The sequence below is a fragment of the Flavobacterium glucosi genome (genome assembly GCF_048286535.1).
In the GTDB taxonomy this organism is placed as follows: Bacteria; Bacteroidota; Bacteroidia; order Flavobacteriales; family Flavobacteriaceae; genus Flavobacterium.
Map to the genome: position 1 here is coordinate 1 of NZ_JBLVPK010000010.1, position 57671 is coordinate 57671.

Genomic DNA, 57671 nt, shown 5'->3' on the forward strand with positions numbered 1-57671 from the left:
ATTAGGCAAAGGCTGTCCATTAAAAACATAATCTTGGGGTTTTTCGGCTTCGATGTATTTTTTCAGCCCACGAATTAAATGTTCTGAAAGCGGTACGTAGCGGTCTTTTTTGCCTTTACCCTGCACCACTTTGAGTTGTTTTCGGTCAAAATCTAAATCCTGTAAACGCACACTTCTAGCTTCCATGCAGCGAAGTCCACAACCATAAAGCAAGCCAATGAGGATTTTATGTTTAAGCAGCTTGGCACACTGAAGCATCGCCCAAACTTCTTCCTTGCTCAAAACAACAGGGAGTTTTTTCTCATGCTTTATCGAGGGCAACCGTAAAAATTCATACGGTAAACCCTCGGATTTTAGCAAAAACCGAAGTCCATAAACACAGTGTTTAAAGTACGTTTGAGACGGTGTTTTTGACTTTTTTTGTTGGTAAAACAAGTAATCCTGTACTTGTTCAGAATCTAATTCAGTGGGGATTTTACCAAAATAAAGCGAAATAGCCGCCACATGGCGGGAATAGTTATTGAACGTGCTTTGGCTTCTTCCTAAAATGGAAACCGTACGCTCAAATCGTTGAAGTAATTCCTCAAATCCAGGAACTTCGCGCTTGGCTTGGTTGAGGATTTTGTTTTCTCTTAACGCTTCTGGATGCTTTTTTTTGTAGTCATAATATCCTATTTTAGTTATCTTCGTAAGATAATCAAAATCAACAATGGTGCTACCGAAGGTTAAGTTCAACAGCTACTACAACGGATTTGGGCAATTGGCTTTCCCGAAGTATCGGGAGGGAAGTTGGTTTTGTATTTGGGATGATTTGGCAAATCCGAAAATAGGGCTTAATTTAGTCCCAAACCCGCTGTAGTACCAGAACGTTGGCATTCATTGTAAAAAAACTGTGAAAATAAAAAATAGAATTAATATCTTAACATTATTAAAACATATAAAATATGAAAACTAAAAAAAATGAATTTTTTATTGATACTTACATTGACAAATACCAAAATTTATCTCGAAATGAAAAATTATCAATTAATTTATCAATTGGAATATTATTAGTTCTTTTTTCAATTGGTGCGATTTATAATGTAGGAAAAGCATTCGGAGAATTTTTATTTTACTTTAATAATTAAATTTCTCGTAATTTAAATTAAAAACAGTTTGAATTAAAATTAAGTAGTTTGACTTTTAGTTTGTTTTTGGAATCGTAAACTGAATTTATAGTAACAACCTAACTTTATACAGAATTTAGCAAGTTGCGGAATTGCTCACTTAATCAGAATTGAAAAAAATTGCGGAATAAGACACCCGACCGCACAGATATATTACAATCGTTAGCGCAGTTTTGCAAACTGTGCCCACAATAGTGAGAAAATAATACAAAAAGCTATGAATACTTCATGGCTTTTTGCTATTTTTAAAACAAAAATGCCAACTAAATATAAACCACGACAACTGATGACTGAATTAGAAAATAAATTAGAGGTGAATTTTTAGCTTTATTGTAGTTGCTAATTGGAATGAGCACAGTTTGCAAAACTACGCTAACAATTGTATGTAACTACTAGCGATCTAAACTTGAAAAACGCATTTGTTGGCGGGAAATTCCAATGATGTGTTGCATTCTTAAAAATAAGAATAATCTTCTTTTTATACAAGTATTTTGCTATATTTGGTGCTAGTCAACTGAAGTTTTTTCATAGACTGACGTTGTATGCAATGCTAACGAAGACCCAGACAATTCAAAATAATTTTTAAATTAAACCAAAATGAGCACTAACTTATTTCTTTGGTTATTATTAATAACTTTACCAGAAATGATATTTTCTCAATCGGCCGACTTTACCATTCAAGATGTAAAGTTTGAAAGTCAAGGCGTCACTCTTGCAGGTTCGATTTTAATGCCTAAAAAAATATTTGCAGCAGTTGTAATTGTTCATGGGTCTGATCCTGTAAAAAGAGAAATGGAGTTCGCTAAACGTCTTGCCAAAGAAGGTATTGCGGTATTGACATATGATAAACGTGGAGTTGGAGAATCAGGCGGTGTATACGTAGGACCATCTGTTGGCACGAATAATATTGACACTACTAATCTTAGTTTATTATCACACGATGCAAGTTCAGCAGTAAATACATTTCGAACCTATTTGAAAGATAAAAAAACACCAATTGGATTAGTTGGCTTCAGTCAAGCAGGATGGATAATCCCAATTGCTGCAAGTAAAAATCCACAAATAGAATTTATGGTTTTATTTAGTTGCCCTACAATTACAACTCTAGAACAGCTTCGATTTCAGTTTTATACTAATGGAAACAATAATTTTTGGGAAAATCATACAGAATTAGATGCTCGTGAGCATACTAAAAATGACCCAGACAGGTATCAATTTGTGGCGACTGACCCAAAAATTTCTCTGAATACTCTTTCAATTCCAGGACTTTGGCTTTTTGGTGAGAAAGATATACAGATTCCAGTACAGTTATGTATGGATCAATTAAATACATTGAAAGCTCAAGGCAAACCTTTCGAATACACCTTGTTTTCAGCATTAGGACACAATACTGCTTCTGGCAATAGTACAGCACCAGTGGATATTTCAATTCAGTGGATAAAACAGAAAGCTTTAAACATTAAGAAGTCTAAAGTATCAAAATAAGACACTGCCTACAACAGATTTGGGCAATAGGCTTAATGGAAAGTTGGTTTTGTATTTGGGCTGATTTGCTTCATCTGTTCGCTATCGCTCGGGTGGTTAATCCGAAAATAGGGTTTAATTTAGTCCCAAACCCACTGTAGTAACAGAAAGTTGTGTGTGATTCCCCAAAAAAATGCGGTAAGAATTTGAAAGGTTACCAAAAATTGGTAACTTAGCTGAAATTAAAATTATGGGACGCAATACTTCAATATCATTAGGAAATCATTTTGAAAGTTTTATTGAGCATACAATTAGTGATGGAAGATTCACTAATGCCAGTGAAGTTATTAGAGCCGGGCTTCGCTTATTAGAAGAAGAAGAAAATCGAGTTATTGTATTAAGAAAAGCCATAAAAGAAGGAATTGATAGTGGAATTGCTAAAGATTTTGAACCTAAAAAGTTTTTGGAATCTTTAAAAGCCAGAAAAAAGTAAATGGCAAAATATTATTTTACAAATAGAGCACTTGAAGATTTAACAGAAATCTGGGACTATACCGTAGAGGAATGGTCCGAAAACCAAGCGGAAAAATATTATAATCTTATTATGGCTTCATGCATGGATTTAGCTAGCAACCCACAACTTGGAAAATCTTATGATATTCTTTCATTAAATGTCCTAGGTCATAAATGTGGAGAACATATTATTTTCTATCGGGAAATTTTAAAAAATGAAATTGAAATCGAAAGAGTGTTACATGGAATGATGGATTTGAAGAATAAAATCTAGAGGAATGACACATAAAAGCTTCTACATCGGATTTGGGCAATAGACTTAATGAAAAGTTGGTTGTGTATTTGGGCTGATTTGCTTCATCTGTTCGCTATCGCTCGGGTGGCAAATCCGAATAATGGGCTTACTTTAGGCCAAAATTATCTAAAGTAGTCTTCCTGAAAACTATCAAATAAATAAGAAACATTTTATACATGAAAAGAATTACTGTCTTCTGTGGATCCAGTTTTGGAAACGAAAAAAATTATGAAATTCAAGCTTTCAAATTGGGACAAATAATGGCCGAAAATAATTATGAACTCGTTTATGGCGGTGCAAAAGTAGGACTTATGGGAAGTGTTGCAGATGGCGTTTTAAATCATAACGGAAAAGTATTTGGTGTTTTACCAAGTTTTTTGATGAACAAAGAAATCGCACACGATAGATTGACCGAATTATTCATCGTAGAAAGTATGCATGAGAGAAAAACCAAAATGAATGAACTTAGTGATGGTATAATTGCCTTGCCTGGTGGATTTGGAACTCTGGAAGAATTTTTCGAAATGCTGACTTGGTCGCAACTTGGACTCCATAAAAAGCCAATCGGAATTTTGAATGTCGATGGCTTTTATGATTTGCTGCTGGAATTTGTTGCAAACATGGTTGATAAAGGTTTTCTAAAACCAACCAATCAGCAAATGATACTAGTGAGTGATAATGCAACCGATTTACTTGACAAAATGGAAAATTATGTCGCTCCCGAAGTTGGAAAATGGATTAAAAAAGGAAATGAATAATCCCGAGAATCAAAACTTTAATTGTTGCACTCGCATACAAAAAGCGGTTAGTTCCATTTTCGAATTGTATTTAAGAATTTCTTGCTAATTGGGACTCCCATTCAAACTAATTCAACAAATGAATAACAATCAAAACGCGGTTAGCACATTATTAGCCGAATATAAAAAAGCGATTGTAGAATTGCAGCACGTAATTTATGAAATTTCACAGGAGGACTTAACATTTACAGTGGATCATGTGACAACTAATCCGGATTGCAAATCCATTCAAACGGTATTTTCACACGTGGTGAGTTCCTGATATTCTTATTGTGTCTACATTCAGAATTTTAAAAACAAGAATAGCATCCGTCCTGAAAAAGTAAATCGGAGTTCCATTGCTGACTATATAAACGATTTAGATAACGTTCTAAAATTCACACAGGAAACATTTGCAACTATTGAGGATGATGCACTTGATGAATGGGATGCTTCAAAGAAAATTAGGACTTCTTGGGGACAACTTTATGACATCGAACAATTAATGGAACATGCAATAGTTCCTATTTTACGCCATAGGAGAAAAATTTAAAACCATAATTGAACAACTGCACTAAACCGCAAGCAACTGTGCAGTAGTTTGTTTTTATGTTTTAAAATAATATATTTAACTCGTTGGGTGTAATTAAAAAAAATCAATTAATCTTAAATAAAAAAATTAAACCACATAGAAACATAGAAATAAAGAGTCATATATCCCAATTCTTGGGTTCACATAGCTATGGTTTTCTCTAAAGAAGTGAAACGCCTTCCAAAATATTAAAATCTATGTTTCTATGTGGTTAACAAATTGAATTACACCCAACGAGTAATATATTTGCTTAAATTAGCCTTAAAAACGAGTAAGACGATTATTCAAACCAAAAAATACGAACAATATGAAGTGGACAGCCTCTTTTTTTCTTATCCTAATTATCAACATGGCAAGTTACAGCCAGAAGATTGATGAAGCTGCAGTTATAAAAAAACTACTGGAAAAAGAATCCGCAACATGGAGAGCTGCCGATAGTAAAGGGCATACGGAGTGCTGGCACATTCAACCCTACAGCCGAATATTGATTTCGACTGCAGATGGGATAACCCTTGATATCCCTCCAACTGCTATGATTAACACAAATCCTAGTGCCATGGGAAATGGCGGTTTTTCTGTAAATACAAATTATAAAATGAGTATTAATGGAAACAGCGCCTGGGTAAGCCATGACGAAGAATCTACAGCTAAGGATGGTAAAAAAACCTTTTCCTATGAAATCCGATTATTAGAAAAAATAAAAGGACAATGGAAATTAGTGGGTCAATCCATCCACCTGTATAATCCAAAATAATTTGCTAAACTTCATTTGCAACGAATTTTATCTGTTTTAGTCTTCACTAAATACATATTGCTATGCCTGAATATTTCAAAAAACATTTAAATTTCAATCCAAAAAAGAGCCCTTCTGCACTGAGTTCCGATTAAAATCACCCGAAACAGAACACAAACACAAACACCTGTTTACTAAACACTTAAATAAAAAATATCGAAATAAAAAATATTTTTTATGCCAATAAAATAATTATTTGTTTAAATTTACAGTATTGGTTTAAACAGGCAGGAACACCTACTACCTCTTCTTTTAAACTTGATATGTAAATTTCAAACCTACTTCTGAATTACAAAATTTACTATCGTATTAACTAAAAATTCGCCCCAATAATTTTCTATTTTTTCTTATCCGGCATGCCAATATTGGTCTGTTCATACTAAAAAAACATATGAAATGGGGAAGTACAAATACATACTGTTTTTTGACCAAATTGGTATTGATGCCATTGGTAAAGTTGGTGGCAAAAACGCCTCTCTCGGCGAAATGTACAATCAGCTCAATCCAATAGGGATCAGTATTCCTAATGGGTTTGCAGTTACAGCTGAAGGATACCGTCTTTTTAGGAAAATGAATACTCTGGAAAAACCATTGAAGGATTTATTATTTTCATTAGATACACAACACTATTCCAATCTTTCTTCCATTGGAGAAAAAGCCAGAAACCTTATTTTATCGGCTGCCATTCCTGATGAAATTCGGGATGAAATTTACGCTGCCTACCAATCCCTTAGTGAACAATGCAACAGCACTAATCTTGATGTAGCCGTTCGAAGCAGTGCTACGTCTGAGGATTTACCCACAGCGAGTTTTGCAGGACAAATGCAATCGTTTTTAAACATCAACGGTGATGAACAATTATTGGATGCCGCTCACCGCTGTTTTGTATCCTTGTTTACAGATCGAGCCATCAAATACCGTCATGACATGGGTTTTGCTGCATTAGACATTGCCATTTCTGTTGGCATACAGCAAATGGTACGAAGCGATAAAGCTTCGTCCGGCGTCGCGTTTACCATCGATCCCGACAGCGGTTTTGAAAACACCATCATCATCAACGGATGTTGGGGATTAGGGGAAAATATTGTTCAGGGAACAGTGACGCCAGATGAATGGATGGTTTTTAAACCTACTTTAGAAAATCCGGATTTAAATCCCATTCTGAAAAGACAGTGCGGGAGAAAAGAATTCACGATGATTTATGCTGAAAAATCAGAAAGTTCATCGGCAGAGAACACCATTACGAACACCGATACATCTTTCGAAAAACAAAACCAGTTTTCGCTAACAAATAAAGAGGTCGTTGCGCTCTCCCAATGGTGTTCTAAAATTGAGAAACATTATAAAAAACCAATGGATATTGAATGGGCAAAAGACGGTTTGAATAACCAACTCTACATCGTTCAGGCCCGACCGGAAACTGTTCATGGAAAAGCGAATAAACATGTTCGGGAAATCTACAAACTCAAAGAAAAAAGCACACTTTTGACACAAGGAATTGCACTTGGCGATAAAATTGCTGCTGGAAAAGCGCGCATTCTAAGCAGTCCGCAAGAAGGCGATTTATTGCAAAATGGTGAAATCATAGTAACCGATTTGACTAATCCGGATTGGGATCCTATTATGAAAAGAGCCTCAGCAATTATCACCAACAAAGGCGGACGCACCAGCCATGCAGCGATTGTTGCCCGAGAACTGGGAACCGTTGCAGTAGTAGGTTGCGGAAACGCTACTTCCATGATAAAAAATGGTCAGGAAATTACCGTTTCCTGTGCTGAAGGCAAAGAAGGAAACATCTACGACGGAAAATTGAAATGGGAAGTGTCAGAACAAGATTTCAGTAAACTTGAAATGCCAAAAACAGCGCCCATGCTTATTCTTGCCGATCCTGAAAGAGCGTTTGAACTAAGTCATTATCCCAATCAAGGCGTAGGTTTGATGCGAATGGAATTTGCCATTTCCAATACTATTAAAATTCATCCGCTGGCGTTGTGCGAACCTGAAAAAATAACAGATAAGAAAATTATTGCTGAAATAGCCGCAATGACAAAAGGCTATGAAGATCCTAAAAACTATTTTATTGATAAACTGGCCGAAGCTGTAGCAATGGTTGCCGCCGCCTTTTATCCAAAAGAGGTTATTGTTCGAATGAGTGATTTTAAAAGTAATGAATATGCCAACCTCATCGGTGGGAAATATTACGAGCCCGATGAGGAAAACCCCATGATTGGTTTTCGTGGTGCTTCACGTTATTACAGTGATTTCTATCGAAAAGGTTTTGCTTTAGAATGCGAAGCCATGAAAAAAGTAAGAAACGAAATGGGGCTGCACAATGTAAAACTGATGATTCCTTTTTGCAGAACCGTTGAAGAAGGTGAAAATGTGCTTACTGAAATGTCTAAAAACGGATTGGTGCAAGGCATCAACGAATTACAGGTATATGTCATGATTGAGATTCCGAGTAATGTATTAATGGCCGATGAATTTGCAAAACTCTTTGACGGATTTTCTATTGGTTCCAATGATTTAACACAACTCACATTAGGTTTAGACCGCGATTCCGCACTGGTAAGTTATTTGTTCAGCGAAGAAAATCCTGCTGTCAAATCTTTAATTAAAGAAACGATTCGGGTTGCCAAACGTTTTGAAATAAAAGTGGGATTGTGCGGACAGGCTCCGAGCGATCTCCCCCAATTTGCCAAATTTTTAGTGAACGAAGGCATTGACAGCATCTCGTTTAATCCAGATGCTTTGATAAAAGGAATTGAAAATATTTTGGAAGCGGAAAAGAAAACAAAAAGGAAAATTTTAATGTAAATCGATTAATTATGGATGCAACATTCAAAAATAGCAGCTTTTGAATGTTTTAAACTAGGAGTCAGAGTCAATATCGTTTGCCCCGGAGTGATCCAAACGCCAATGATGGATCGACTTACCGGAAAACCGAAAGAAGCAATAGAACAGTTTACAGGGTTAGAGCCAATAGGACGTTTTGGCAAACCCGAAGAAATAGCAAATGCAGTGGTCTGGATGTGTTCAGACGAAGCTTCTTTTGTAACTGGACATGCGATGGCAGTAGAAGGCGGATTTGTAGCACAATAATTTTAGAGTTTTAATACCACTAAAAAATGTATAGGATGTATACTTACGAAGTAAATCTAAAATGGTCCGACAAAAGGAAAGGGATGTTAAGTTCTCCCGTTTTGCTTCAAAATATTGAAGTTGCGACACCTCCTGAATTACCTAAAGGAATGGAGAAAATTTGGTCTCCAGAGCACCTGTTTGTTGCTGCAATAAACAGTTGTCTATTAACTACTTTCCTGTCGATTGCCGAAAACTCAAAACTGCAGTTTATAAGTTTTGAGAGTAAATCGACTTGTAATGTCGATAAAATTAATGGGAAACATACCATAACCGAAATCATTCTTCAACCCAAACTCGTCATCCATTATTCCCAAAAACCAGAACGGGCAAAACATATTTTGGAAATGAGTGAAAAGGCCTGCTTGATTTCTAATGCCGTTAAAACTACCATTCGGTTAGAGCCAGAAATAATTATTGAGTATAATCTTGTTCCGCTTGGCAATTCATTTTAGAATAGCATTCAGAAAGCATTTCCATAAAACAAATCATAATTATGTGTGTCCTTGATTTCAATAGTAGCACAAAACAAAATAACGAGTCAGAAACTGATTTAAAAAAGAGAATTCATGGATGCGAAAAAAGGACTTTTACTTCTGTACCAAATGCTGCTCATTCGACGATTTGAAGAGAAAGCTGCTGAGTTGTACACTAAGTCCAAAATCAGGGGATTCCTGCATTTATATATTGGTAAAGAAGCCACCGCCGTGGGAGTATTGCAGGCTTTAACGGATGATGACATTGTGCTAAGTAGCTATCGGGAACATGGTCATGCTTTGGCACGCGGTATTGATCCTGACCTAATCATGGCAGAAATGTATGGAAAAATAGAAGGCTGCAGCAGAGGTCGAGGGGGTGCAATGCATCTTTTTGATGTCTCAAAAAAATTTTACGGAAATAATGCTGTCGTGAGTGGCAATCTTTCAATAGCTGTTGGAATGGCATTGGCATCCAAAAAACAAAATAAAAACAATATCACCTGTTGCTTTTTTAGCGAAGATGATATTACCAAATGTGAATTTCAGGAAGCGCTGAACTTAGCAACACTTTGGAAAGTTCCTGTTTTATTTATTTGTGAAAACAATCTATATGCTTCGGGTAGCACTGTCCGGTATTCGCACACTGCAACAGGAACAGAAAAAAAAGGCATTGCATCTTCAGCCGTTGATGGTATGAATTTAATAAAAGTAATGCAGGCTGCCAATGCAGCTGTAGAAAAAATAAAAAGTACCGAAAAACCCTATTTACTGATTTGTAACACCTATCGTTTTAGAGCATACTCCATGTTTGATGTCGAATTATACCGTGCAAAAAAGAAAGTAGAGGAATGGAAAAGACAAGATCCAATTCCGCAATTTGAGCAGTTTCTTTTACAACAGCAATGGATTACAGAAAGTGAGATTGCTGGTTTTGAAAGTAAAATAAAAACAAAAATCCAGAGAGCACTAGATTTTGCAGAAGAAAGCGCCCGGGAACCATTAGAGCAATTGACAAAATTTATTTACACCGAAATTTAAATTAGAAACATTAAAATCAGAAACATTATGAAAAACTTTACACTAAACTCTTTAAAAAAAAACAGTATGGAAGACATACAATTTTGTCAAAGTTGCGGTATGCCACTAATTGCAGAAAAACTAAAAGGAACTGAAAATAACGGGATTAAAAGCAATGACTATTGCAAGTATTGCTATGTAAACAGTGATTTTAAAAATCCAGAAATGAATCTCGATGACATGAAAAATGTTGTAAAAACATATATGGAAAAAAGAAAATTGCCCAATTATATGATTCAAAAAGCCGTAAATGTTTTACCTGCATTAAAACGTTGGAAATGCATACAACAATAATTATTTCTCTCTTGAAAAACAGTATGACTACACTAACCATCACCTATCGAGAGGCTCTGAATCAAGGGCTTCGCGAAGCATTGCAAAATGATGAACGTGTCTTTTTGATGGGTGAAGATGTGGGCCGCTACGGAGGAGCCTTTGCGGTAAGCAAAGGATTATTACAGGAGTTTGGAGAAGACCGCATTATGGATGTCCCACTTTTAGAAGCAGGTTTTGTGGGAGCCGGAATTGGAGCGGCAATCGCTGGAATGAAACCTATTATTGAAATAATGACCGTCAATTTCGGTTTGTCCGCAATGAACCAAATCGTGAATAATGCGGCCAGATTACAGCACATGTCGGGTGGACAATTGAATGTGCCACTAATTATACGGATGGGAAGCGGTAATGGACGCTTGTTGGGAGCACCACATTCGCATTGCTGGGAATCCTTTTATGCGCACATTCCTGGATTAATTGTTCTCGCAGTGGGAACGCATGAGGATGCAAGAAGTATGCTGCATGCTGCTCTGCAAAGTTCTGATCCCGTGCTCTTGTTTGAATATACGATGCTGTTGAATCTAGAAAAAGAGATTGCAACTGATTTACCAATTGCCTCTCTCTCTAAAGCCAAAGTGCTACGAGAAGGAAAGGACATTTCAATTATCACCTACGGAACAGGAGTGTATAAAAGTTTAGAGGCTGCTGCCGAATTAGCTTCCGTTGGGATTGATGCTGAAGTCATTGATCTACGGGTTTTACGGCCATTGGATGAAGCCACTTTCTTAGCTTCGATTGCCAAAACGCATCGGGTGCTGATAGTCGAAGATGCTTGGCGTTCCGTAAGTATTTCCTCAGAAGTAAGCGCACGGATTATGGAAAACGGATTTTATGACTTACTTGCCCCAGTACAACGATTGTGTGGCATTGAAGTCCCTATTCCCTACCCTTTACATTTAGAAGAAGCTGCCATTCCTCAAAAAAATGATATCATAAGTACCGTAAAAAAGATGATTTATCGGAATTGATTTTTTTGATAAAAAGTACTAATTTGAGAAGCAACAGAAGCTTCTTTTCACCCCTTAATACTTCTGATTAAAAAGAGCTTAGCTTCCTTAAATTTAAAAATAAGAATTAAAATTCCTGAAACAAGTTTGTTTAAAATTCACTACCTTAACAAGTATTTTTTTAGAACTGAAAAACAACAAAAATGAAAGTATTAATCTATAGCATATTTGGTTTTGACAAAGCTTTTCTAGAAAAAGCAGCACACGGTAATCACGAATTATTTTTTACGGAGCAGCCTTTGAATGAAAGTACCGTTGACCTTGCTGAGGGATTTGATGCTGTTTCACTTTTCACTTCTGATGATGCTTCAGAAACAGTATTGCAAAAACTATATACTTGTGGTGTAAAATATATTGCCCTGCGTTCCGTAGGCTACGATCATGTTGATTTGGCCCGAGCAAAATCATTAGCGATGAAAGTTGCAAATGTTCCTGCATATTCGCCTTACGCTATTGCTGAACTCGCAGTAGCACTATTATTGGCATTAAACAGAAAACTGGTTTTAGGTCAGACGTTAATGCAAATTGGCGATTACCGTTTGGATCATTTGGTAGGTTTTGATTTGCATGGAAAAACAATAGGTATTGTAGGAACTGGAAAAATAGGTGCTGCATTTGCAAAAATAATGCATGGTTTTGGTTGTAAAATAATAGCCTTTGATGTTAAAGAGAACAAGGAACTCATGGATGAAATTCCAATTACTTACGCATCACTCGGAGATTTATGTGCCACTGCAGATGTGATATCCATACATTATCTGCTCAATGGGACAACAAATCATCTGTTTAATAAAAATATATTTTCATTAATGAAAAAAGGAGTGATTTTTATTAATACTGCTCGTGGAGGAATCGTAAACACCAAAGATTTATTAGAAGCAATCGAAAATAAAACCATTGGCGCAGCAGGCTTAGATGTTTACGAAAAAGAGAAACCTATATTTTTTCAAGATCATACTGATACTCCAATAAATGATGATTTGTTTTTAAAACTTCGTTCCCTTCCTAATGTGATGATTACTGGACATCAAGGTTTTTTGACAAATGAGGCATTAGAGGGAATTGCACATACTACGATTGCTAATTTAAATGCTTGGGCCTATAACGGTATCTCTGGAAATGAGGTGAACTGATACCCGCTTTACATTCATTCATTGAACGAATGTATTTTTTATTGCTTGTTTTTTTTTTCTAATCATGCTGCGGTTAATAGTATTAAAAACTCAAAAGATGAAAGGATCCTTTAAACTCGGAAAAGTATCTGGTATTGGAATATTCGTACACTGGACATTCTCTCTACTTATTTTGTTTATCATTTTCATGAACTACAAATCAGGGCAAAATGCGACTCAGACAATATGGTCTTTAGTGTTTATTTTATGCATATTCGTTACTGTTTTATTACACGAACTGGGTCATGCTTTAGCAGCAAAAAGATACAATATAAAAACCAAAGACATCACCCTTTTACCTATTGGCGGATTGGCTCGATTAGAGCAAATACCAGAAAAACCATCTGAAGAATTAATAGTCGCTTTTGCGGGACCTTTGGTAAATATCGCGCTGGCCTTTATGACGGGGGTTTTCATTACAATTCCAGATACTTCAGAGCAATTAATGGTCGAATTATCTAACGGTATAAATGCTTCTAATTTTTTACTTAACTTTTTTTTAGTCAATTTCTGGTTGGCAATTTTTAATTTAATTCCTGCTTTCCCTATGGATGGCGGCAGGATTTTACGGGCACTGTTATCATTCAAATTACAAAGGCATGTTGCCACAAGAATTTCGGCACGGATAGGACAACTATTGGCAATGGGATTCATTATTGTTGGATTTTTCACTTCTCCCTTTTTAGTTTTTATCGGTATTTTTGTGATTATTGGAGCTCAGGTTGAAGCAGATTATACGGAGTCCAAGTTCCTCTTAAAAGGCTTTAAAGTCCATGATGTTGTCATGAAACAATACCCGACGATTGATGCAAATGATACTGTAAAAACAGCGGTTGAATTAGTATTGGACAGCCAAAACAAGAATTTCCTGGTTACTGAAGAAGGCATTCCGGTAGGAACGCTGAATCGGGACCAAATCATTATAGCCCTTTCAAAAAAAGGAGATGCTGAATTTATTTACAACGTCATGGACCGAAATTTGGTTTACCTCGACAGCGATTCTTTTTTAGAAAAAGTTTTTGAGCTCATTCAACTCAATAAATCAAGATTAATGCTCGTTATGGAAAATAATAAAGTTGTTGGTATCTTGGATGTTGAAAATATGATGGAATTTCTTTTAATTAACGAAGTAAAAATAAATAAAGTCCATGATAGAAAGTAAAAATAGCCTTAGTGTTCCAAAAAATCTGGAGCTTGTTTACAGTGGCGAAGATTATTTTTCTCGTTTAGAAGCTATTATTCGTAATTCGCAGTTTGAAATTCACCTGCAAATGTATCTCTTTGAAAACGATGCAACCGGAAATAGAATTATTAAAGCATTAAAAGAAGCCGCTTTGCGTAAGGTTCAGGTTTATGTCCTTTTGGATGGTTTGGGGTCTTTATCATTTCCCTCAGAAATACTAAAAGAAATGAGACAAAGCGGTATAAACATTCGTTTTTTCGCTCCTTTATTTTCAACCTATACCTTTTATCTTGGCAGAAGACTACACCGAAAAGTTATTGTTGCTGATGCAAAAGTCGTGCTTATTGGCGGTATAAATGTAGCCGATAAATATTGTGGTTCGAATACAGAAGCTCCTTGGCTCGACTATGCTGTTCAATTAAAAGGAGAAATTGCCGAACCGCTTCAAAAATTATGCAGCGATATCTATTTAAAAAAAAGACGTTTTCATAACAAAAAAATAAAATCTCCTTTTCTGGTTCAGGAAGACGCCATGGTTCGTATTCTTCAGAATGATTGGTTAAAAAACAAAAATGAGATTTGTGATGGCTATATAAAATCCATTAGAAATGCCAAAAAAGAGATCATTATTGTGGGAAGTTATTTTCTGCCTGGGATTCGAATCATTCGAGCCTTGAAAAAAGCATCTAAAAGTAAGGTTAAAATTAAATTAATTCTTTCCGGAAAATCAGATTTACCGCTCACCAGGCGCGCTACCTGCTTTCTCTATGACAAACTGCTTAACTATAATATTGAATTGTACGAATGGGACCAATCCATCTTACATGGAAAAGTGGCAGTAGTAGATGGCAATTGGACCACAATAGGATCTTTTAATTTGAATAATCTAAGTTCGTACGGAAGCCTTGAAATGAATGTTGAAATAAATTCTGATTTATTTTCTAAAATGTTTCAAGCACACCTCCTCGCAATTATTGCTCAATGCCAAAGCATAACACCTCAATCACTAAAAATAAAGAACAATCTATTTGCAAAATCCATTAACTTTCTTTCGTATTGCGTTACCCGTATAATAGAAATAATTGTCACTTATACTCCTTATAAGCGATTCAATAATTGATTTATAAAATGGAGATCAAGGGTTAAAAGTATTTTTGTGTAAAAAACAAAAAAGTATATTCTGTTTCTAAAATCAAAATTATTGTTGATAAAATTATCCTTATTAGTACTGTTAATAAATTATTTTTAATTAACTTTATATATGATTTTAATCATTTAAGACATTAGTAATAAGTACTTTATATAAAAAAAAGCAATGAAGCCACACCACCTAAAAACTAAAAAAAAAGAGGATTGGATTCAAAAAGATTTGGAGAGTAAAATTCCCAAATTAAGCAGTAAAACAGCGTTTATTCCCAGTCAGGATGAATTATTTTTTTAGTTCATTTCTCAACGAAATTTGTTAGCTCAGGTTAACATCGGAGCCGTGAGTCACTGCTCTGTAATTGAATGTTCTTTCAAGCACCAGGTTTAAAAGATTCTCCGCAGAGCTCCGAACTTTTAAACCGGTATTCTTAATCGGGGTTAGGGACAGAATAGTCCCTACTCCATTAACGATTTCAACGCTATGGATTTTACTCAATACAAAGAAACCTTTACCGAAAAATCACATAAACTAGGCTATTCCCCGACCAATATCCAACGTTGTCTGGATTATGCCGAAGTATTATTCACACATGACGTACCGGTTATTTACAATCCAACCCATTTATCACTTTTGGTGGGATACAAGAAAGAATACTTAAAAAAAGCGGCAGTTTATCCCCGCTATTTTTACCGTGATTTTGAGATTTCAAAAAAAAATGGCACAAAACGACTTATTTCTGAACCGCTTCCAAGCTTGAAAGAAATCCAAATCTGGATTTTGAGAAATATCCTCAATAGAGTTCCCATAAGCCCTTTTGCGAAAGCATACAAAACCAATGTAAGCCTTCTAGAAAACCTGAAATTCCATAAAAATCAGTCTAAAGTATATACATTAGACTTAGAAAATTTCTTCCAATCAATCACTATTCAATTAGTTGAAAAAGAGTTTCATCAATTGGGATATTCTAAAATGGTATCGAGACTGCTCTCCAAATTATGTACCCGAGACAGAACTTTGCCTCAAGGTGCACCCACAAGTCCGTATCTTTCGAATTTAATTTTTAAAGATGCCGATGCGGAGATTGCCGCTTACTGCAAATTGCATAAAATAAGATATACCCGTTATGCTGACGATATGAGTTTTTCGGGGGATTTTGAGGAAAATAAACTGCTCCATGAAGTTATTCAAACTGTTGAAAAATTAAACCTTCGCATCAATAAAAACAAGACTAAACTCATGACGGCCAATACACGCCAAACCGTGACTGGTATTGTTGTGAATGAAAAACCGCAAGTGGCATTCCACAAACGCAATGATTTAAGACAAGCCATGTATTATATCAAGAAATTTGGTTTAGAGGAACACCGCGAATACAAAGAAATTAACCAAAAAAATTATCTCGAACATTTATTTGGGAAAATAAATTTTGTACTACAAATAAATCCAAAAGACATCGAATTTTTAGAGTATAAATCTATATTGAAAGATTTAAAAAAGAAACAGAATTTAAAAGCTATGGAAGACGAATTATTACCAATATAAGAATTGAAAAACATTCTTGGTAAAAAAAATATTTCATAAAAACTCCTTTTCGAGTTTTTTTTATTTTCACAAACACTTGAAATAAAGCTATTTGCTGCTGTTTTAATACCTAAAATTAATTAAATTTGATAGCGCAAAATGTTTAAAAATCACAATCATTTGTGCTGTCTTTTCATGCATATTGATATTGATAAAAGCAAGATTACAAAGTCCGTATGTCTTTAAAACCTATCAAATAATTAAAAAATAACACCTCATGAAAAAAATAACAACCATTATCACAACACTATTTTTCTCTACTTTTATGTTGGCACAAACAACATGGAAAGCAGATCCAATGCACTCAAAACTTACTTTTAGCACCGTGCATCATGGTATTTCGGATATAGCGGGATTATTCAAAAAATTTGAGATAACCGCAACAACTAACAAAACCGATTTTAGCGATGCAGTATTTGAACTTTCCACTGATGTTAACTCTATTGACACCGAAGTGGAAATGCGTGATAATCATTTACGAAGTGCTGATTTCTTTGACGTAGAAAAATATCCAGAAATGACTTTTAAAAGCATCTCCATAAAAAAAATCGGAAAGAATAAATATAAACTTATAGGTACGCTCACATTGCATGGTATAACAAAACCGGCAATAATTACGATGTGGTATAGAGGAACTATAGTGAATGAGCAATCAAAAGCAATCACTGCAGGCTTCCAGTTTAGCGGAGTTTTAAAACGTTCTGAATTTAATGTAGGTTCCAAATTCCCTTCGAAAATGATTAGTGATGAAGTACAAATTAAAGCAGATTGTGAGTTCATTAAACAGTAAATACCTCCGATTAAAATATTAATAAAGCCTACAAATTATATAAAAACAATCCAGATGGCATTTATAGACTATTACAAGATTCTTGAAGTAGATAAAAAAGCATCCGAAGCCGAGATTAAAAAGGCCTATCGAAAACTGGCCCGTAAATACCATCCCGACTTAAATCCCAACGATAAGGAAGCCGAAAGAAAATTTAAGGAAATCAATGAGGCTAATGAAGTATTGAGCCACGCCGAGAATCGTAAAAAATATGATGACTACGGCGAAAACTGGCAACATGCGGAGGAATTTGAAAAATCAAAACAACAACAGCACTATAATAGAGGTGGCCAACAAGATAGTTTTGGAGGAGAAGGATTCAGTAGCGGCGGAGATTTCTCTGATTTTTTTGAGTCTATGTTTGGAGGTCGCACGTCAGGAAATGGAGGTCGTCGCAGTGCACAGTTCAAGGGTCAGGATTTTAATGCTGAACTGCATCTTGACCTAAAAGACGTGTACACCACCCACAAACGCACCTTGACAATTAACGGTAAAAACATCCGTATTACTATTCCTGCCGGAGTCGAAAATGGCCAGCAAATAAAAATTAGCGGGCTTGGTGGTGATGGCGCTGGCACTGGCCCAAAAGGAGATTTGTACATTACTTTCACTATTGAAAATCATACTAACTTTAAGTTAGACAAACACAACCTCTACTCTACTGTTCCCTTAGATTTATATACTGCCATATTGGGAGGCGAAATCACTGCTGATACTTTTGACGGAAAAGTAAAACTAACCGTAAAACCAGGAACTCAAAACGGAACAAAAGTAAAACTGAAAGGAAAAGGATTTCCTGTCTATAAAAAGGAAGGGGAATTTGGAGATTTATACATTACCTATCAAGTGCAAATACCCACAAATATTACCGAAAAAGAAAAAGAATTATTTACGGAACTCACAAAGTTAAGAACATCATGAACATAGAAAGCCTCATACCGATACCTGCATTATGCATTCATTATAAAGTAGAACTTTCCTTTTTTGACAACCTCAGCGAAATGGGTTTGCTCGAAATAAAAACAATCGAAGAAACACAATATATCCATCCGAATGCCATCTATGAAATAGAGAAAATGATACGCATCCATCAGGAATTAGATATTAATATGGAAGGAATTGATGTGGTGTTTAATCTATTGCAAAAAATTGATGCTTTGCAAAATGAGCTTGTTTCCACTAAAAATAGATTGCGTTTGTATGAAAATTGAGATTTAATAATCCCAATATCCTTTTACTGAATGTAAAAAGTAAAAAATATGAACTGGCATTTACTACCGCTATCAGAAATAACACAGTTGCTAAATACAACTCCATCCGGTATTGATGATACTTCGGCGTCAGAACGCTTGTGCGAACATGGGAAAAATCAAATTGAAGATAAAAAGAAGAAGACAATTCTACAGATGGTGCTTTCTCAGTTATCTGATTTTATGATTCTCATCCTCATTGCAGCGGCAATTATCTCAGGCATAATAGGTGATCTTACGGATACAATAATTATTCTTGCTATCATTATTATTAATGCCACTGTAGGATTAATCCAAGAATATCGGGCTGAAAAAGCAATGGAAGCATTAAAGAATATGGCAGCAAACCATGCCCGTATTTTACGTGAAGGAAAAACAATTGATCTTCCAGCATCGGATATTGTTCCTGGTGATGTAGTGGTGCTCGAAGCGGGAAATGTTATTCCTGCTGATGTCCGTTTTTTTGAAACCCATCAAATAAAAGTAGATGAATCAGCACTTACGGGCGAATCAAACAATGTAGAAAAAAATCCAGAGGAACTTCCCGAAGGAAATTATGCGCTTGGCGACCAAACTAATATGGGCTATAAAGGAACCTATATTACCAATGGTCGGGCGTTGGCTTATGTTGTTGCAACAGGAATGCATACGGAGCTTGGACACATCGCAAAAATGATTCAAACTGATGAAACCTCAACGCCTTTACAAAAGAGGTTAGCAGCTTTTGGCAAACGATTATCAGTAATTATACTTATTATCTGTGCTATAATTTTCTTAATCGGATGGTTGCGGGGAGAATCTGTTTTGACAATGTTAATTACTTCTATTTCACTCGCTGTTGCTGCAATTCCTGAAGCTTTACCCGCATTAGTTACGATTGCACTTGCTTTTGGTGCCAAAAAATTAGCTAAAAGCAATGCCTTAATTCGAAAATTACCGGCTGTGGAAACTTTGGGTTCCGTCACTTACATCTGTTCTGATAAAACAGGAACTCTTACGTTGAATAAAATGACCGTGCAGGAAATTTTTGAAACATCAGATACAAAGTATGAGCCTTTTTTTAAAGAAAAAAACATATTGCTCCACGCTATCGCTTTAAATAATGATGTTACAAAAGAGGATAACGGAAAATGGTTAGGAGATTCAACTGAGCTGGCATTGGTACAATATGCATCCGATAAAAATTTGAATCGCTCAGATTTAGAACTAAAATTGCCCAGAATTGCAGAATTGCCTTTCGATTCTAAAAGAAAATGCATGACTACAATGCATCAAACCCAAAATTCTAATGGTGAAATTATCGTGATTACAAAAGGGGCTGTCGATGTATTGTTTCATAAACTGAATGACAATCAAAAATCACGTATACCTGAATTTGAACGTAAGGTCAACGAAATGGCCGAAAAAGGATATCGGGTTTTAGGGTACGCCATGAAAACACTTTCGTCTTTACCGGATACTTCGCATGCTAATTTGATAGAAAATGAGTTAACACTCATTGGGTTTGTAGGCATGATTGATCCCCCACGAGAAGAAGCAAAACAGGCAGTTTCTGAATGTAAGGAAGCCGGTATTATTCCGGTAATGATTACAGGTGACCACAAACTGACTGCCAAAGCAATTGCCGAAAAATTAGGCATTATTGTCACGGATGACGACCTCGTTTTAACGGGTTCAGAACTAACAGCATTAACACAAAGTGAGTTTGTAAAAATTGTCGAAAAGGTAAAAGTATATGCCCGTGTAAATCCGGAACAGAAACTAAGAATCATTAATGCTTTACAATCCAAAAATCATTTTGTAGCAATGACTGGCGATGGTGTAAATGATGCTCCGGCTTTAAAAAATGCTGATATTGGTATTGCTATGGGAATCAACGGAACCGAAGTTTCTAAAGAAGCCTCGCACATGATTTTATTGGATGATAATTTTGCTACCATTATTATTGCGGTTAAATACGGCAGAAAAATATTTGACAACATTCTAAAATTTATCAAATACATTATGACAGGAAACTCAGGCGAAATATGGGCGATTTTTTTAGCTCCATTTTTTGGGTTACCCATTCCGCTATTGGCAATTCACATTCTGTGGATTAATCTGGTAACGGACGGTTTACCTGGATTAGCACTAGCCTCTGAACCATCTGAAGCAAATATTATGAAACGATCCCCCAGAAATCCGAAGAAAAATATTTTTTCAAACGGGATGGCATTACACATTTTATGGATTGGTTTTTTGATGGGTTGCGTCACCATAGGAATGCAGGCCTACGCTATATATAACGCCAATGCTCATTGGCAAACGATGGCTTTTACGGTGCTTTGTTTTAGTCAATTAGGACATGTAATGGTCATTCGTTCCGGGCGTGAATCTATATTCAAAATTGGTTTTTTTTCTAACAGACCTATGGTTGGTGCCCTATTGATAACTATTGTTCTTCAATTTATGATTATTTACATACCTTTCTTTAACGAAATTTTTAAGACCCAACCTTTATCTTTATATGAACTGGGACTAACCTTAGCGGCATCAAGCATCGTATTTTGGTCTGGAGAAATAGAAAAATGGATTAAAAACAGACGTTACAATACCATTTAATCTCTCAAATTCCTGTGTTTTTTTGATTTGTAAATAAATTCAGGACTTTAATAAACAAAGAGATAAAGAGTGGTATTTAAGAAAGTAACTGGATTTATTTAATCATTTTTTTTCGACAACACCCTCAAAAAAACAACCTGACAACCTATTTAAATACTGGTAATCAGGTAAATAATCGTATATTTGAGTAGCTTTTTTTCTATTAAAAATTAATTCATTTGCTAATGAATAGTATTTTTAAAATAATCGAATTGTTTAAAAGTTTTTTACTTGAAGTTGGCGAACTCTCCTATTTTGCCGGGCGTTTTTTTAAAGAAGCTTTTAAAAGCCCTTCGGAATTCAAAGAGTTCCTTAGACAATGCTTTTATATGGGAAATCGTTCCTTGTTGCTTGTTGCAGTTACAGGATTTATCATTGGTTTAGTATTCACTTTACAATCACGTCCCACATTACAGGAATTCGGAGCCGTTTCCTGGATGCCGTCAATGGTAAGTATTTCACTTATCAGAGAAATTGGGCCCATCATAACAGCTTTAATTTGTGCTGGTCGTATTGGCTCTGGAATAGGTGCTGAATTAGGTTCTATGAGAGTTACAGAGCAAATTGATGCCATGGAAGTTTCCGGTACAAATCCTTTCAAGTATTTAGTGGTAACCCGCATATTAGCGACTACTTTCATGCTTCCGATTTTGGTTTTTTTTGGAGATACCATTGCCATTTTTGGTTCATTTTTAGTAGAAAACATAAAAGGGAATGTTTCTTTTTTATTGTATTACAATCAAGTTTTTGATGCGTTGGAATTTGGGGATTTAATACCGGCAACCATTAAAACGTTCTTTTTTGGCTTTGCCATCGGGTTAGTGGGTTGTTTTAAAGGATATTATTGTAAAAAAGGGACTGCAGGTGTAGGTTTAGCGGCTAATTCTGCTGTAGTTTTTACCTCAATGCTATTGTTTATTATTGATTTTATTGCTGTTTTTATCACTGCTATTTTTTATGATTTATAACTGATTATGAATACATCTATACCAAATCAAAAGGCCATAATAGAAATCAAAGACTTAAAAAAAAGCTATGGTGATAATCCTGTTTTGGATGGTTTTAATATGGTTTTGAATGAAGGAGAAAATCTGGTCATCATGGGGAAATCAGGTTCAGGAAAATCTGTTATGATAAAATGCCTTATTGGATTAGAAGAACATGACAGCGGAACCATAGTAATAATGGGAAAAGATATTAGTGAGCTCAGCCAGAAAGAACTGGATGACCTTCGGACAGAAGTGGGTTTTCTTTTTCAGGGAAGCGCACTTTATGACTCTATGACCGTCAGGGAAAATTTAGAATTTCCCTTACGTCGCCACAAAAAAAAATTTGGAAAAATAACCGATACCACGCCACTGGTTATGGAAGCTTTAGAAAATGTGGGGCTGGCTCATACCATAAATTTAATGCCCGAAGAACTTTCGGGAGGAATGAAACGAAGAATCGCTTTGGCAAGAACTTTAATTCTGCAGCCAAAAATAATTCTTTATGATGAACCTACTACTGGTTTAGATCCTATTACGGCAAAGGAAATTTTACTGCTAATGATGTCTATCCAAAAAAAATACAACACTTCGGCAATTATCATAACACACGATGTGGATTGCGCCAGAGTGATTTCGAACCGAATGATTTTATTGGTAGACGGTATCAATTATATCGAAGGAACTTTTGAGGAATTATCAACGGTAACAGATCCTAAAGTACAAGCTTTCTTTAAATAAGAATAGACATGGAAAAAACGACATCACAGAAACTACGCCTTGGACTTTTTGTAATCATCGGATTAACGCTATTTGTACTGGCAGTGTATTTCATTGGCGACAAGCAAAAAATGTTTGGAAAAACCAATCATCTTAAAGCGGTTTTCAACAATGTAAGCGGCTTACAATTAGGGAATAATGTACGGTACTCCGGAATTAATGTAGGCACTGTCAGGGGAATAGAAATGATTAACGACTCTACCATAAAAGTCGATATGCTCATAGATAAAACCATTTTCCCTCACATCAAAAAAAATGCTGTTGCCACGATAGGCTCTGATGGTTTGGTAGGTAATATGATTATAAATATTATCCCCGGAAAAGGGATGGAAGCTACTGTGAATCCGGGGGATGAAATTCAATCATTGAGCCGAATCCGAACGGATGATCTACTGAATACCCTTGGTGTGACCAATAAAAATGCGGCGCTTCTTACGGCTGATTTACTTAAAATTACAAAGGAAATAAATCAAGGTAACGGGACGGTGGGGGTATTGATTAAAGATTCCACTTTAGCCAATAACCTGAAACAAACCATGCAGTACTTGAAAAGTACTGGACAAGGAACTTCGGAGTCTGTGACAAAATTAAACCGACTCCTTTCTTCCTTAGAGAATAAAGATAATGTGATAGGCTTTTTGAAAGATACGGCTGTTGCCAATGGTATGAAAGCAGTAATTCGCAATTTAGACAAATCCAGCACTGAAATAAATAAAGTAGTAAGCAACCTAAATGCGACAATTACAAATATTAAAGATGGAAAAGGAGCTATAAACTACTTCTCGAATAATCCGCAATTTGTTCGGAAAATAGACTCTACAATGACAAATATTAACCAAGCAAGTTCCCGTTTGAATGAAAACATGGAAGCCTTGAAGCATAATTTTTTATTTCGGGGGTATTTTAAAAAACAGGAAAAAGCAAGAAATAAAGAACCAAAGAAAGAAGAAACGGATAAAAAATATTGAACTGTAAAACAGATGGAATCATGGTTAAAATAGAGAAATTAGGAATAATTCTAAGCCCTACTGACAATGAATTTGAAAATAGTGGCGTGTTCAATCCCGGTATTTATCAGGATGGAAATACCATTCATGTTTTATACCGAGCAGTAGAACACGGAAATTTCTCAACCATAGGTTATGCAAAAATGGATGGCCCACTTAAAGTTACCGAACGGCATGAAAAGCCATTGATAACCCGTGACTTTGATTACGAAAAACATGGTGTAGAGGATGCCCGAATTGTAAAAATTGAAGATACTTATTACATAACCTATACTGCTTATGATGGCATCAATGCAATGGGAGCACTGGCCACGTCAAAGGATTTGATTCATTTTGAGAAACATGGAATCATAACTCCGAACATAAATTACCAAGAATATGAAAATTTTGTAACTTTTTGTGACATCAATAAAAATAAGTTAAATCCAAAATACCATCAATACTATAACCTTTTTGCTCAAATAGGATTAGTGGAAGACGAACTCAGATTACTCAGAGATAAAGATGTAGTTTTATTCCCAAGGAAAATAAACGGAAAATTTGTTTTATTGCACCGCATTTGGCCTGGAATTCAGATTGTGGAATTTGATGATTGGAAGGATTTAACGGAATCTTTTTGGGAAGATTATCTTAAAAATCTTGTCAATCATATTGTACTTGATCCAAAAGACATTTATGAAGTAAACTACATTGGAGCTGGCGGACCACCTATAGAAACTGAATTTGGCTGGTTGATAATCTACCATGGTGTAGAGGAAACTACAACAGGAAAAGTATATCATGCCAGAGCAGCATTACTACAATTAGACCAGCCCGAAATTGAACTTTCTAGGTTGCTTTATCCGCTATTTTCTCCTACCAAGGAATGGGAAATAGAAGGCAAAGTAAGAAATATTGTATTCCCAACCGGTCATGCTTTATTTGGGAATGATCTTTACCTCTATTACGGTGTCGCTGATAAGCATGTTGCCGTAGCAAAATTAGATATTAACGAATTACTCCTTGAATTGAGAAAGCAATGTTAGAAAAAGCACCATGGAACTTCAAAAAGGAGTAAAAATGTTACTGATAAATCCCTATTCATCAATAAAATGCGGCTTAGCAACTTTTTCAAATTACCATTCATCTTTTTAAATACTTTTTAACGCATCAATAAGTAAATCAATATCCTCTTTTGTATTCAAATGACTAAACGATATGCGCAAACTTGGTTTTTTTAAATCTTCTACAGAAAGCATTTCCACTAAAACGTGTGAAGGCTTTATACTTCCAGACTGACAGGCACTTCCTCGGGAAACTGCAATTCCTTTCATGTCTAAATGGAATAATATCATCGCCGTTTTTGCTGCTGCAAAAGGTAAAAGGATATTCAAAACAGTATAAAACCCATTGGGATTTCCGTTAATCTTAAATTCTGGAAATTCCATTTTGAGTTGGGCAATCAAGTAGCTTTTCAACTCCTCAATATGTTTCTGTTCCGTTTCTAAGTTGGCATAGGAAATTTCCAAAGCTTTTGCCATACCTGCAATTTGGTGCAATGCTTCGGTTCCGGCACGCAATCCCTTTTCTTGTTCTCCACCGAAAAACAAAGGTTGTAACCCGGAATTTTTTCGAATAAAAGCAAAACCAACACCTTTAGGTCCATGAAATTTATGGGCGCTTGCCACAATAAAATCAACAGGAATGGTTTGTAAATCAATCGTTGCTTTTCCAATGGATTGCACCGTATCAGAATGAAATAAGGTGTTGTGTTCTTGACAAATACGACCAATTCGTTCCAAATCTAAAACATTTCCGGTTTCATTATTCACATGCATCAAGCTCACCAAAGTTTTCTTTTCTTCCGAAAGTAATTCCACTAAATGTGTAATATCAATTTCTCCATTTGGTTTAACATTCACATAATCAATTTGAATATCGTATTCTTTTTCTAAAACTAAAGCCGTAAATAAAACTGCATGATGCTCTATTTTACTGGTTATAATTCGTTTTACCTGTAAATCTTTAACCGCAGAACGAAGAATCCAATTATTAGCTTCGGTACCACACGATGTAAAAATAATTTCCTGTGCAGTGGCATTTAAATTTTTAGCTATGGATTTTCTGGAAAGTTCCAATATACTTTTGGCGGCACGACCCAAACTATGCGTTGAGGAAGGATTCCCATAATCTTCCATCATTACTTTGGTCATTTCTTGAATTACTTCGACACGAACAGCAGTTGTAGAAGCGTTATCTAGATATACTTTTTTCATTTTTTGAAAATTATAAAATTATTTTAAGCCTTCTATTTCTGTTGGAATCCTTTTCATTTTTCTGGAAAAGAGAATTCTTTCATTAAAAACAACTATGGAAATCAAAATTAGGAAATAAGAAAACAATTGAAGGAAACTTACTTGCTCATTGTAATAAAAGATGGCCAGTAAAAAATTAATAATTGGGTTAATATATATCATAATTCCTACCGCCGAAGAGTTAATTCCTTTGAGCGCATAGAGATTTAAAAACAATGGTATAATGGTAAAAAACACAACAACAAGGAACATACAGGTATAAAACAAAGGCTCCGTAGGTATTGCTCCGCTGTATTTTGGATAAAAAGGCAAGAGAACAAGCGATGTGAAAATCAATTGAATCGTAAGACCCAAAAATTTATCCAAATCGTTATTTTTTCGTTGACTCACTAGATACAATGCATAGGTAGCAGCAGTAATAAGGCTGTAAAATATATCCTGAAAATGGTTGAATGACAATAAAATACAACTAAAAGAACTAATTGAAACAGCAATCCACTGCCATTTAGTGAGTGTTTCGTTCAGCATAAAAAAGGCAAAAACAGTTGTCACAATTGGACAAATCAAATAGGCTAATGAAGCAGCATTTACACTGACATGGTTCATCACATAAATGTAAACAAACCAATTTGAGGAGAGAAATACGCCACCACCAAGTGTCAACATCACAACACTTTTTTGTTGCTTGTAAGAGATACTTTTGAAATGATTCCAATTTTGTCGCATTACTTTTCTTCGAAAAACAACATTGATTAATACCATCGTACTCACACTAAAAAACACTCGATAAAACAAAATATCCAAAGAAGGATAATTATGCAACGGTTTTAAAGCAAAACTAAAAAAACCCCACACAAAAAAAGCTAAAAAAGCAGCTGAATAATATTTGTTAAGTCTCATGAACAGTATTAAATTGGTGCAAAGATAATAAATTCTATTGGCTTTAAATGACTACAATCCTACCAACCCTATATTTGTCATTTACAGTACAATTATTACATTATAAACCCAATATCCTGTTAAATAATCTATTTTTAAAAGGGAATGCAATTGGAACAAATTAAAAATTCTATTTTTGTTAGAAATATTATAAAAATGAAAAGAGTCCTTAGCTTGTTGGTTTTTGCATTACTATTAAACAGTTGTGATGATGGAGATTTAATTCAAGAAGACATCAATTTTGAAGATGTTACCGCACAAAAATGTACTACAAACAGCATCATTTATAAACTTAAAGAGAGTGAAGCGCTTATTTTTGAAGCAACCGGAATTACTTTCCCAACGGAAACCACTTCACAAGAATTAAGTATCGGTAGTTCCAATCGCATTCTTTATCGTTTTTATGATGGTCTGGTAAGCAATTTGACAATCTGCGAATCAATACCTCCGGCAACTCCCATCGTCACGGATCAGTGGACTACTTCTGGCGGAAAAATAGTCATAAATACTACCGCTATCAAAACAACTAATACCACTGATAATAGTACTAAAATTACAGGTTATAATCATAATATTACATTCAAAAATATCACATTTGTAAAAAGTAACGGGACACAAGTTTACGAAACATTCCCTTTTGGCGACTATGTAATTAGCGCTACTCCTTTACCTTTTGCATTTAATAAGACGCTTGAACAATGCAGCTCTTCTAAACAATTGTATGATTACAATAGCAGCGAAGCACTTATTCTAGACATTGATCCCGCTTTAATTGTTAATGAAGCGACACCCCTAAATACTCCAAGAACTGGATTAATAAGCAATATAAAAAACAAACTTACCTATCGTTTATTCTCCGGTTTAGTAACGGGTGCTTATTTTTGCAACACTACTTTTCCGGCAACTCCTGCAGTAAGTGAAGAATGGATTGCGGTGGCTGGAGTGGCAAACGAAAGCGGAATTGTGGAGGTAACAACTACTACTTTGGGAACTGGTTTCAAACACACCGTTGTCCTTAAAAAAGCAAAAATGAAGAAAGGAAACAGCGATTTTATTTTAGGCGATACTTATATTTACGGTGAATTATTAACTACGAATTAATCCCAAATAAGAAGCAAAATTAGAGACAAAAAACATTCGTTTTTAGTCCAAAAAAAAGGTCCGTTTTTAAGTAAATTTTCAAATGAAAACTGCTTAAAAATCGGACCTTTTTTTGAGCTTTTAAAAATTAAAATAAAATTTACATAGCACTTTGCTTGATAAAAACTTCTGTTGCGCCTTGACCATATTTTTGATAATTTCCTTCTTGAAAAGCAATATTATCATAGCGACCCAATAAAAAATCCAACTCTGCTTTTAGAACTCCTTCGCCTACGCCGTGAATAAAAACAATCTTTGGAATGCGATTGCGAATCGCAAATTCTATATGTCGCTTTGCCGTTTCAGTTTGCAAATTCAAAATGTCATAGTTCGACATTCCGCGTTTATTTGGCACCAGTTTTTCGATGTGTAAATCAAACTCCGGAGCGGGAATTTCATGCTTTGATTTCTTTTCTTTAACAAAACTTCGTGGTTTTGGAATCTCTTTTTCTTTTGAAACCTCACTTACATTAATTCTTCTGATAGAATCCATTAAGTTACTGGAATCGTTTATTTTAATCAATTCATTGACAAAAAATGTCATCATAAATCCATCCTCCGTTTCAATCGTAACTTGCTTTTCGTTGACTGACAACACTACTCCATTGATGGCTTCGTCCAGCACTGAAACCTTATCTCCTTTATTAAACATTTTCGTCTTCTTTATCTTGATTTTTACTTGGCGTTTTGGTACTCAATTGCATCATTCCCATCATGAAAACCACAATTGCAATTACCATTATATATACATTTTTTTCGGCACTCACCTGCTCGTATAAAGCAACAGTTATCGCCACAACCATTATTGGAATTATAAACTTTCTCATCTTTTTAAATTTCAGCTATCAAAAGTAATGAATTTAAAATTGCATCAATTAATATCGCAACCGTTTCTTATTTTTTCGTAAAATTGCAAAAAGAAAAACCATTGGATTTAGAAAAATACATGCTGCCGTGTTTAAGTAAAACACTCTTTGGAATCGAGTGTTTGGGCTGTGGTTTTCAGCGAGGATTTTTGTTGCTTTTGCAAGGAGATTTCGAAGGCGCTTTTAAGATGTATCCAGCTCTTTTTACCACCCTGTTATTTCTGGGAATTCTGGGTTTAAATTTTATCGATAAAACTAGAAATTACAAAATAATCATCATTGGCTCAGCAATCCTAAATGGTGTTTTTATGATAGTGGGTTATTATTTTAAGCATTACTAAGAAGTTACTTTTTAGAACAAAAAAATTATTTGATTCGAGTCAAAATATCATTCATCATTTCGATTTGTACTTTTTGAATTTCTATTAATTCTTCTTGTTGATGCATAATCAAATGATCCAGTTTTTCATGAAGCATTCTAATTTCGAGTTCTGATTTCAGATTAATCATATAATCTTTTTTGGCTCTTTCCCTGTCTTTTTCTTCTTGGCGATTTTGACTCATCATAATTACTGGAGCTTGAAGTGCGGCAAGACAAGACAAAATTAAATTCAACAAAATAAATGGATATGGATCAAATCCTTTATTCAAGAGGATGTAAATATTAGCCAAAATCCATAATAAAATAAATACTCCAAAAAGAATAATAAATTTCCAGCTTCCGCCAAAAGCAGCCACATTATCCGCCACTTTTTGCCCCACTGTTCGAACGCCAATTTCATCCTCTACAACACTCACTAAAGACTTATCTTCGTTTAAAGATCCAATAACCTTCGTCTCCAGATTCGACAACTCCCCTATTTCGACTACTAAATAATTAGAAATATATTTCTCTCGATACATATTCAACTCCCCAATTGCTAGGAATTTATCCTCACCAAAATTAGGATAATCTTTTTGAATAAGCGCTAATATTGGGTTTCGAATAGTTTTCGCCGAAATTTTATCCGCTATTGGAAATTCTTTTTTTGAAATATCGCTTGTAAAAGTAGTATTGGATTTCATGAATTGTTATTTATTTGCTAATTTAAAAAAACACTTTCATCAAAACTAATAATCAGTTCCTATACATTGAAAATAAAACAGATAAGTACCATTTTTTTATATTAAAAAATTAAAATCTCCAATACCACTGCAATTAATATCGATTTATTTAACAAAAGCACCTAAATAAACCCGATAGCTTTGTATTTAAGAAAGAAATAATTCGAAATAGTTCAATATCTTTGTGATTCGTTTTAAAACCCATGAAAATGTTACTGAACTACATAAATATTCCTTTCTGCTATTGTTGTTGCTATTTTTAAAATACGCTCTTTAAAAACATTGTTCAAAAACGAATACATATTGTAATCAATTCTATCATCAAATTATTACAATTAAAACACAAGACACAAAATAGCATGAGACCACAAAAAATAGTAGACCTTATTGGAAACACGCCATTAGTAGAAACTACTAATTTGATACAAAATAAAAACGTAAAACTTTTACTGAAACTCGAAGGAAACAATCCTGGAGGTAGTGTAAAAGATCGCGCAGCCTACAATATGATTGCCTCCGCATTAGAAAGGGGAGAAATCAAAAAAGGGGATAAACTTATTGAGGCAACAAGTGGCAACACCGGAATTGCTTTGGCCATGATTGCCCAATTATTCAATATCGAAATTGAATTGGTACTTCCCGAAGACTCTACCAAAGAACGCACTCAAACCATGCGTGCTTATGGCGCAACAGTGATTTTGACACCTGCCGCTACCGGAATAATTGGGTCCAGAGATTATGCTGATAAAAAAGTAGCCGAAGGCGGTTACATCATGCTTAATCAGTTTGCAAACGATGACAACTGGAAAGCACATTACAAAACTACAGGGCCTGAAATATGGAATGATACGGAAGGAACCGTAACCCATTTTGTTTCTGCTATGGGAACAACAGGAACAATTATAGGCACTTCAACCTACTTAAAAGAAAAGAATCCTGCGATTCAAATTGTAGGCGCTCAACCCAGAGATGGATCTCAAATTCCGGGAATCAGAAAATGGCCTGAAGAATATTTGCCTAAAATTTTTGACGCCAAGAAAGTTGACACAATCATTGAAGTATCTGAAGAAGAAGCGCGAGTCATGACGAAACGCTTGGCGCTGGAAGAAGGCGTTTTTGCAGGAATGAGCAGTGGGGGTTCAGTAGCAGCAGCGATAAAAATAGCTGAAGAATTAGAATCAGGAGTCATCGTAGCTATTATCTGTGACCGTGGCGATCGTTATTTATCTTCGGATTTGTTTGACTAAATTACTTTGACCTTATAAAAACAACCTTCCTTTTCTATATCTTTCGGATATGAAAAGGAAGGTTGTTTCGATTTTAAGAAAGAACAATCTCTATTTTAATAAATAAACTATTAACTGATTCACACTTTATAATCTGGTTACAAATGAAAAACACACCATTAATTTACGGCATTCTATTTTTATCAATCGTTATGGGAGGAAAAGTACAGGCTCAAGACTGGCCAAATTTAAATAAATACCAAAATGAAAATGCAAATCTGAAACCGATAGCGCCCGAACAAAAAAGGATTGTATTTATGGGCGATTCCATAACCGAATTTTGGAGTATAACAGACCCCGAATATTTTGCCGGTAAACCATATATTAATCGCGGTATCAGCGGTCAAACGACACCTCAGATGCTAATTCGTTTTAGAGCTGATGTTATTGCTTTAAAACCCGCTGCGGTAGTAGTTTTGGCTGGAATAAATGATATTGCCGGCAATACCGGTCCTGCAACATTGGAGATGATAGCAAATAATATTTTCTCTATGGCTGAATTGGCAAAAGCAAACCAGATTAAAGTAATTCTTTGTTCTGTTTTGCCCGCTTATGATTTCTCTTGGAAACCCAATCAAAATCCGGCTGAAAAAGTGATAGCTCTAAATGAAATGATAAAAAATTACGCTGACGCTAATGACATTCTCTATCTTGATTACTTTTCGGCTATGGTCGATGCACGTAAAGGCTTGCCTGCTTTGTATTCTAATGATGAAGTGCATCCCAATAAAAAAGGGTATCAAGTAATGGCACCATTTGCCGAAAAAGCAATTGCCAAGGTTTTATCGCAGAAATAAATTCTCACAGTAAAAAAAAATAAAAAATGAATTATCGCAGATTAGGAAAAACAGATTTTGAAATTTCAGAAATATCTCTTGGCACATGGCAAGTAGGCGGAAAATGGGGTTCTCCTTTCAATGATAAAACCGCAGACAAGTTAATCAATACCGCTATCGACAATGGCGTAAATTTTATTGATACAGCCGATGTTTATGAAAACGGATGGAGTGAAACTGCGGTAGGTCGAGTGGTTCGTTCCCGTTCTGAACGAATTTACGTGGCTACAAAATGCGGTCGCCACATCAACCCACATGTTGATGAAGGCTACCAACCTAAAGTATTACAAAAATTTGTAGAGGACAGCCTGCGAAGAACTGGATTAGAAACACTGGATTTAATACAACTGCATTGTCCACCCACTGAAGTATTTTACCGCCCGGAAATATTTGAAATGTTTGAGCGTTTGAAAGAGCAAGGGAAAATTTTAAATCTTGGCGTTAGCGTCGAAAAAGTGGAAGAAGGGCTAAAAGCGATTGAATTTCCAAATGTAACTTCGGTTCAGATTATTTTTAATCTTTTTCGCCAGCGTCCATCTGAACTATTTTTCAAAGAAGCACTAAAACGGGATGTGGGTATTATTGCAAGAGTTCCACTAGCTAGCGGACTTCTGACGGGAAAATTCAATGCCAAAACTACTTTTGACATCCAAGATCACCGCAATTTTAATCGAAATGGCGATGCTTTTGATAAAGGCGAAACATTCTCCGGTATTAATTACGAACTAGGCTTAAAAGCCGTAGAGGAATTGAAAGCATTATTTCCTGAAAGCACAAATTTGGCTCCAATTGCTTTACAATGGATTTTAAGATTTGATGAAGTAAGCTGTATTATTCCCGGAGCTTCTAATGAAAGTCATGTACTGTCTAATTTATCGGTTTATGATTTACCTAAATTGACCTACGAGAAAATTGCAGCGATGAATGAAATTTATGACCGTTATATAAAACCCGAAGTACACCAACTTTGGTAATCTATTTTATCATAAAAAAAGGCTCAATTTAAGTTAAATCGAGCCTTTTTTATATAAATTCTTGTTTTATACTAAAGTAGCTGTAGTTGAAATTGCTGCATTCAGTAGTTTAGAAATAGGACAATTTTTCTCAGCCTTAGTCACTAATTGTTGAAAAACATCCTCTGTAATTCCATTTACTTTTGCGTTTACCGTTAAGTGTGACGTTATAATTGTTCCATCTACCAAGTCGATATCACATTTAGTTTCGATACTTTCGATTTCAAAACTAGCTTCAGTGATGTAAGCCGAAAGTTGCATCGTAAAGCAACCAGAGTGCGCTGCGGCAATCAATTCTTCTGGATTAGTTCCTACGCCTTCTTCAAAACGGGATTTGAACGAATATTGTGTGTCTTTTAATGTGGTACTTTGTGTGGTAAGTTTCCCGGCTCCTTCTTTGAGTGAACCATTCCAGACTGCGGTTGCATTTCTTTTCATAATTATAAATTTTATGTTTTTTCAAATTTAGTTCATTTGTAAAAAAACGCTTTTAGAAATAGGATTTTTTAACGAAAATTTAAAGTTCGTTGCAGTGTATGATATTCTAAAAAATAACAGAGAAAGTAGCTCCCTTATTAATTCCATCACTTTCCGCTAAAATTTGTCCGTCGTGTCTTTCTATTATTTTTTTACACAAATACAACCCAATTCCTGTTGAAGGCTCATTTAATGTGCCTAATTTACTCATTTTAGTAAATTTACCAAACAATTCATGGCTTTGCTTTTGATCAAAACCCAAACCTTTATCCGCAATTGTAAAAACCAATTTACTGTCTTGCACATAAACCCGAACTTTAATTTCACTATCCGGAAACGAGAATTTTATAGCGTTGTCAATTAAGTTTACTAAAACTCGAATCAACAAAATTTTATCAATTTTCAAAAGCGCTTCTTCGGCTTCAATTGACAAATCAAGTTTAATGTTTTTATGACTTAACAACTGATCCAATTGCTTTGCTACCACAGAAAAAATAGAAGAAAACTGCACCATATCATTTTCAGATTTTTTTTCTATAATTTGATCCTGCTCTTTCAGTAGCTTGATGAAATTTTCAATATAATTGTATTGCTGTTCTGCTGATTGAAGTATTAATTGGGCTAACTCTGTTATGGATTCTGAAGGTTCTTCCTCTAAAATAAGTAACGCCACCGACTTAGAATTCCCAACAAAGTTTCTTAAATCATGGGAAAGCAAATACACTAAATCTTGTTTTTCCGTAATGAATGTTTCATTTTCAGCGATTGATTCCTGAATATTACTCATCAACAAACCTGCTTCATCAGAGAAATTAGTTGGCAAAGAAGGAACAATTCTCGTATTCCTGTACTCATTCAAGGCTTTAGAGGCAACTTCAATTGGCTTAATTAGCTGTTTTAAAAACAATAAAGTCGTACCTGTAGCGACTAAGGTCATTATGAGTGCAAAAATCAAAATAGTATCTGCAGAAATAGTTTTACTGCCATAAAGCACAAAAAACAACAGCCCTATCAATGGGATATGAATTCCTATAAATGCAACAAATAAAAATTTGAACGCATAATTATTTTTAAGAAAACCGATGTGAGATAATTTTTTATATAATTGCATAGAAAATTTTATTTTAGCCTTTTAACAACAAGGAATTAAAAACAACAAAAGAAATGATTAATTTCTCACTTATACTTTTACCTTTCCAAATATAATGTTAAAATAAGTATTTTTTTCAATCCATTTACGTCTAAATAGAGTGTTCGGTTCTTAAAATTGATTCTTTTATTTAGAATTTAGACTTTTCTACAAAAATAAAACACAATTGCGCTTATCCGAAGAACAAAAACCAATTTTTACCACAATTCTTCTGCCCTCGATTATAGCGAAAAACCCGCAGTTGCGAAAGCTTTAAAACACTTGCCGGTAAAGAGCGACCAACGGAAGCTCCTTTACTGGCGTAGTGTTGCTGCTTGCGGAACAAGGATTTGTAGCGGAAAGCGGGAATGGGCTCCAATAAAAAACAACTAAAAGTAAAAATATTTCACAATTTGAATTTATAAAACCAATCAAAAACTTATTTTTGCGCTATGGCAAAGAAAAATACAGACAAAGTCGTCTTTCATCAAATAAAAGTCCTTGATGCTGGTGCAAAAGGCGTATCGGTAGCAAAGGCTCCCGACGGAAAAGTAGTTTTTATCCCGAATGTGGTTCCGGGTGATGTGGTTGATGTGCAGACTTTCAAGAAGCGCAAAGCCTATTACGAAGGAAAAGCAGTTCATTTTCATGAATATTCAGAGCATCGTGTAGACCCAATTTGCGAGCACTTTGGTGTTTGTGGCGGTTGTAAATGGCAGAATATGAAATACAGCCAACAGTTGTATTACAAGCAGAATGAGGTAAAAAACCATTTGCAACGCATTGGAAAAATAGAACTTCCGGAATTTGAACCGATTCTAGGTTCGGAAAAACAGTTTTTTTACAGGAACAAAATGGAATTTTCGTTTTCGAACAGCCGCTGGTTGACCGAAAAAGAAATTGACAGCACCGAAGATTTAGGAAACAGAAACGCACTTGGCTTCCACATTCCGAAAATGTGGGATAAAATCTTGGACATCAACAAATGTCATTTGCAAGAAGACCCGTCGAATGCGATAAGAAACGAAGTGAGAGATTTTGCCAATGAGCATGGCTTGACTTTCTTTAATCCAAGAGGACATGAAGGTTTGCTGAGAACATTGATGTTGCGTACGGCTTCAACTGGTGAAATCATGGTTTTGATTCAGTTTTTTGAAAACGACAAAGCCAACAGAGAATTACTTTTGGACCATCTTTATGAAAAATTTCCGCAAATTACTTCGCTGCAATATGTTATCAATAATAAAGCGAACGATACTTTATACGATACTGACATTAAATTATACAAAGGAAGAGATTACATCCTAGAAGAAATGGAAGGTTTAAAATTCAGCATTAATGCAAAATCTTTTTACCAAACCAATTCCGATCAAGCATACGAATTGTATAAAATAACACGTGATTTTGCTGGACTTACCGGAAATGAAATCGTTTATGATTTATATACAGGAACGGGAACTATTGCTCAGTTTGTTTCGAAAAAAGCAAAAAAAGTTATTGGTGTGGAAAGTGTTCCTGAAGCGATTAAAGACGCCAAATTGAATGCAGAACGCAATGAAATTACTAATTGTGAGTTCTTTGTAGGAGATATGAAAGTGGTTTTCAACGATAGTTTCATCGCTCAACACGGACATCCTGATGTAATTATCACCGATCCGCCAAGAGATGGAATGCATAAAGACGTTATTGAACAAATTATGAAAATTGCTCCTGAAAAAGTGGTTTATGTTAGTTGTAATTCGGCTACACAAGCGCGTGATTTAGCTTTAATGGACGAAAAATACAAAGTGACTCGGGTACGTCCTGTAGATATGTTTCCGCAAACGCATCACGTGGAGAATGTTGTACTTTTGGAAAAAAGAAAATAGTAGTCCGTTTGCAGTTTTTAGTATTCAGGATGTATATTGCTGAACACTAAAACGGAACACTGAACACTGAATATCATTATATGAAAAAGACATTTTTATTGGTATTGTTTTTTGCTTTCACTTTCTCCAGTTGTGAGAAAGACGATATTTGCGATGCAAATACTCCCACAACGCCACGTTTGGTAATAGAGTTTTATGATTTTTTAAATCCTTCCGTTTTAAAAAACGTATCTAATTTGAAAGTTGTGGGCGAAGGAATGACTGAGGGAATTGTTTTCAATGGCAGCCAAACGACCAGCGGAAACACCATTTCTATTCCGCTAAAAACAGTTGGAACCAGCACCAGTTATAGTTTTACTCTAAATTCCGGCAATACAAATCCAGCTTTGGTAAACGTAGACAATATAAAGTTTGATTATACGACCCAAGAATTATTTGTGTCGAGAGCTTGTGGCTACAAAACTACCTTTGTATTAGACCCAATAAATCCATACACACATACCGATGCTGCAGTTGCAGATACAAAATGGATAGCATACATCTCGGTTGAAAAAAGTAACTTAGAAAACGAAAATGAAACACACATTAAGATCTTTTTTTAGTTTTTGTCTACTATTATCGTTGACTTTGGCACAAGCACAAGACCCGAGCCCAAAAGGCGAACTGGCGAAGCAGACTACTCCTGTCAAAAGTGATCCAAAAAACACTAAAACGGACCAGATGATTCCTGAAGCGCCATTACCATTGGTCGAAATTAGTCCTGAAATCATAACGAACGATTCGATTCCTGTAAAAACGGACCGATACGGGATTCGTGTTGGACTCGATTTATACAAACTGACACGTTTTTTATATGACAAAGATTATAAGGGAATTGAGTTTGTGGGAGATTATAGATTGACGAAAAAATATTTTTTGGCTGCCGAAATTGGAAACGAAAACAAAACCACGGATGATGACCGCCTTAATTTTACCACCAAAGGTTCGTATCTAAAAGTAGGATTTGATTATAATGCCTACGAAAACTGGCTGGATATGGAAAACATTATTTCTATAGGAATGCGTTACGGTTTTAGTACTTTTAATCAGCAGTTAAACAATTATAGAATTTACAATGCTAATCCTTATTTTGGTGAAGTTCCTGTAATTCCCTCCGGTAAAAAGTTTGATGGATTATCCGCGAGTTGGATTGAAGTAGTGGCTGCAGTGAAAGCAAAAGTATTCAATAATGTGTTTGTAGGTTTCAGCCTTCGATTGAACCGATTGGTAACCAACAAAGAACCAGAAAATTTCTCCAACCTATATATTCCTGGATTTAACAGGACTTATGATGGTAGTTTTGGAGTAGGTGTCAACTATACTGTCACTTATTTTGTTCCTATTTACAAGAAAAAAAATGCTCCGAAGATAGTTGAGAAAAAATAACCGCCAATTCGCTACTTTTTATTTTTGTTAAAAAACAGCAAATTAGCGGTCAATATTTTAATTCGTGATTTAAAAACTATCCTATTTCCTTAATTCCTTTCATGAAAATCCACTTCATGAATAATTTTTCACCGTCTTTGGTTTTAATCGCATGAAATTTTGGAGACAAAAGTGTTCCAATGACAAATGCGGTTAACGGAATCCAAAAACTAGTTAAATTAGTAAAATGGGCCACTACATATCGGGCGGAAATAAATAATATTGCAAAACATCCCAGTTGGTATAGAAATGCTCGTATTTGTAATTTGGTCATTTTTTTAAGTCTTAAAGTTTTAAAGTCAAAGGTCGAAAGTAAAAAATTAAATATTGCTTATTCAGCACTATCAGTTACCTGAAACTTCGTTCTTTTGCTTCCTTCGTACATTTCGTATTTTACCAAACGTGCTTCTAATCCAGCGTTAAAAAGCTTGATTTTTCTCGAAGGTTTAAGACCCACATATTTCAATGCTTCTAAATTTGCTGTAATCATCCAAGCATTTGTTCCCGGATAATTTTTCTTCAACGTATCTCCAATATTTTTGTAGAATTCTTCCATGTGAATATCCAAACGCTCATCATACGGCGGGTTGAAAACGATGTGCAATTTTCCTTCTGAAGTTTTTTCAGTGTCAAAAAAGTTCTTTTCCTCAATAGAAATATACTCGTCAAGATTGGCGTTTTTGATATTGTCTTTGGCTTTCTGAACCGCACTTGGTGCTTTATCGTAGCCTTTTATGGTGTAATGAAATTCCCGAACACGTTTCAGTAAACTGTCTGAAATACTATCAAACAAATCATTGTCCCAATCGTTCCATTTTTCGAAAGCAAATTCTTTACGGTTGATGTTTGCCGGAATGTTACAGGCAATCATGGCTGCTTCGGCTAAGAATGTTCCCGAACCACACATTGGATCCAAAAAATCAGTTTGACCATCCCAACCGGAAAGCAATAGAATTCCTGCTGCCAAAACCTCGTTTATAGGCGCAATATTGGTAGCGGTTCTATACCCACGCTGGTTCAATGCATTTCCTGAAGTATCCAGTGCCACTGAAACTTGATCTTTATCGATATGGATGTTGATTCTTAAATCAGGGTGTACTTTATCAATACTTGGTCGTTGTCCTGTTCTTTCTCTGAACTGATCTACGATTGCATCTTTACACTTTTGGGAAACAAATTCCGAGTGATTAAAATATTCCGAATGTACTGTTGTATCAATCACAAAAGTCTGATTGGCATTCAGTAATTTAGACCAATTCACTCCCGAAATACCTTTGTATAGAGCCTGCTCATTATTTGCCTTGAAAAAATAAATAGGTTTCAGGATTTTCAAAGCCGTACGTAAAGACAAATTTGCTTTGTACATAAACCCTTTATCCCCTTTAAAACTCACCATCCTCACCCCCTGCTCCACGTTTTGTGCACCAAGGTTTTGCAATTCTTTTGCTAATATTTCTTCAAAACCAAAAAAGGTTTTGGCAACCATTTTATAATTATTTTCCATTGTAAAATCAAGATTTCGGTGCAAAAATACACTAAATTTGCATCAATCGAATTAATTGAAAAAGAATAAATGTCTGTAGCACAAAATCCACCAACTGAAAATCATCTGAAATCATCTGAAAACTGGTATACCTCTTGGTTTGACACTCCATATTACCACATCCTTTACAAAGACAGAAACTATAGAGAAGCTCAGGTTTTTATGGATAATCTTACCCATTATCTCAATCTTCCTGAAAAGGCGAAAGTATTGGACTTAGCGTGTGGCAAAGGCCGACATTCTATTTATTTGAACCAATTAGGATTTAATGTTCTTGGAGCTGATTTATCTGAAAACAGCATTGCCGAAGCCACTAAAAACACGAATGAAACCCTTCATTTCAAAGTACACGACATGCGTGAACCTTTTGAAGAAAAGTACGATGCCATTTTCAATTTATTTACCAGCTTTGGCTATTTCGAAAATGACGAAGACAACCTAACTACGTTGAAAGCCATCAAAGAAAGCCTTTCGGAATATGGTTTTGCCGTGATTGATTTTATGAATGTTGCTCAAGTCCTGGAAACATTAGTTCCCGAAGAAACAAAAACAGTCGAAGAAATCGATTTTCATATCAAACGCTACTTAAAAGACGGTCATATTTATAAAGAAATTGATTTTGAAGACAAAGGCCAAAAATTTCATTTTACCGAAAAAGTAAAAGCGCTAACGCTAAAAGATTTTGAGGAATTAATGGAAGAAGCCGGAATTTACTTATTGGATATTTTTGGGGATTACAAATTAAAAAAATTCCATAAAACAGATAGTGAACGCCTAATCATGATTTTTAAATAAATGAATTACCTTTTACCTTTACTTTCCGTAATCATAGGATACATCGTCGCATTGGTTATACGACCAAAGAACAAAACCAACCTAAAATTGCTATTGGCTTTCAGTGGTTCTTTTTTACTTTCATTAACGGTAATGCATTTGTTACCCGAAGTCTACGAAAGCGTTAATCCAAAAATTGGTGTTTTCATCATGCTGGGAATCTTATTTCAGATCATATTGGAATTTTTCTCCAAAGGTGCCGAACACGGTCACGTACACGGTCATGAAACAATGACCCAAATCCCGTGGTTGCTATTCATCAGCCTCTGTATTCATGCCTTTCTGGAAGGATTTCCCGTAAGCCATCACCATGATTTAGCGGTGGGAATTGCCATTCATCATTTGCCAATCGCCATCATATTGACGACATTTTTCATCAATGCAAGTCTGGATAAAAAAGCGATACTTTTCTTCATGGTAACCTTTGCAATTATGACGCCGTTAGGAACATTTTTATCTGATTATATGCCCATCTTAAACGTATATTATACTGAAATCACAGCCGTTGTAATAGGAATATTATTTCATATTTCATCCACCATTATTTTTGAAACCAGCGAAGGACACAAGTTCAATATCGCCAAAGTTTCGATGATTGTGATAGGTATAGCGTTGGCGTATTTTATATAATTTTATAATTTGGGCGTGACCACAAGGGTCGGGCTATACGCTGCAATCTTTTTTCTCCCTTCACTATCGCTCCAGGAGTAAAAAAGTATTTCCGCTACAAACGAAGTTAACTGCACTCCAATAAAATAACAGCAAAGTGAAGTAATCCCTCACGCAGAAAAATAAATGTACGGACAACTCGCGAGTTATCCCTTCAAAAATAACAGGAATATGACTTTCACAAAAACGACCGAACAATCCTCAAAATACGAACATTTAGAAAAAATGTCAGTTCAGGAATTGCTTTCTAATATCAATCAGGAAGACAAAACTGTTCCGCTTGCCGTAGAAAAAGCCTTGCCAAAAATAGAAAATTTAGTGACTGAAATCGTTGCTAAAATGAAACTCGGCGGTAGATTATTCTATATTGGCGCAGGAACTTCGGGACGTTTGGGAATTCTGGATGCTTCGGAATGTCCGCCAACATTTGGAGTCCCTTTCGATTTAGTAATCGGAATTATTGCCGGTGGTGATACCGCAATCCGTAGAGCCGTAGAAAATGCCGAAGACAATACCACACAAGCCTGGATTGATTTGAAAACTTTCGATATCAATGAAAAAGATGTCGTTGTGGGAATTGCGGCTTCGGGAACAACACCTTATGTTATTGGAGGATTGCAAGCATGTAACGAAAATAATATTACCACAGCATGTATTTCTTGCAATGCAGGAAGTCCGCTTTCGAAAACTGCAAAATTCCCTATCGAAGTGGTTGTAGGTCCAGAATTTGTAACCGGGAGTTCTCGTATGAAAGCAGGGACAGCCCAAAAACTGGTGCTGAATATGATTACCACTGCCACCATGATTCAACTGGGAAAAGTGAAAGGAAACAAAATGGTCGATATGCAATTGAGCAACAGCAAACTGGTCGATCGCGGTGTAAAAATGATTATGGGAGAAATTCCTGTTTCTTATGACGAAGGCGCCGAATTATTGAAAAAATACGGCAGTGTAAGAAAAGCTGTTGCTAATTTTAAAAAATAAACAACAATGATTCACCATATCGTAATGTGGAAATTAAAAGATTTTGCAGAAGGCAAAAGCAAAGCCGAAAATGCAATTATTCTAAAAGAGAGGCTTGAAGGTTTAAAAAAGGATATTCCTGAAATAGTTGAAATACGGGTAGGAATAAATATTGAAAGTGAATATTCAAACTTTGATGCCGTGCTGCACTCCTATTTTAATTCGTTTGAAACATTAGAGAAATACCAAAATCATCCAACACATAATATTGTTGCTGAATGGATCGGTAAAATTAGAGATTTGAGATATTGTGTGGATTATGAATTTTAATTATTAAATTATGGCAACCAACAAAGAATTATTATCTAAAGGAATCAAATATTTAGCAGGCGCTTTACCATTACTATTCTTGGGACCGGCTGTGATTTATAATGCATTCATGAATAAGCAAAATGTGTGGCATTATTTGGTTTTAGCAATAGGGATAATTGCTTGTTTAGCAGCTATGTTTTTGTTGTATTTGGGATTAAAAATAATTATGAAAAGCTTATTTAACGACTAATTCGTATATTTACTAAAAATTTTAATCATGGACATTCAAGCCGAAATAAATTGGATTCATCAAGAAATTGATAAAGTAAAAGACCCATCTTTTGTTGAAAAACTAAAACATCTTTTACAATCTCTCAATTCAACAGCTGATGAAACTAATACTGATTATAATACTGATATTGATAATGCATTAGAAAGCATCAAAAATGGTGATTTTCATTCTGATGTAGAAGCAAGATCAATTTCAAAAAAATGGGGAAGAAAATAATTTGGTCAAGTAATGCTTTAGTCCAACTGGAAGACATTCATTTTTATATTTTTTTTGAAAGTAAATCTATCCAAATTGCAGACAGGGTAATCGAAGCTATTTTTGACAGTACCGAAATTCTAAAAACCCAACCCGAAATTTTTAAACTAGACATACAAAAGACCAATAATGATGGAACTTTCCGTGTTTATCTAATTTACGATTACAGCATATCCTATCAAATTACTGAAACTACAATTCAAATTCTCCGTGTGAGACATAACGCCCGAAAATCGAAAAAACTCCCATGGATAACCTAATTCACGTTCAAAAAACATTTGAAAAAATCGTTTATGTCGATAAAAAAGTAAACAATCGAGAATTTGAAGATTGCGTTTTTAAAAACTGTGATTTATCAAATAGTGATTTCTCCTATAGCACTTTTATGGATTGCGAGTTCATTGATTGTAATCTTGCTATGACCAAATTATTAGGAACAAGTATGAAAGGCGTACAATTCAAAAACTGTAAATTATTGGGTATTCAATTTGAGGAATGCGACGATTTCTTGTTTAACGTCAATTTTCAAGAATGTGTTTTGGATTATTCTTCTTTTGCCAATAAAAAAATGCCAAAGACAAAATTTAATTCCTGCTCGTTAAGAGAAGTAAGTTTTGTTGGCACCAATCTTACGAGTTCTGTTTTTGATAACAGTAATTTGGATGGCGCTATTTTTAACAATACGCAATTAGCCGGATCCGATTTTTCAAAAGCAACTAATTTTAAAATTGATCCCGAATTCAATCCAATGAAAAAAGCCAAGTTTTCGACACAAGGAATCATTGGACTTCTGGATAAATATGATATTAAAATACAATAGTTAAAAAGTAAACATACAAGAAATGAAAAAAATAATATTCCTCCTCCCAATACTGTTACTAATGTCATGCTATGATGCGGAACGCAATTGCAAGGATTTTAAAACCGGAAAATTCAAATTTGAATATGAAGTTGACGGTGTAAAAAAAACGGCCCTTTTTGAGCGTAATGACAGTATTGAAATAGAAACTTTTGAAGGAAAGACTGATACTGCTTCGATACGATGGGTAAATGATTGCGAATATATCTTACTGAAATTGCATCCAAAAAACATGGCTGAGGAAAAGGCTATTGGTATGAAAATTTTGACAACCACAAAAAATTCCTATACCTTTGAATTTGGAATGGTTGGTGTTGATGAAAAACAAAGAGGAACCGTTACTAAAATTTCCGATTAAGCATATAAACTCAAATTAATAAATAATAACGAACTAAACATGGAAGTATTTTTAAATCCGGATGCTTGGATTGCCCTTTTAACATTGACATTTTTGGAAATTGTATTAGGAATCGACAACATTATTTTCATATCAATTGCCACAGGGAAATTACCTGCTGAACAACGTAAGAGAGCGACAAAAATAGGAATGTTCCTTGCCATGTTTATGAGAATTGCGCTTTTATTTGGTATCAATTTATTGATTCAAATGAAAGAACCTTGGTTCCATATTGATTTTAGTTGGTTTTCAGCTGGAATTACTGGCCAAAGTCTTATTTTACTGGGCGGAGGATTATTCTTGATTTATAAGAGTACGAATGAAATTCGTGAAAAAGTAGATGAGAAAGGTCATGAAGAAAAAGAAATAGGAAAAGCTGCTACAAAATCATTCCAGAACGTACTGTTACAAATTATCATGATTGATTTAGTCTTCTCTTTTGATAGTATTCTTACCGCGGTTGGAATGACAAACGGAGTTGAAGGGGCTTTATACATTATGATTACTGCGGTAGTTATTTCAGTATTAATTATGATGCAATTTGCTGTTCCTGTTGGAAACTTTGTCAACAAACATCCTTCTATACAAATACTTGGTTTATCCTTTTTAATTCTAATTGGAATGATGTTGCTTACTGAAAGTGCTCATTTATCGAATGCTTCAATCTTTGGAAATCACGTTACTCCAGTACCAAAAGGGTACTTGTATTTTGCCATATCTTTCTCATTATTAGTCGAAGTACTGAATATGAAAATGAAGAAAAATAAATAATCAAACTATTTTTTGATAAAGAAGCTCCTTTTCGGGAGCTTTTTTTTTATTTTAAAAATATATTCCTGCTTAAATAGGGAAACACTAAAAACACCTTAATGGGGTCTTTTTCTTTTTATTCTATTTTTTATAAATTACCTTAGACACAAATAAGCACCATGAAAAATACCATCTCCCATAGAGTTGCTGACTTTTTAAAAAACTTCCCTCCTTTTTCCTTTTTACATCAAAAAGACATCGAAGTTATCTCTGAACAAATCTCCATTATTTATAAAGAAAAGGACAGCGTCATCTTTGCCAAAAATGAAGAAACCCATTCCTTTTTTTATGTTGTACACAAAGGAGCAGTGGCGCTTAGAACAAATCTGGAGAACGATATTTTAGATATGTGTGATGAAGGAGATATTTTTGGACTGAGGCCACTTATAGCCAATGAAAACTATAAAATGGAAGCCAGAGCCCATGAAGAAAGCATTCTTTATGCGATTCCAATCGCAATTTTTAAACCTTATGCATTAGAAAACAGGGCGGTGGGAAATTTTTTAATCGAAAGCTTTGCTTCCAATACCCACAATCCTTTTTCCAAAAGTCACAGCGGAAAACTATATGGCGAAACAACAGGAATAGAAGACCTTGACACTAGTAGACAACTATTGGACTTACAGCCCGTAAAATATTCTAAAAAACTAATCACCTGTTATTCAAACACTATTGTAAAAGATATTGCGGAGACCATGACCAAAAAAAATGTGGGGGCTATTCTTGTTGTCGAAGATTCGCTCCCCATCGGCATCATTACAGATAAAGATTTAAGAAACAAAATTGTGACTGGAGAATTCCCAATTACAACAACTGCAGCCACAATAATGACAACTCCTGTTATTACTTATCCCAAGAAAATGACAGTTACGCAAGCACAAATGGCTATGATGAAAAGCAATATCAGTCATTTATGTCTTACGAAAGATGGCACGCCAAACTCCAAAGCTGTTGGAATTCTATCCAAACATGATGTTATGGTAGAACTTGGTAATAATCCAGCAGTATTGATAAAAGCGGTAAAAAGAGCTAAAAAAGCCAAACAAATAAAACCGATACGCGCCAATATAATGCTATTGTTGCAAGGATATATAGACCAAAATATTCCAATGACACTGACCTCTAAAATAATTACAGAATTAAATGATGCCTGTATCAAGCAAGTCATTGAAATCGCCTTAAAGAAAATGAAAACGCCTCCTCCTGTAAAATTTGGATGGTTGGCGATGGGAAGTCAAGGAAGAAGTGAACAATTACTGCATACTGATCAGGACAATGCTTTAGTGTATGAGGATGTTCCCGAAGAATTAAAAGAAAAAACCAAGAACTATTTTTTAGAATTGGCTACTCATGTCAATAAAGGGCTTTTTGAAATTGGTTATGATTACTGTCCGGCAGAAATGATGGCTTCTAACCCAAAGTGGTGCTTAAGTCTTGGCGAATGGGAAAGTCAGGTTCATCATTGGATTACCAATCCCGGGAAAAATGAAGTTTTACTGTCCTTTATATTTTTTGATTACAGTCTGTCGTATGGAGACAGCGAACTGGTAAACAAGCTTTCTGAATTTATTTTTGAAAACATAAAAGCCAATCCTGTTTTTTATATTCATCTGGTCAGTGGCGCACTACAAAGTCCTTCTCCAACTGGGTTCTTTAGACAATTTTTAGTTGAACAAGATGGTGCACACAAAGATTTTTTTGATATAAAAAGACGCGCTTTAATGCCACTAATTGATGCCGCAAGAGTTTTAATTCTATCACATTCTGTAAAATCAATTAGCAATACTCCCGAACGTTTTGAAAAATTGGCAGAATTAGAACCCAACAACAGTGAATTATATTTAGCCTGTTCGTATTCCTATAAAGCATTATTGAAATTCAGAACAAAACAAGGGCTTTTACATAATGATTCCGGGCAATTTATTGCTCTCGAAGCGTTATCTAAATTAGAAAAGATTAAGCTAAAGCGAACTTTCAAAACCATTAAGGAGCTGCAAGAACTCATTACCAACCGATTTAATCCTTCAAACATATTATGATGACTAATTTTCTAGAAAAAAGTAAAGCAATTTTATTTGATTTTTTGGGAAAATCCGAAAGACCATCCGATGAGAAGCTATCAAACGATATTGATGCTGCGCGCTTTGTTGTATTGGACACAGAAACCACCGGATTTGATTATACAACTGACAGAATACTTTGCATTGGTGCTGTTGTTCTTCAAAACAATACGATTCCTATTAATGGAAGTTTTGAAGTTTATATTCAACAAGAACATTACGATCAGGCAACTGCAAAAATTCATGGAATTCTGAAAGAATTTGTCATAGACCGTCCCACAGAATTAGAAGCCCTACAACAGTTTTTAGATTTTTTAGGAGATTCTATTATCATTGCACATCATACCCTATTTGACATTACTATGATTAATAAGGCACTCGAAAGAAACGGATTGCCGGAATTAAAAAACAAGACTTTAGACACGGCTGTTTTGTACAAAAAAACATTATTAGTATCTAATTTATTGGAACGTAAAGAAACTTATAGTCTAGATGAGCTTGCCGATAAATTTGATATTTCCAAAAAAGACAGGCATACCGCAATGGGAGATGCCTATATTACTGCAATTGCTTTTTTGAAAATTCTAAACAAATTGAGAGAGAAAAAAGAAATCATCTTAAAACAATTGTTTAAATAAGCATCTAAAAATTGGTAAAACGCATAAAAAAAAGCCCCTTTTCAGGAGACTTTTATTTATTCTAAGGACAAAGTAATCTGTCCGTCATCTTCCAATTGAATGTCCGAATCATCAGCATCCGTTTCTCCTTTTACTTCTAAATCCTCAGCAATAACCTCAGCGGGAATTTCATACGGCAAAGATTCCAGCAGGTTAACTTGCTTCAACTTATCGGTTGTTAATTGATTTCCTAAAGCTTTAAATCCTTTCACGGAAATAAATGATTCTATATCTACCGTCATAGCCTCTTTTTGAACTCCTTTTACTTTTGTAAAAATCAATTCAGCCACTGGACGATACTCCGTTGAAACAATCTCTAATTGTGAATTAGGATGTTCCGTGATAAAACTTTCTTCTTTATTCTCCGTTTCCACCAAGAAACGTTTAATGTAATACCGTTCTTTTTCTCCATCATAATAAATCACCGAAATTGGTTTCTTGGGAATCCATTTCTCCAAAACTACCATATCTTCATCAAAATGAGTAGATAATTCTGGTGTAATTACTTTTATTTTTCCAGATTGTGATATGATCAAAATTTTATCATTAGGTCTGAACTCCCCTAATAATTCACCTCTTACATCAACATTTAATCGTTGAACAGTATCGTCAAACCAAACTTTTCTGGGCAACAAAGTAGAAATCCCTTTCTCCTTCAATTCTATTTTTTTGATTGGATATTTAGTTACCAAATTTCCTTTTGAAGCACGCCCTTTTATCGCTAAAGTGGCAAAATCAATATCGAATTTCAGTTTTTTGACACTTCCTACCTGACGCAATAGTATCGTAATTACTTCAGCTTCACCATTTGGATTACAAGAAAAATACACTACCTGAGAACCCGCAGTTTCATTGGTTAAATCGTAAGCTTTGTCACGGGTAACTCCTGAAACATTGAATCGTTTGATGTAAGATGGCCCAGATTTTCCATCACGGTAAATCATGTTATAAATGGTACGCTTGTCGCTTTTATCAAAAATAGCAATGTGAATAATATCTTTACCCACGAATGTTTTCGCATCTACTTTGGTAATCATCATTTTTCCGTCACGCAGAAAAACAATTACATCATCAATATCAGAACAATCTGTAACGTACTCGTCTTTTTTCAGGCTCGTACCTACAAATCCTTCTTCTTTATTGACGTATAATTTAGTATTTCTTAAAACTACTTTGGTCGCTTCGATATCATCAAAAATACGAAGCTCAGTTTGACGTTCCCGCCCTTTTCCGTACTTCTCTTTTAATTTGGTAAAATAGGCAATAGCAAAATCAATAAGATGTTCTAAATTGTGTTTTACTTGTTCGATGTCGCCTTCCAAAGATTCGATTTTATCCTGTGCTTTATTGCTGTCAAATTTGGAAATACGCATAATTCGGATATCCAATAAACGCAGAATATCGTCTTCGGTAACAGCGCGTTTTAAATGCTTCGTATGTGGCTTCAAACCATCATCAACAGCCTTAATTACCGCTTCTCTCGTCGTCATTTCTTCAATATCACGGTAGATTTTATTTTCGATAAAAATACGCTCCAAAGAAAGAAAATGCCATTGTTCCTCCAATTCGCTCAATTGAATTTCGAGTTCACTTTTCAGCAATTGAACCGTTCTGTTTGTTGAAATTTTTAACATTGCAGAAACCCCTATAAATAAGGGTTTATTGTCTTCAATCACACAGCCTAATGGCGCTACCGAAGTTTCACAAGCCGTGAAAGCAAACAACGCATCAATAGTTTTATCTGGAGAAACACCCGGAAAAAGGTGAATTAATATCTCTACCTCAGCAGCGGTATTGTCTTCAATTTTCTTGATTTTGATTTTCCCTTTATCATTCGCTTTCAAAATACTGTCAATCAAAGTCGTCGTATTAGTTGAAAACGGAATTTGGGTAATCACTAAGGTATTCTTGTCCAGCTGACCAATTTTGGCACGAACCCGAACCCGTCCGCCACGCAATCCATCGTTATAATTAGACACATCGGCAATACCTTGTGTCATAAAATCAGGATACAGTGTAAAAGGTTTTCCTTTTAATATTTTTATCGAAGAATCGATTAATTCATTGAAATTATGCGGTAACACTTTCGTCGAAAGACCCACAGCAATACCCTCTGCGCCTTGTGCCAAAAGCAACGGAAACTTCACCGGAAGATTGTTCGGCTCGGCTCGTCTTCCATCATAAGAAACGCCCCAATCGGTAATTTTTGGACTATAAATAACCTCCAAAGCGAATTTAGACAATCTTGCTTCAATGTAACGAGAAGCTGCAGCACCATCACCTGTTAGGATATTCCCCCAGTTTCCCTGACAGTCAATCAGTAATTCTTTTTGACCAATTTGCACCATCGCATCACCAATACTCTGATCTCCGTGAGGATGATACTGCATGGTGTGCCCTACAACATTGGCAACTTTATTATAACGACCGTCATCTAATTCTTTCAGAGAATGCATGATACGACGTTGCACCGGTTTGAAACCATCTTCAATCGCAGGAACCGCACGCTCCAGAATTACATAGGAAGCATAATCTAGAAACCAGTCCTTGTACATTCCCGTAACTTTGGTTATGGTATCGTTTTCATCTTCTTGATTATCGTAAAAATGCTGTCCTTCAAAAGATTTGGTGTTTACTTCAATAATTCCATCTGCATCATTCTCTTCTTGATTTTCATCACTAGAATGACCCTCTGAATTATTTTCTTCGTCCTGACCTTCTGGGATTGTGTTATCGTCTTCTTCGTCTTTCATTATCTTGATTCCGAAATTAATTGTATTAAATCTTCTCTGCTTGGCAGAATTGTTTTGTATTTACTGGCAAAAATTTGCTCATTATTTTCAGGTAAAGTATATTCCACAACCAAATCACTTTTGTTTTGGCAAAGTACAATTCCTATAGTTTTATTTTCATCTTCCAAACGCATTTCTCTATCGTAATAATTGACATACATTTGCATTTGTCCTAAATCCTGGTGTTTCAAATCGCCTATTTTCAAATCAATCAGTACAAAACATTTTAAAATTCGGTTGTAAAAAACCAAATCGATTCGAAAATGTTTATCGTCAAAAGTAATTCTGTTTTGTCTGGCGACAAAAGTAAAACCATGACCCAATTCTAGTAAAAAATGTTCTAGTTTATTGATGATTTCTTCCTCTAATTCAGATTCCGAATAGTGATGCAATTCAGGTAATCCTAAAAACTCCAAAATATAAGGATCCTTAATAAGGTCTTTGGGTTTCTCTATAATCTGACCTTGCTGTGAAAGTTTCAAAACTCCTGCGGCATCTCGGCTTAAAGCCAATCGTGTATAAAGAGCTGAATCATATTGTCGTTTTAATTCTCGAACACTCCAATTGTATTTTTCGGATTCTATTTCATAGAAACGTCTTTCTTTCTCATCCTCCATTCGCATTAAGAAAACATAATGTGTCCAAGTCAGTTTGAAAATCGAAATCGGTAATTTCGATATTGAATTATCACAAAACGAAATCAGTGATTTTATTTTTTCAATTTCAGAAATATTTGATACAGAATTTGATTTAATTTCAGAAATACTAGTCAGTGACTCGTAATTTGAGTAAGTCATAAATAACTTTCTCATGTTCTGCAAATTATCCACAGAAAACCCTTTTCCAAACTCATTAGTCAACTGTTTAGAAAGTCCTTTCAATAATCGCTTTCCATATTCAGCCCTATCTTTTCCGTTTTGTTCTTCTTCAACAATCATTCTTCCTATTTCAAAATAGGCATAAACCATTGTTGAATTTACGGTACGTAAAACCTGTTGACGGGCGTTTTGCAATAGCGCGACTACTTGAGAAAATAAAGTTTTATTTTGAAGATTTTCTGGAATTATATTTTCTTCGTCTTTCATTAAATATATTCTATTGAATCGTAATCTATTCTAATTTTGTGCTAAAAAGAATATTTTTCTTTACAAACATGCTCTTCCGTCGTAACCTCAATTCCATTTTTATCCAACTCTTTCTTTATAACTATCTCACATTCTTTATGATCATTACTCCTTATCATAAAAAAGGTAGCTGAAAAACTAATCACAAATAGTAAAGCGATAAAAATCAATGTTCTTTTTGTAGGCATTTTATAACTATTTAAACTTTCTCAATTACATCTAATTCGACCTTCAAATTCTTGATGATAAATTCTTGTCTGTCCGGCGTATTTTTACCCATATAGAAAGACAACAATTGCTCAATCGAAGTATTTTTATCCATCATAATAGGATCTAAACGAATGGTTTCTCCGATAAAATTCTTAAACTCATCCGGAGAGATCTCTCCCAATCCTTTGAATCGGGTAATTTCTGGTTTTGGTTTTAGTTTTTCTATCGCTGCTCTACGCTCTTCATCAGAATAACAGTAAATCGTTTCTTTTTTATTTCGAACCCTAAAAAGTGGCGTTTGCAAAATGTATAAATGTCCTTCTTTGATTAACTCCGGAAAAAACTGCAGGAAAAAAGTAATCAATAATAATCGAATGTGCATTCCATCGACATCGGCATCCGTTGCAATTACGATGTTGTTATACCGCAATTTTTCTAATCCGTCTTCAATATCAAGTGCTGCTTGCAACAAATTGAATTCTTCATTTTCATAAACAATTTTCTTGCTCATTCCATACGAATTCAAAGGCTTACCACGCAAACTAAAAACGGCTTGAGTGTTCACATCACGCGATTTGGTAATAGAACCTGACGCCGAATCCCCCTCAGTAATAAAAAGAGTACTTTCCAAATTTTTAGGATTTTTAGTATCTGGAAGATGCGCACGGCAATCTCTTAATTTCTTGTTGTGCAAATTCGCTTTTTTGGCACGATCTGTTGCTAATTTTCTAATCCCGGAAAGTTCTTTACGCTCTCTCTCCGCTTGAAGAATCTTTCGAAGTAAAGCATCTGCAGTGGGAGGATTCTTGTGTAAATAATTATCTAACTTCGTTTTCACAAAATCATTTACAAAAGTACGCACAGATGGCATTCCCGGTTCAGAACCCATATCAGTCGAACCTAATTTGGTTTTAGTCTGTGACTCAAAAACGGGCTCCATTACTTTGATGCTAACAGCTGTAACAATAGATTTTCGAACATCTGAAGCTTCGAAACTTTTATTATAAAACTCCCTTATGGTTTTCACAATCGCTTCCCTGTAGGCTGCTAAATGCGTTCCTCCTTGTGTGGTGTTTTGTCCGTTTACAAACGAATGGTATTCCTCGCTATACTGTGTTTTGCTGTGTGTTAATGCAATCTCGATATCATCGCCTTTCAAGTGAATAATTGGATATTCCAAATCCTCGGCGTGAATCGTTTCTTCCAATAAATCCTTCAGACCATTCTCCGAAAAATATTTTTCACCATTAAATATAATAGTCAAACCATTGTTTAAGTAACAATAGTTTTTAAGCATTTTGATTATATATTCATATCGGAATTTATAATTTTTGAAAATTGCTTCATCTGGAATAAAAATAACTTTGGTTCCTTTTCTCTTAGTCGTTTCAATGATATCCTCTTCAAAAACCAGATTTCCTGCAGAGAATTCCGCAGCTTTTTGTTTTTCGTCCCGAACAGATTCTACACGAAAATAATTAGACAAAGCATTTACGGCTTTTGTTCCTACTCCGTTCAAACCCACAGATTTCTTAAATGCCAAGGAATCGTATTTTCCCCCAGTATTCATTTTAGAAACCACATCGATCACTTTTCCCAATGGAATTCCACGTCCGTAATCTCGGACAGTAACTGTTTTGTCTTTGATCGTTACCTCGATTGTTTTACCGGCGCCCATGACAAATTCATCGATACAGTTATCGAGAACCTCTTTTAGAAGAATATAAATACCATCATCTGGGGAAGATCCGTCGCCCAGTTTCCCAATGTACATTCCGGGACGCATGCGAATATGTTCTTTCCAGTCGAGTGACCGAATATTATCTTCGGTATATTGATTTTGATCGGACATTGTGAATTTTGTGGATTTTGTGCTAATGTAGTGTAATTCGATAAAATTTAAAATAGGAAGCCATCAAAGTTATCAAGAATGATATTGACATTTTATTTAAAGATTGAAAAATTAAAAAATTGAAAAAAAATTAAAAATTCCTGATAATTTCTTTTAACTGATTGTCTAATTCCGGATTGGAAATCTTACCGTTTACAATATCAAAATTAGCATCAAAACTTGGGAGTGAAAAAGTAGCTTTTATATTTCCACCGTAAAAAGGAAAAGCGTTTTTTGCAATTCCCAAAACGCTTGCTCCACCTTTGGCTCCTGGCGAAGTAGCCATCAGTAGCATTGGCTTTTCCTGAAAAACCTTCGCATTTATTCTGGTACACCAATCAAAAATATTCTTGAAAGCTGCTGAATAATTCCCATTATTTTCTGCCATAGAAACCACCAAAATATCAGCAGTGGCAATTTTAGCCAAAAATGTTTTTGCTAGCTCGTGCTGACCGATTTCTTTTTCTATATCAACAGTAAAAATTGGCATTTGAAAATCATTCAAGTCCAAAACTTCCACTTCGGCCTTTTCGAAAAGACTTGCTGCGTAAATTGCTAATTTTTTATTGATCGATTTTTTACTGGGGCTTGCGCCAAAGGCTATGATTTTCATAATGATTAGTTTTTATTAAATGTAGTGAAAATAAAATAGCAACAAAATAATTAGCCACAGATTCACCCCTTTTGAAAACGAATATGAAACTATGAAATCTGATATTCACCGATATCGATTTTACCCCAGTTTACTTCACTAAGGCTTTTATTTTAATTGGCGTTCAGTGAACTTTGTTTGCAACGAAAAGTATTTTTCAGATCAATCTTGAAGTGGAAAGCAGGATTGGGTTCAAAAAAAAGTCGAAAGCTATTACTAACTTTCGACTTGATGCCTTTCGACTTGATGCGTTTTTTTTAGACGTTGAATCTAAAATGCATCACATCGCCATCTTTTACAATATATTCTTTTCCTTCTACTTTGAATTTTCCTGCCTCTTTACATTTAGCCTCTGAACCGTAATGAACGAAATCTTCGTAAGCAATAACTTCGGCACGGATAAATCCTTTTTCGAAATCAGTGTGAATCACCCCTGCGGCTTGTGGCGCAGTTGAACCAACATCAATAGTCCAAGCACGAACTTCTTTAACTCCTGCTGTAAAATAAGTTTGTTGCTTCAGTAATTTGTAAGCTGCACGTATCAATACAGAAGCACCTGGCTCACTTAACCCCATGTCTTCCAGAAAAACCTGACGTTCTTCGTAGCTTTCTAATTCGGTAATATCTGCTTCAGCGCCTACAGAAAGTACAATAACTTCTGCATCTTCATCTTTTACCAACTCCCGAACTTGGTCTACATATTTGTTTCCGTTAACTGCTGAATTTTCATCTACATTACAAACATACAATACTGGTTTTGCAGTAATCAATTGAAAACCTTCCATCAAAACTTCTTCGTCATTGTTTTGTGGAGTTATAGTTCTGGCTGATTTCGCTTGAAGTAAAGTCTCTCTAATTCTATTTAACAACGCTTCTTCGACGATTGCTTCTTTATTTCCGGTTTTAGCGGCACGTTTTACTTTTTCCAAACGTTTTTCAACATTTTCTAAATCTTTCAACTGCAACTCAATATCGATTGTTTCTTTGTCACGAATTGGATTTACATTCCCATCAACGTGAACAATATTATCATTATCAAAACAACGCAAAACGTGAATAATAGCATTACATTCTCTGATATTTCCTAGAAACTGATTTCCTAAACCTTCTCCTTTACTGGCTCCTTTTACTAATCCTGCAATATCAACAATATCAACAGTCGCCATTTGCACTCGCTCTGGCTTTACTAATTCTTCCAGTTTTTCTATTCTGGCATCCGGAACATTTACAACACCTATATTAGGTTCGATAGTACAAAAGGGGAAATTCGCACTTTGCGCTTTGGCATTAGATAAACAATTGAATAATGTTGATTTTCCAACATTTGGTAATCCTACAATTCCTGCTTTCATATGTAGATAATATTTATTTTTAATGGAATATTGTATCGCAATCTTATTGTTTTAAAACAGAACGATTGAGACTTTATGATTATTTTCTTTACCGATAACGGTTGCCAGTTAAAGGTTTAGCATTTACTCTAAAAGTTTGCAAATATAAGATTTTATAAAGGTTTAAATAAGTAAAAATTACAGTTTAAACAGGCATGATATGTTTTTTATAAAAAATTAAACGATGTGCTAATATTTTGTTAAAAAAAAATTATATTGCACCGGATTTTAAACCAAACTCAACTTATTATGAAAAAATTTGCATTATTATTATTACTCCTTAACGTCTCGTTTCTTTTTGCACAAAAAGAAGTCTCGGGTATTGTTAAAGACAATACCGGCAACCCCTTGCCAGGGGTAAACATTGTTGAAAAAGGCACACAAAATGGGGTTTCTACCGATATGGATGGTGCCTACAAGATAAAAGTTAAAGAAGGCGCTACATTAGTTTTTAGTTATGTAGGTTTTTCTAAATTAGAAAAAGCAGTTACAGGTTCAGTTTTAGATGTTGTATTATCCGAAGAGGGCGGACAAAATCTAGACGAAGTTGTAGTTACGGGAACCAGAACGGCCCCAAGAAGTAATACAACATCTGCGCTGCCTATTGATGTAATATCTGCAAAGGATTTAGCCTCAACCGGACAAGCTTCTTTTGACAAAGCGTTACAATATAAAATCCCATCCTTTAATACGGTTCAAACACCAGTGAATGATGCGACATCATTACTGGATCCTTATGAAATTAGAAATATGGGACCAAGTAGAACCTTAATCCTTATTAACGGTAAACGTAAAAACTTAAGTTCTTTACTATATGTACAAACGTCTCCTGGACGTGGTGAAACAGGTGCAGACATTTCAGCAATTCCTACTGATGCTATCGAAAGAGTAGAGATACTTCGTGATGGTGCTTCTGCTCAATACGGTTCAGATGCCATTGCAGGAGTAATGAATATTATCTTAAAAAAGAACACAAACGGCGGATCAGTAACGGTAAGAAGTGGAATGACTTCCGAAGGTGATGGTGAAATGTTAGGCGTAAGTATGAACAATGGTTCTACAGTGGGAGAAAAAGGATTTGTAAATTATACTGTTGATTTTTCTAAAGTTAACCTAGCTAACAGACCCGGAACAGTTGATGCTGCAGGTGAAGCAGGAGATTTTGGAGCTTCTCTTTCAGATGTTCAAGCCTTTCTTGCTAAAAAACCAGATGCTGGAAATATCAATGGTTCACCAGAAACTGCAGCAGCTAAGTTTCTAGTAAACGGTGGATTTAGTTTATCTGATGAAACATTATTATATTATAATGC

General features: G+C 35.1%; 62 protein-coding genes (1 of these 62 running past the window's edge). 46 read left to right on the forward strand and 16 right to left on the reverse strand.

What is annotated here, in order from left to right; genetic code table 11:
- A partial coding sequence (locus ACNQGD_RS14210; RefSeq protein WP_417999738.1) for a tyrosine-type recombinase/integrase occupies positions 1-735 on the reverse strand: 735 nt, incomplete at its 3' end.
- Positions 736-944: 209 nt separating this feature from the next.
- Between ACNQGD_RS14210 and ACNQGD_RS14215 the strand changes: the two genes are divergently transcribed.
- The 25 genes from ACNQGD_RS14215 (at position 945) to ACNQGD_RS14335 (ending at position 25239) form a co-directional block, all read left to right on the forward strand.
- Positions 945-1127, forward strand: coding sequence for a hypothetical protein (locus ACNQGD_RS14215; protein ID WP_417993729.1), 183 nt, complete (start codon positions 945-947; stop codon positions 1125-1127).
- A gap of 636 nt (positions 1128-1763) precedes the next feature.
- Positions 1764-2651, forward strand: a complete 888-nt coding sequence (locus tag ACNQGD_RS14220; RefSeq protein WP_417999739.1) for an alpha/beta hydrolase family protein — start codon at positions 1764-1766, stop codon at positions 2649-2651.
- A gap of 229 nt (positions 2652-2880) precedes the next feature.
- A complete protein-coding gene (locus tag ACNQGD_RS14225) occupies positions 2881-3123 on the forward strand; it encodes a type II toxin-antitoxin system ParD family antitoxin (protein WP_417993731.1) in 243 nt (80 codons plus the stop codon).
- On the forward strand, positions 3124-3417 hold the full coding sequence (locus ACNQGD_RS14230; protein ID WP_417999740.1) for a type II toxin-antitoxin system RelE/ParE family toxin: 294 nt from the start codon (positions 3124-3126) through the stop codon (positions 3415-3417). It abuts the gene before it with no gap.
- A gap of 197 nt (positions 3418-3614) precedes the next feature.
- Positions 3615-4196 carry an LOG family protein gene (locus ACNQGD_RS14235; RefSeq protein WP_417993733.1) on the forward strand — a complete coding sequence of 194 codons (582 nt, stop codon included), beginning with the start codon at positions 3615-3617 and terminating at the stop codon, positions 4194-4196.
- A 118-nt stretch (positions 4197-4314) separates the two neighbouring features.
- Positions 4315-4497: a hypothetical protein gene (locus ACNQGD_RS14240; RefSeq protein ID WP_417999741.1), complete on the forward strand. Its 183-nt coding sequence runs from the start codon at positions 4315-4317 to the stop codon at positions 4495-4497.
- A 616-nt stretch (positions 4498-5113) separates the two neighbouring features.
- A complete protein-coding gene (locus ACNQGD_RS14245) occupies positions 5114-5560 on the forward strand; it encodes an endo-arabinase (protein WP_417999742.1) in 447 nt (148 codons plus the stop codon).
- Between the two features lie 435 nt (positions 5561-5995).
- On the forward strand, positions 5996-8416 hold the full coding sequence (gene ppsA, locus ACNQGD_RS14250; protein ID WP_417999743.1) for a phosphoenolpyruvate synthase: 2421 nt from the start codon (positions 5996-5998) through the stop codon (positions 8414-8416).
- A gap of 15 nt (positions 8417-8431) precedes the next feature.
- The gene (locus ACNQGD_RS14255; protein WP_417999744.1) at positions 8432-8701 is read left to right on the forward strand and encodes an SDR family oxidoreductase; all 270 of its coding nucleotides are present in this window, start codon (positions 8432-8434) and stop codon (positions 8699-8701) included.
- Positions 8702-8736: 35 nt separating this feature from the next.
- Complete coding sequence (locus ACNQGD_RS14260; RefSeq protein ID WP_417993738.1) at positions 8737-9195, forward strand: OsmC family protein; 459 nt, start codon at positions 8737-8739, stop codon at positions 9193-9195.
- Positions 9196-9309: 114 nt separating this feature from the next.
- Positions 9310-10257 (forward strand): thiamine pyrophosphate-dependent enzyme, encoded by a 948-nt coding sequence (locus ACNQGD_RS14265; RefSeq protein WP_417999745.1) that lies wholly within the window; start codon positions 9310-9312, stop codon positions 10255-10257.
- A 66-nt stretch (positions 10258-10323) separates the two neighbouring features.
- The gene (locus ACNQGD_RS14270) at positions 10324-10590 is read left to right on the forward strand and encodes a zinc ribbon domain-containing protein (protein WP_417993740.1); all 267 of its coding nucleotides are present in this window, start codon (positions 10324-10326) and stop codon (positions 10588-10590) included.
- Positions 10575-11600 carry an alpha-ketoacid dehydrogenase subunit beta gene (locus tag ACNQGD_RS14275; RefSeq protein WP_417999746.1) on the forward strand — a complete coding sequence of 342 codons (1026 nt, stop codon included), beginning with the start codon at positions 10575-10577 and terminating at the stop codon, positions 11598-11600. The genes ACNQGD_RS14270 and ACNQGD_RS14275 overlap by 16 nt, the downstream gene beginning before the upstream one ends.
- A 182-nt stretch (positions 11601-11782) precedes the next feature.
- Complete coding sequence (locus tag ACNQGD_RS14280; protein ID WP_417997480.1) at positions 11783-12772, forward strand: NAD(P)-dependent oxidoreductase; 990 nt, start codon at positions 11783-11785, stop codon at positions 12770-12772.
- 97 nt (positions 12773-12869) lie between these two features.
- A complete protein-coding gene (locus ACNQGD_RS14285) occupies positions 12870-13973 on the forward strand; it encodes a site-2 protease family protein (protein WP_417999747.1) in 1104 nt (367 codons plus the stop codon).
- Positions 13960-15114: a phospholipase D-like domain-containing protein gene (locus tag ACNQGD_RS14290; RefSeq protein WP_417999748.1), complete on the forward strand. Its 1155-nt coding sequence runs from the start codon at positions 13960-13962 to the stop codon at positions 15112-15114. The genes ACNQGD_RS14285 and ACNQGD_RS14290 overlap by 14 nt, the downstream gene beginning before the upstream one ends.
- A gap of 507 nt (positions 15115-15621) precedes the next feature.
- The gene (locus ACNQGD_RS14295) at positions 15622-16683 is read left to right on the forward strand and encodes a reverse transcriptase domain-containing protein (protein ID WP_417999749.1); all 1062 of its coding nucleotides are present in this window, start codon (positions 15622-15624) and stop codon (positions 16681-16683) included.
- Positions 16684-16939: 256 nt separating this feature from the next.
- Positions 16940-17512 (forward strand): YceI family protein, encoded by a 573-nt coding sequence (locus tag ACNQGD_RS14300; protein ID WP_417993747.1) that lies wholly within the window; start codon positions 16940-16942, stop codon positions 17510-17512.
- A 54-nt stretch (positions 17513-17566) separates the two neighbouring features.
- Positions 17567-18472 carry a DnaJ C-terminal domain-containing protein gene (locus ACNQGD_RS14305; RefSeq protein WP_417999750.1) on the forward strand — a complete coding sequence of 302 codons (906 nt, stop codon included), beginning with the start codon at positions 17567-17569 and terminating at the stop codon, positions 18470-18472.
- The gene (locus tag ACNQGD_RS14310) at positions 18469-18762 is read left to right on the forward strand and encodes a chaperone modulator CbpM (protein ID WP_417999751.1); all 294 of its coding nucleotides are present in this window, start codon (positions 18469-18471) and stop codon (positions 18760-18762) included. The genes ACNQGD_RS14305 and ACNQGD_RS14310 overlap by 4 nt, the downstream gene beginning before the upstream one ends.
- Positions 18763-18810: 48 nt before the next feature.
- Positions 18811-21402, forward strand: coding sequence for a cation-translocating P-type ATPase (locus ACNQGD_RS14315; RefSeq protein WP_417999752.1), 2592 nt, complete (start codon positions 18811-18813; stop codon positions 21400-21402).
- A gap of 224 nt (positions 21403-21626) precedes the next feature.
- Entirely contained in the window at positions 21627-22409 is a 783-nt protein-coding gene (locus ACNQGD_RS14320; RefSeq protein ID WP_417993751.1) for an MlaE family ABC transporter permease, read from the forward strand.
- A 6-nt stretch (positions 22410-22415) separates the two neighbouring features.
- The gene (locus tag ACNQGD_RS14325) at positions 22416-23168 is read left to right on the forward strand and encodes an ABC transporter ATP-binding protein (RefSeq protein ID WP_417997488.1); all 753 of its coding nucleotides are present in this window, start codon (positions 22416-22418) and stop codon (positions 23166-23168) included.
- Positions 23169-23176: 8 nt separating this feature from the next.
- Positions 23177-24175: an MlaD family protein gene (locus tag ACNQGD_RS14330; protein ID WP_417999753.1), complete on the forward strand. Its 999-nt coding sequence runs from the start codon at positions 23177-23179 to the stop codon at positions 24173-24175.
- A gap of 20 nt (positions 24176-24195) precedes the next feature.
- On the forward strand, positions 24196-25239 hold the full coding sequence (locus tag ACNQGD_RS14335; RefSeq protein ID WP_417999754.1) for a glycoside hydrolase family 130 protein: 1044 nt from the start codon (positions 24196-24198) through the stop codon (positions 25237-25239).
- Between the two features lie 105 nt (positions 25240-25344).
- Here the strand turns inward: ACNQGD_RS14335 and ACNQGD_RS14340 are convergent, their stop codons facing one another.
- Together ACNQGD_RS14340 and ACNQGD_RS14345 are read right to left on the reverse strand one after the other, a co-directional pair.
- Complete coding sequence (locus ACNQGD_RS14340; RefSeq protein ID WP_417999755.1) at positions 25345-26469, reverse strand: cysteine desulfurase family protein; 1125 nt, start codon at positions 26467-26469, stop codon at positions 25345-25347.
- 18 nt (positions 26470-26487) lie between these two features.
- Entirely contained in the window at positions 26488-27408 is a 921-nt protein-coding gene (locus ACNQGD_RS14345) for an EamA family transporter (RefSeq protein WP_417999756.1), read from the reverse strand.
- Positions 27409-27603: 195 nt separating this feature from the next.
- Between ACNQGD_RS14345 and ACNQGD_RS14350 the strand changes: the two genes are divergently transcribed.
- Entirely contained in the window at positions 27604-28548 is a 945-nt protein-coding gene (locus ACNQGD_RS14350) for a hypothetical protein (RefSeq protein WP_417999757.1), read from the forward strand.
- Positions 28549-28687: 139 nt separating this feature from the next.
- Here the strand turns inward: ACNQGD_RS14350 and ACNQGD_RS14355 are convergent, their stop codons facing one another.
- Entirely contained in the window at positions 28688-29239 is a 552-nt protein-coding gene (locus ACNQGD_RS14355) for a Smr/MutS family protein (RefSeq protein WP_417993758.1), read from the reverse strand.
- The gene (locus ACNQGD_RS14360) at positions 29232-29414 is read right to left on the reverse strand and encodes a hypothetical protein (RefSeq protein ID WP_417993759.1); all 183 of its coding nucleotides are present in this window, start codon (positions 29412-29414) and stop codon (positions 29232-29234) included. The genes ACNQGD_RS14355 and ACNQGD_RS14360 overlap by 8 nt, the downstream gene beginning before the upstream one ends.
- Before the next feature lie 83 nt (positions 29415-29497).
- Here ACNQGD_RS14360 and ACNQGD_RS14365 point away from each other — a divergent pair, with 83 nt between their 5' ends.
- Positions 29498-29794 (forward strand): DUF2752 domain-containing protein, encoded by a 297-nt coding sequence (locus ACNQGD_RS14365; protein WP_417999758.1) that lies wholly within the window; start codon positions 29498-29500, stop codon positions 29792-29794.
- A 25-nt stretch (positions 29795-29819) separates the two neighbouring features.
- Here the strand turns inward: ACNQGD_RS14365 and ACNQGD_RS14370 are convergent, their stop codons facing one another.
- A complete protein-coding gene (locus ACNQGD_RS14370) occupies positions 29820-30518 on the reverse strand; it encodes a DUF1003 domain-containing protein (RefSeq protein WP_417999759.1) in 699 nt (232 codons plus the stop codon).
- Positions 30519-30916: 398 nt separating this feature from the next.
- On the opposite strand from ACNQGD_RS14370, the gene cysM reads away from it, so the two are divergent.
- The 3 genes from cysM (at position 30917) to ACNQGD_RS14385 (ending at position 33653) form a co-directional block, all read left to right on the forward strand.
- A complete protein-coding gene (cysM, locus tag ACNQGD_RS14375) occupies positions 30917-31804 on the forward strand; it encodes a cysteine synthase CysM (RefSeq protein ID WP_417999760.1) in 888 nt (295 codons plus the stop codon).
- A 143-nt stretch (positions 31805-31947) separates the two neighbouring features.
- Positions 31948-32640 (forward strand): SGNH/GDSL hydrolase family protein, encoded by a 693-nt coding sequence (locus ACNQGD_RS14380; RefSeq protein WP_417999761.1) that lies wholly within the window; start codon positions 31948-31950, stop codon positions 32638-32640.
- Between the two features lie 26 nt (positions 32641-32666).
- On the forward strand, positions 32667-33653 hold the full coding sequence (locus ACNQGD_RS14385; RefSeq protein WP_417999762.1) for an aldo/keto reductase: 987 nt from the start codon (positions 32667-32669) through the stop codon (positions 33651-33653).
- A gap of 66 nt (positions 33654-33719) precedes the next feature.
- On the opposite strand, the gene ACNQGD_RS14390 is transcribed toward ACNQGD_RS14385, so the two are convergent.
- Together ACNQGD_RS14390 and ACNQGD_RS14395 are read right to left on the reverse strand one after the other, a co-directional pair.
- A complete protein-coding gene (locus ACNQGD_RS14390; protein ID WP_417999763.1) occupies positions 33720-34130 on the reverse strand; it encodes an OsmC family protein in 411 nt (136 codons plus the stop codon).
- 106 nt (positions 34131-34236) lie between these two features.
- Entirely contained in the window at positions 34237-35280 is a 1044-nt protein-coding gene (locus ACNQGD_RS14395; RefSeq protein WP_417999764.1) for a sensor histidine kinase, read from the reverse strand.
- A gap of 470 nt (positions 35281-35750) precedes the next feature.
- Between ACNQGD_RS14395 and rlmD the strand changes: the two genes are divergently transcribed.
- The 3 genes from rlmD to ACNQGD_RS14410 all read left to right on the forward strand — a co-directional run bounded on the left by rlmD (position 35751) and on the right by ACNQGD_RS14410 (position 38591).
- Positions 35751-37166: a 23S rRNA (uracil(1939)-C(5))-methyltransferase RlmD gene (rlmD, locus tag ACNQGD_RS14400; RefSeq protein ID WP_417999765.1), complete on the forward strand. Its 1416-nt coding sequence runs from the start codon at positions 35751-35753 to the stop codon at positions 37164-37166.
- An 80-nt stretch (positions 37167-37246) separates the two neighbouring features.
- A complete protein-coding gene (locus ACNQGD_RS14405) occupies positions 37247-37768 on the forward strand; it encodes a DUF6452 family protein (protein WP_417999766.1) in 522 nt (173 codons plus the stop codon).
- Positions 37740-38591, forward strand: a complete 852-nt coding sequence (locus ACNQGD_RS14410; protein WP_417999767.1) for a DUF6048 family protein — start codon at positions 37740-37742, stop codon at positions 38589-38591. The genes ACNQGD_RS14405 and ACNQGD_RS14410 overlap by 29 nt, the downstream gene beginning before the upstream one ends.
- Positions 38592-38667: 76 nt before the next feature.
- Here the strand turns inward: ACNQGD_RS14410 and ACNQGD_RS14415 are convergent, their stop codons facing one another.
- Positions 38668-38904, reverse strand: a complete 237-nt coding sequence (locus tag ACNQGD_RS14415) for a hypothetical protein (RefSeq protein WP_417993770.1) — start codon at positions 38902-38904, stop codon at positions 38668-38670.
- A gap of 57 nt (positions 38905-38961) precedes the next feature.
- Positions 38962-40134 carry a THUMP domain-containing class I SAM-dependent RNA methyltransferase gene (locus ACNQGD_RS14420; RefSeq protein ID WP_417993771.1) on the reverse strand — a complete coding sequence of 391 codons (1173 nt, stop codon included), beginning with the start codon at positions 40132-40134 and terminating at the stop codon, positions 38962-38964.
- Between the two features lie 69 nt (positions 40135-40203).
- Between ACNQGD_RS14420 and ACNQGD_RS14425 the strand changes: the two genes are divergently transcribed.
- The 12 genes from ACNQGD_RS14425 (at position 40204) to ACNQGD_RS14480 (ending at position 48262) form a co-directional block, all read left to right on the forward strand.
- Complete coding sequence (locus ACNQGD_RS14425) at positions 40204-40968, forward strand: class I SAM-dependent methyltransferase (protein WP_417993772.1); 765 nt, start codon at positions 40204-40206, stop codon at positions 40966-40968.
- Positions 40969-41637 (forward strand): ZIP family metal transporter, encoded by a 669-nt coding sequence (locus tag ACNQGD_RS14430; RefSeq protein ID WP_417999768.1) that lies wholly within the window; start codon positions 40969-40971, stop codon positions 41635-41637.
- Positions 41638-41847: 210 nt separating this feature from the next.
- Entirely contained in the window at positions 41848-42660 is an 813-nt protein-coding gene (murQ, locus tag ACNQGD_RS14435) for an N-acetylmuramic acid 6-phosphate etherase (protein WP_417999769.1), read from the forward strand.
- 6 nt (positions 42661-42666) lie between these two features.
- A complete protein-coding gene (locus ACNQGD_RS14440) occupies positions 42667-42969 on the forward strand; it encodes a Dabb family protein (RefSeq protein ID WP_416853507.1) in 303 nt (100 codons plus the stop codon).
- A 10-nt stretch (positions 42970-42979) separates the two neighbouring features.
- Positions 42980-43201, forward strand: coding sequence for a DUF6095 family protein (locus ACNQGD_RS14445; RefSeq protein WP_417999770.1), 222 nt, complete (start codon positions 42980-42982; stop codon positions 43199-43201).
- A gap of 27 nt (positions 43202-43228) precedes the next feature.
- Entirely contained in the window at positions 43229-43459 is a 231-nt protein-coding gene (locus ACNQGD_RS14450; RefSeq protein WP_417997505.1) for a hypothetical protein, read from the forward strand.
- Entirely contained in the window at positions 43444-43758 is a 315-nt protein-coding gene (locus ACNQGD_RS14455) for a type II toxin-antitoxin system RelE/ParE family toxin (RefSeq protein ID WP_417999771.1), read from the forward strand. Before ACNQGD_RS14450 ends, ACNQGD_RS14455 begins: the two co-directional genes overlap by 16 nt.
- Complete coding sequence (locus tag ACNQGD_RS14460; protein WP_417999772.1) at positions 43746-44318, forward strand: pentapeptide repeat-containing protein; 573 nt, start codon at positions 43746-43748, stop codon at positions 44316-44318. The genes ACNQGD_RS14455 and ACNQGD_RS14460 overlap by 13 nt, the downstream gene beginning before the upstream one ends.
- Before the next feature lie 22 nt (positions 44319-44340).
- Positions 44341-44715, forward strand: coding sequence for a DNA topoisomerase IV (locus ACNQGD_RS14465; protein WP_417999773.1), 375 nt, complete (start codon positions 44341-44343; stop codon positions 44713-44715).
- A gap of 39 nt (positions 44716-44754) precedes the next feature.
- Positions 44755-45525 (forward strand): TerC family protein, encoded by a 771-nt coding sequence (locus ACNQGD_RS14470; RefSeq protein ID WP_417993782.1) that lies wholly within the window; start codon positions 44755-44757, stop codon positions 45523-45525.
- A gap of 158 nt (positions 45526-45683) precedes the next feature.
- A complete protein-coding gene (locus tag ACNQGD_RS14475; RefSeq protein ID WP_417999774.1) occupies positions 45684-47603 on the forward strand; it encodes a DUF294 nucleotidyltransferase-like domain-containing protein in 1920 nt (639 codons plus the stop codon).
- The gene (locus ACNQGD_RS14480; RefSeq protein WP_417999775.1) at positions 47603-48262 is read left to right on the forward strand and encodes a 3'-5' exonuclease; all 660 of its coding nucleotides are present in this window, start codon (positions 47603-47605) and stop codon (positions 48260-48262) included. The genes ACNQGD_RS14475 and ACNQGD_RS14480 overlap by 1 nt, the downstream gene beginning before the upstream one ends.
- Positions 48263-48318: 56 nt before the next feature.
- Here the strand turns inward: ACNQGD_RS14480 and ACNQGD_RS14485 are convergent, their stop codons facing one another.
- The 6 genes from ACNQGD_RS14485 to ychF form a co-directional block, all read right to left on the reverse strand.
- Complete coding sequence (locus ACNQGD_RS14485; RefSeq protein WP_417999776.1) at positions 48319-51054, reverse strand: DNA gyrase/topoisomerase IV subunit A; 2736 nt, start codon at positions 51052-51054, stop codon at positions 48319-48321.
- The gene (locus tag ACNQGD_RS14490; RefSeq protein WP_417999777.1) at positions 51054-52178 is read right to left on the reverse strand and encodes a PDDEXK nuclease domain-containing protein; all 1125 of its coding nucleotides are present in this window, start codon (positions 52176-52178) and stop codon (positions 51054-51056) included. Before ACNQGD_RS14490 ends, ACNQGD_RS14485 begins: the two co-directional genes overlap by 1 nt.
- Positions 52179-52219: 41 nt before the next feature.
- Entirely contained in the window at positions 52220-52405 is a 186-nt protein-coding gene (locus tag ACNQGD_RS14495) for a hypothetical protein (protein ID WP_417999778.1), read from the reverse strand.
- Between the two features lie 11 nt (positions 52406-52416).
- Entirely contained in the window at positions 52417-54279 is a 1863-nt protein-coding gene (locus ACNQGD_RS14500; protein WP_417993787.1) for a DNA topoisomerase IV subunit B, read from the reverse strand.
- Positions 54280-54409: 130 nt separating this feature from the next.
- A complete protein-coding gene (locus tag ACNQGD_RS14505; RefSeq protein WP_417999779.1) occupies positions 54410-54931 on the reverse strand; it encodes an NADPH-dependent FMN reductase in 522 nt (173 codons plus the stop codon).
- Positions 54932-55227: 296 nt separating this feature from the next.
- Entirely contained in the window at positions 55228-56322 is a 1095-nt protein-coding gene (ychF, locus tag ACNQGD_RS14510) for a redox-regulated ATPase YchF (protein ID WP_417997515.1), read from the reverse strand.
- 288 nt (positions 56323-56610) lie between these two features.
- Between ychF and ACNQGD_RS14515 the strand changes: the two genes are divergently transcribed.
- Positions 56611-57671 carry the beginning of a TonB-dependent receptor gene (locus ACNQGD_RS14515; RefSeq protein WP_417999780.1) on the forward strand. It continues 1633 nt past the right edge of the window, so 1061 of the gene's 2694 nt are visible here — the first part of the coding sequence; it begins with the start codon at positions 56611-56613; its stop codon lies beyond the right edge, outside the window.

Bases quoted from the DNA above. Each gene is read 5' to 3' on its own strand.
- ACNQGD_RS14215 (WP_417993729.1), top strand. From the start codon at position 945: ATGAAAACTAAAAAAAATGAATTTTTTATTGATACTTACATTGACAAA.
- ACNQGD_RS14220 (WP_417999739.1), top strand. From the start codon at position 1,764: ATGAGCACTAACTTATTTCTTTGGTTATTATTAATAACTTTACCAGAA.
- ACNQGD_RS14225 (WP_417993731.1), top strand. From the start codon at position 2,881: ATGGGACGCAATACTTCAATATCATTAGGAAATCATTTTGAAAGTTTT.
- ACNQGD_RS14230 (WP_417999740.1), top strand. From the start codon at position 3,124: ATGGCAAAATATTATTTTACAAATAGAGCACTTGAAGATTTAACAGAA.
- ACNQGD_RS14235 (WP_417993733.1), top strand. From the start codon at position 3,615: ATGAAAAGAATTACTGTCTTCTGTGGATCCAGTTTTGGAAACGAAAAA.
- ACNQGD_RS14240 (WP_417999741.1), top strand. From the start codon at position 4,315: ATGAATAACAATCAAAACGCGGTTAGCACATTATTAGCCGAATATAAA.
- ACNQGD_RS14245 (WP_417999742.1), top strand. From the start codon at position 5,114: ATGAAGTGGACAGCCTCTTTTTTTCTTATCCTAATTATCAACATGGCA.
- ppsA (WP_417999743.1), top strand. From the start codon at position 5,996: ATGGGGAAGTACAAATACATACTGTTTTTTGACCAAATTGGTATTGAT.
- ACNQGD_RS14255 (WP_417999744.1), top strand. From the start codon at position 8,432: ATGCAACATTCAAAAATAGCAGCTTTTGAATGTTTTAAACTAGGAGTC.
- ACNQGD_RS14260 (WP_417993738.1), top strand. From the start codon at position 8,737: ATGTATACTTACGAAGTAAATCTAAAATGGTCCGACAAAAGGAAAGGG.
- ACNQGD_RS14265 (WP_417999745.1), top strand. From the start codon at position 9,310: ATGGATGCGAAAAAAGGACTTTTACTTCTGTACCAAATGCTGCTCATT.
- ACNQGD_RS14270 (WP_417993740.1), top strand. From the start codon at position 10,324: ATGGAAGACATACAATTTTGTCAAAGTTGCGGTATGCCACTAATTGCA.
- ACNQGD_RS14275 (WP_417999746.1), top strand. From the start codon at position 10,575: ATGCATACAACAATAATTATTTCTCTCTTGAAAAACAGTATGACTACA.
- ACNQGD_RS14280 (WP_417997480.1), top strand. From the start codon at position 11,783: ATGAAAGTATTAATCTATAGCATATTTGGTTTTGACAAAGCTTTTCTA.
- ACNQGD_RS14285 (WP_417999747.1), top strand. From the start codon at position 12,870: ATGAAAGGATCCTTTAAACTCGGAAAAGTATCTGGTATTGGAATATTC.
- ACNQGD_RS14290 (WP_417999748.1), top strand. From the start codon at position 13,960: ATGATAGAAAGTAAAAATAGCCTTAGTGTTCCAAAAAATCTGGAGCTT.
- ACNQGD_RS14295 (WP_417999749.1), top strand. From the start codon at position 15,622: ATGGATTTTACTCAATACAAAGAAACCTTTACCGAAAAATCACATAAA.
- ACNQGD_RS14300 (WP_417993747.1), top strand. From the start codon at position 16,940: ATGAAAAAAATAACAACCATTATCACAACACTATTTTTCTCTACTTTT.
- ACNQGD_RS14305 (WP_417999750.1), top strand. From the start codon at position 17,567: ATGGCATTTATAGACTATTACAAGATTCTTGAAGTAGATAAAAAAGCA.
- ACNQGD_RS14310 (WP_417999751.1), top strand. From the start codon at position 18,469: ATGAACATAGAAAGCCTCATACCGATACCTGCATTATGCATTCATTAT.
- ACNQGD_RS14315 (WP_417999752.1), top strand. From the start codon at position 18,811: ATGAACTGGCATTTACTACCGCTATCAGAAATAACACAGTTGCTAAAT.
- ACNQGD_RS14320 (WP_417993751.1), top strand. From the start codon at position 21,627: ATGAATAGTATTTTTAAAATAATCGAATTGTTTAAAAGTTTTTTACTT.
- ACNQGD_RS14325 (WP_417997488.1), top strand. From the start codon at position 22,416: ATGAATACATCTATACCAAATCAAAAGGCCATAATAGAAATCAAAGAC.
- ACNQGD_RS14330 (WP_417999753.1), top strand. From the start codon at position 23,177: ATGGAAAAAACGACATCACAGAAACTACGCCTTGGACTTTTTGTAATC.
- ACNQGD_RS14335 (WP_417999754.1), top strand. From the start codon at position 24,196: ATGGTTAAAATAGAGAAATTAGGAATAATTCTAAGCCCTACTGACAAT.
- ACNQGD_RS14340 (WP_417999755.1), bottom strand. From the start codon at position 26,469: ATGAAAAAAGTATATCTAGATAACGCTTCTACAACTGCTGTTCGTGTC.
- ACNQGD_RS14345 (WP_417999756.1), bottom strand. From the start codon at position 27,408: ATGAGACTTAACAAATATTATTCAGCTGCTTTTTTAGCTTTTTTTGTG.
- ACNQGD_RS14350 (WP_417999757.1), top strand. From the start codon at position 27,604: ATGAAAAGAGTCCTTAGCTTGTTGGTTTTTGCATTACTATTAAACAGT.
- ACNQGD_RS14355 (WP_417993758.1), bottom strand. From the start codon at position 29,239: ATGTTTAATAAAGGAGATAAGGTTTCAGTGCTGGACGAAGCCATCAAT.
- ACNQGD_RS14360 (WP_417993759.1), bottom strand. From the start codon at position 29,414: ATGAGAAAGTTTATAATTCCAATAATGGTTGTGGCGATAACTGTTGCT.
- ACNQGD_RS14370 (WP_417999759.1), bottom strand. From the start codon at position 30,518: ATGAAATCCAATACTACTTTTACAAGCGATATTTCAAAAAAAGAATTT.
- cysM (WP_417999760.1), top strand. From the start codon at position 30,917: ATGAGACCACAAAAAATAGTAGACCTTATTGGAAACACGCCATTAGTA.
- ACNQGD_RS14380 (WP_417999761.1), top strand. From the start codon at position 31,948: ATGAAAAACACACCATTAATTTACGGCATTCTATTTTTATCAATCGTT.
- ACNQGD_RS14385 (WP_417999762.1), top strand. From the start codon at position 32,667: ATGAATTATCGCAGATTAGGAAAAACAGATTTTGAAATTTCAGAAATA.
- ACNQGD_RS14390 (WP_417999763.1), bottom strand. From the start codon at position 34,130: ATGAAAAGAAATGCAACCGCAGTCTGGAATGGTTCACTCAAAGAAGGA.
- ACNQGD_RS14395 (WP_417999764.1), bottom strand. From the start codon at position 35,280: ATGCAATTATATAAAAAATTATCTCACATCGGTTTTCTTAAAAATAAT.
- rlmD (WP_417999765.1), top strand. From the start codon at position 35,751: ATGGCAAAGAAAAATACAGACAAAGTCGTCTTTCATCAAATAAAAGTC.
- ACNQGD_RS14405 (WP_417999766.1), top strand. From the start codon at position 37,247: ATGAAAAAGACATTTTTATTGGTATTGTTTTTTGCTTTCACTTTCTCC.
- ACNQGD_RS14410 (WP_417999767.1), top strand. From the start codon at position 37,740: ATGAAACACACATTAAGATCTTTTTTTAGTTTTTGTCTACTATTATCG.
- ACNQGD_RS14415 (WP_417993770.1), bottom strand. From the start codon at position 38,904: ATGACCAAATTACAAATACGAGCATTTCTATACCAACTGGGATGTTTT.
- ACNQGD_RS14420 (WP_417993771.1), bottom strand. From the start codon at position 40,134: ATGGAAAATAATTATAAAATGGTTGCCAAAACCTTTTTTGGTTTTGAA.
- ACNQGD_RS14425 (WP_417993772.1), top strand. From the start codon at position 40,204: ATGTCTGTAGCACAAAATCCACCAACTGAAAATCATCTGAAATCATCT.
- ACNQGD_RS14430 (WP_417999768.1), top strand. From the start codon at position 40,969: ATGAATTACCTTTTACCTTTACTTTCCGTAATCATAGGATACATCGTC.
- murQ (WP_417999769.1), top strand. From the start codon at position 41,848: ATGACTTTCACAAAAACGACCGAACAATCCTCAAAATACGAACATTTA.
- ACNQGD_RS14440 (WP_416853507.1), top strand. From the start codon at position 42,667: ATGATTCACCATATCGTAATGTGGAAATTAAAAGATTTTGCAGAAGGC.
- ACNQGD_RS14445 (WP_417999770.1), top strand. From the start codon at position 42,980: ATGGCAACCAACAAAGAATTATTATCTAAAGGAATCAAATATTTAGCA.
- ACNQGD_RS14450 (WP_417997505.1), top strand. From the start codon at position 43,229: ATGGACATTCAAGCCGAAATAAATTGGATTCATCAAGAAATTGATAAA.
- ACNQGD_RS14455 (WP_417999771.1), top strand. From the start codon at position 43,444: ATGGGGAAGAAAATAATTTGGTCAAGTAATGCTTTAGTCCAACTGGAA.
- ACNQGD_RS14460 (WP_417999772.1), top strand. From the start codon at position 43,746: ATGGATAACCTAATTCACGTTCAAAAAACATTTGAAAAAATCGTTTAT.
- ACNQGD_RS14465 (WP_417999773.1), top strand. From the start codon at position 44,341: ATGAAAAAAATAATATTCCTCCTCCCAATACTGTTACTAATGTCATGC.
- ACNQGD_RS14470 (WP_417993782.1), top strand. From the start codon at position 44,755: ATGGAAGTATTTTTAAATCCGGATGCTTGGATTGCCCTTTTAACATTG.
- ACNQGD_RS14475 (WP_417999774.1), top strand. From the start codon at position 45,684: ATGAAAAATACCATCTCCCATAGAGTTGCTGACTTTTTAAAAAACTTC.
- ACNQGD_RS14480 (WP_417999775.1), top strand. From the start codon at position 47,603: ATGACTAATTTTCTAGAAAAAAGTAAAGCAATTTTATTTGATTTTTTG.
- ACNQGD_RS14485 (WP_417999776.1), bottom strand. From the start codon at position 51,054: ATGAAAGACGAAGAAGACGATAACACAATCCCAGAAGGTCAGGACGAA.
- ACNQGD_RS14490 (WP_417999777.1), bottom strand. From the start codon at position 52,178: ATGAAAGACGAAGAAAATATAATTCCAGAAAATCTTCAAAATAAAACT.
- ACNQGD_RS14495 (WP_417999778.1), bottom strand. From the start codon at position 52,405: ATGCCTACAAAAAGAACATTGATTTTTATCGCTTTACTATTTGTGATT.
- ACNQGD_RS14500 (WP_417993787.1), bottom strand. From the start codon at position 54,279: ATGTCCGATCAAAATCAATATACCGAAGATAATATTCGGTCACTCGAC.
- ACNQGD_RS14505 (WP_417999779.1), bottom strand. From the start codon at position 54,931: ATGAAAATCATAGCCTTTGGCGCAAGCCCCAGTAAAAAATCGATCAAT.
- ychF (WP_417997515.1), bottom strand. From the start codon at position 56,322: ATGAAAGCAGGAATTGTAGGATTACCAAATGTTGGAAAATCAACATTA.